This window comes from Rathayibacter sp. AY2B9, assembly GCF_002931595.1.
Taxonomy (GTDB): Bacteria; Actinomycetota; Actinomycetes; order Actinomycetales; family Microbacteriaceae; genus Rathayibacter.
Genome location: NZ_PSUB01000009.1, coordinates 111,370 through 153,673, shown reverse-complemented (window position 1 = coordinate 153,673; position 42,304 = coordinate 111,370). Strand labels below are relative to the sequence as shown.

The window sequence follows — 42,304 nt, the reverse complement described above, 5'->3', positions numbered from 1 at the left end:
GGCGGGCGCGCCGGCCCCCGCTGCCGCCGCGCCCGCCGCCTCCCCGGAGCCCACCGACTCCAACCCCGGCTACGTCACCCCGCTCGTGCGCAAGCTCGCCGGCGAGAACGGCATCGACCTCTCCACCCTCACGGGAACCGGAGTCGGCGGCCGCATCCGCAAGCAGGACGTCCTCGACGCGGTCGAGGCCGCCAAGTCGGCTCCGGCCGCCCCGGTCTCGGCGCCCGCCGCCGCAGCCGCCAAGGCCGCGCGCACCCCGCTCGAGACGTCGCCCCTCCGCGGCACCACGCAGCCGATGTCGCGCCTGCGCAAGGTCCTCGCGCAGCGCGCCGTCGAGTCGATGCAGACGAGCGCCCAGCTCACCTCGGTCATCGAGGTCGACGTCACGGCGGTCGCCCGCTTCCGCGACTCGGTCAAGAAGAGCTTCCAGGAGAAGACCGGCGCCAAGCTGTCCTTCCTCCCGTTCTTCGCCCTCGCGGCGGCCGAGGCGCTCAAGGCCTACCCGGTGATCAACTCGACCCTCGACGGCGAGTCGATCGTCTACCCGGACCACGAGAACATCAGCATCGCCGTCGACACCGAGCGCGGCCTGCTGACCCCGGTCCTCAAGAACGCGTCCGAGCTGAACCTCGCGCAGATCGCCTCCACCATCGGAGACCTGGCCGAGCGCACCCGCAACAACAAGCTGAAGCCCGACGAGCTCGCCGGCGGCACCTTCACGCTGACCAACACCGGTTCGCGCGGGGCCCTGTTCGACACTCCCGTCGTGTTCCTGCCGCAGACCGCGATCCTCGGCACCGGCATCGTCACCAAGAAGCCGGCCGTCGTGCAGGTGGACGGTGCTGACGCCATCGCGATCCGCTCGACCGTCTTCCTCGCGCTCTCGTACGACCACCGCACGGTCGACGGAGCCGACGCGGCGCGCTTCCTGGTCGCGATCAAGGAGCGCCTCGAGGAGGGCTCGTTCGAGAACGACCTCGGCATCTGACACGCTCCCCCTGAGCGCGCCTCTCACGAGGCCGCTCCGGTGTAGACGTCGCGGATGAGCCAGCCGGCCTCCGTCCTGATGATCAGGACGGAGGCCGCTGTCGTCCCCGGGGCCGTCCGGAGGTGCACGACCGCCGATGCCCCGTTCACGTCGACGAGGACGGCCGACGCCTCCCCCGTCGCCGGGACAGCGGAGGCGGGGCCGTCCGCTGCGTCGCCGAGCGGCGAGTCCGCCGTGACCAGACCGCGGGCGCACTCCCGGTCCCCGCACGCGCGCACCGCGTCGATCAGCACCTCCGCCGCCTGCTCGGCGTCGAGTGAGGTCGCCGCGACCGGAGCCGGCGGTGCCGCGGTCGCCACCGCCGGCGGAGCCGACCGAGCCGGAACGGGCGCGGCTGCGGTCGACGCCTCCGCATCCTGCACCTGCCGATCGGGCCCGCCCGCGAGCGAACCGGCGAGCACCGCTCCCAGCACGATCGCCGTCCCGACGGAGAGCGGTCCCCGACGCCGGACGACGAACGCCCGGAGGCGGTCCTGCCAGCCGTCGAGCGGATGGACCCGCCTGTGCCGGGCAGCCGGAGCGGGCACCGCCTCCCGACCCCGTGCATCCGCGCCGGACGTCGGCAGCGCCCGCACCGCCTCGCCTATCCCCTGCGGATCAGCGAGTCCGTAGAGGTTGCCCTCCAGCGCCAGCAGGTCGCGGTGCCGCGCCAGGGCGGCGACCGGCAGCTCCGGGCAGAGCATTCCGAGGCGCTCCAGGACCCGCTGCAGCGCGTCGCGCGCCGCACGCGGGGTGTCGACGGCGGGCGTCGTCAGCAGCAGCAGCGGCCGACCCTCCTCCGTCAGGCCGATGTCGTCCGTCGTCGGAGCCAGCCATGCTCCCTCGAGCGCGGCCGAGCGGACCGCGCCCACCACGGGGGCGAGGAGGGTGACCGCGGCGCCGAGTCCGATCCCCCGCTCGACCCGCAGGAACCTCTCGAGCGTGGCGACGACGGGAGGGGCGGTCGACACGATGCACCTCCTCGGAGACGACTCCACCCGGACGATGCTCTCGCGGTGGCGGTGCTCGGCGAGCCGAGCCACCGCCGACGCCTGCAGCGCCTCGGCCTCCCGCGGCCGCATCGTCCGCTCGGCCGACGGTGCGGCGTCCGGCGCAGGCGTCCACCGCCTCCCCGTCCGCGCTCCGCCGATCCTCCGGCCCTGGACCGTCCCGCTGCTCGTCATGAGGCGAGCCTGACCGCAGGCCGAGGCGGAGGACGCCCGCCGATCCCGATCGGTGGAGGGATCGGCGCACGTGCCCTCTGTGGAGGAGTCGGATCCGCGTCCGGGGTCCGCCGCCGCGCTCCCGCTCGGTATCCTTGACGTCATGGCACGCAGCACGGAACCGTCGACGAAGGCGGTCAAGGAACCCGGACGTCTCAAGCAGATGTGGCAGGTGTTCCAGATGACCCGCCGCTACGACAGCAGCGCCGTCTGGATCATCCTCCTCGCGCTCCTGCTCCCGATCCTGCTCGGCGTGCTCCTCGGCATCCTGCTCGGCAACGGCAACGGCTTCGTGATCGCGCTGTGGATCATCGTGGGCGTGATGGCCGGCCTGGTCGCCGGACTCGCCGTGCTCTCGCGCCGCGCCGAGCGCGCCGCCTACGGGCAGATCGCCGGGCAGCCCGGCGCGGTCGGCGCCGTCCTGCGCAGCGGACTGCGCGGCACCTGGACCGGCGGCGAGATGCCCGTTGCCGTCAACGGCAAGACCCAGGACGCCGTCTACCGCGCCGTCGGCCGCGGAGGCGTCGTGCTGATCGCGGAGGGCCCCGCCTCCCGGACCAAGCGCATGCTCGAGGACGAGCGGCGCAAGGTGTCGCGGATCCTGCCGAACGTCCCCGTCACCTTCGTGCACGTCGGCTCCGACGCCGATGCGACTCCGCTGCACAAGGTGCCGAGCCGCCTCTCGAAGACGAAGAAGGTCCTCACCAAGGCCGAGGTCCTCGCGGTGAAGAACCGGCTCTCCTCGCTCAACACGTCGCTGCCCATCCCGAAGGGCGTCGACCCCTTCAAGGTGCGCCCTCAGCGATCGCGCTGACGCAGACGCGACAGGCCGGTCGGGATCTCTCCCGGCCGGCCTGTCGCGTCTGCGGCGCGAGTCAGTAGCGGACGAGAACCGTGCCGGCCACCTTGTCGTGGAAGCCGCGCTGGTCCGAGTCCCAGACGAGCGCCGGCACCAGCACGGCCAGCAGCACAGAGCGCACGATCGGGCGCCACACGCCGACCCAGCCCCCGCCGAGACGGATGACGCGCATCCCGAGCAGGCGGTGCCCGATGCTGCCGCCGATGGTGGGGATGAAGACGACCTGCAGCAGGACGAACAGCAGCAGGCTCGCCCAGCGGTCGTAGTCGAAGAACGCGAGCGACAGCAGAGCGGCGACGGCGAAGTCGACGGCCAGGGCGGCGATGCGGCGGCCGGACCGTCCGACCGAGAGGCGGCCCTCTCGGGGGAGGCCGAGACGCTCCCCCGGGTACGAGCTCGGGGCGGCGTCGGCGAAGGTCCTGCGGTCGGCGGCTGGCATCCTCCGATCCTATCCGCGGCGTCTCGGAGCGGACCGAGGAGCGGGTGGTCCGGCAGACGACGTGGAGCCCGACCCCGGACCGGCCCCGTAACATGTCGGAAACAACAGGGACACGGTGGGGAAACCCCCCGTCACTACCCTGGAACGGCTGCGCTCTGCAGCACCCCGTCACGCCATTGGAGACCTTTGCATGTTTAAAGATTCTTCCGAGGTGCTCTCGTTCATCAAGGACACGGACGTCAAGTTCCTCGACATCCGGTTCACCGATCTCCCCGGTGTCCAGCAGCACTTCAACATCCCCGCCTCGACTGTCGATGAGGAGTTCTTCTCCGTCGGTCAGCTCTTCGACGGGTCCTCGATCCGCGGATTCGCGAACATCCACGAATCGGACATGCAGCTGATCCCTGACGTGACCACCGCCTACGTGGACCCGTTCCGCGTCGAGCGCACGCTGATCCTCGTCTTCGACATCTACAACCCGCGCAACGGCGAGATCTACTCCAAGGACCCGCGTCAGGTCGCGAAGAAGGCCGAGAAGTACCTCGCGTCGACCGGCATCGCCGACACCGCGTTCTTCGCCCCCGAGGCGGAGTTCTACATCTTCGACGACGTCCGCTACGAGATCACGCAGAACTCCGCGTTCCACTCCGTCGACTCGGTCGAGGGCGCCTGGAACTCGGGACGCGTCGAGGAGGGCGGCAACCTCGGCAACAAGACGCCCTACAAGGGCGGCTACTTCCCGGTGAGCCCCGTCGACAAGCAGGCCGACCTCCGCGACGACATCTGCCTCAAGCTGATCGACGCCGGCCTCATCCTCGAGCGCTCGCACCACGAGGTGGGCACCGGCGGCCAGGCCGAGATCAACTACCGCTTCGACACGATGGTCCACGCGGCGGACGACATCCTGAAGTTCAAGTACATCGTCAAGAACACGGCCGAGCAGTGGGGCAAGACCGCCACGTTCATGCCGAAGCCGCTCTTCGGCGACAACGGCTCGGGCATGCACACCCACCAGTCGCTGTGGAACGACGGCACGCCGCTCTTCTACGACGAGAACGGCTACGGCGGTCTCTCGGACCTCGCGCGCTGGTACATCGGCGGCCTGCTCAAGCACGCCCCCGCCGTCCTCGCGTTCACGAACCCGACGGTCAACTCGTACCACCGCCTGATCCCGGGCTTCGAGGCGCCGGTCAACCTGGTCTACTCGGCCGGCAACCGCTCCGCGTCCATCCGCATCCCGATCACGGGCACGAACCCGAAGGCCAAGCGCATCGAGTTCCGTGCGCCCGACGCCTCCGGCAACCCGTACCTCGCGTTCGCCGCCCAGTTGATGGCGGGCCTCGACGGCATCAAGAACCGCATCGAGCCGCACGAGCCGGTCGACAAGGACCTCTACGAGCTGCCCCCCGAGGAGGCGAAGCTCATCCCGCAGGTCCCCGCGACCCTGGGCGAGGCGCTCGACGCCCTCGAGGCCGACCACGACTTCCTCCTCCAGGGTGGCGTGTTCACTCAGGAGCTCATCGACACCTGGATCGAGTACAAGCGCGAGAAGGAGATCAAGCCCCTCGCGCAGCGTCCTCACCCGTTCGAGTTCGAGCTGTACTACGGGGTCTGATCCCGCAGCACTGCCGAAGGGCCGTTCCTCCTCGGAGGGGCGGCCCTTCGCCGTCCCCGGCGCGCGGGCGTCAGCGGTAGGAGGGAGCGTCTCCCGCGGCCGGCCCGTAGAACAGGCGCTCGAAGACCGCGCGGGAGCGGCGGGTCACGCCGAGGTAGTCGTCCTCGAGCGCCGTCGCGGACCCGGCCGGATACTCGAGCAGGCGCGCGACGCCCTCGAGCTGCCGACGGTCGGTCGGGAGGACGTCGCTGGTGCGGTTGCCCCAGAGCGTGGTGCCCGAGCGGACACGGGACGCGAGGATCCACGCGGCACGCAGCCGCTCCGCGTCCTGCGGGCCGACCATGCCCTCCTCCTCCGCGACCGCGAGGGCGGTGAGGGTCGAGGTGGTCCGCAGCGCCGGGGTCCGCCGCGCGTGCTGCAGCTGGAGGAGCTGCACCAGCCACTCGACGTCGCTCAGCGATCCGCGGCCGAGCTTGAGGTGACGGCGGGGGTCGGCGCCCTGCGGCAGACGCTCGCTCTCGACCCGTGCCTTGATCCGCTTCACCTCGCGGATGTCGCGGTCGGAGACCGCTCCCGGGTAGCGGACCCCGTCAGCCAGCTCCTCGAAGTCCTCGATGAGCGCCTGGTCCCCCGCCACTCCCCGCGCCCGGAGCAGCGCCTGCGCCTCCCAGGTCAGCGACCAGCGGGCGTAGTAGGCGCGGTAGGAGTCGAGGGAGCGCACGAGGGGCCCGTTCTTGCCCTCGGGCCGCAGGTCGGCGTCGAGGTCGAGCGGCAGGCGGGAGTCCTCCGTGAGCCGGACCAGCTCGGCGACGACGAACTGCGAGTAGAGCTGGGCCTGGTGCGGCTCGGCGGTGCCGGGTCGCTGGACGTACATCACGTCGGCGTCGGAGCCGAAGCCCAGCTCCGCCCCTCCGTACCGGCCCATGCCGATGATCGCGAACTCCGCGTCGGCGCCGGGCCGGGTCGCACTGCCGCGCCGGATGGCGGCGAGCACGCCGCCCAGCAGTGCGCTGATGATGTCGGTGAGGCTGGTCGCGATCTCCTCGATCGAGCTGAGACCGAGCACGCCCCCCATGGCGGTCCGCAGCACCTCGCGCCGGCGCATCGAGCGGAGGACCGAGGCGACTGCGTCGGGCGTCTCGTGCCGGGCGAGCACGGCGCGCACCTCCTCGGCGAGCTGGGCGGCGCTGCGGGGGCGGAGGGCGTCGTCGTCCTCGAGCCAGGCCGCCGACTCCGGGATGCGGTCGAGCAGCTCGCCGACGAAGCGCGATCCGGAGAGCACCGTGGTGAGCCGCTTGGCGGCTCCGGACGAGTCGCGCAGCATCCGGAGGAACCAGGGCGTCCCGCCCAGTGCGTCGCTGAGGCGCCGGAACGCGAGCAGGCCGTAGTCGGGGTCCGGTCCGTCGGCGAACCACTGCAGCATCACCGGCACGAGGTGGCGCTGGATGCTCGCGCGGCGCGAGACGCCCGAGGTCATCGCGGCGATGTGACCGAGCGCCCCGCGGGCGTCCGCGAAGCCGATGGCGGCGAGGCGCGCCTCCGCCTGGCCGGTGGACAGCTCGGCACCGCCGTCGGAGAGCGCGGCGACCGCGGAGAGCAGCGGACGGTAGAACAGGCGCTCGTGCAGGCCCCGGACGCGGTGCTTGATCCCGTTCCAGACGCTCAGCAGCTCCTCCGCCGTGCGGGCGAGCCCGCTGGAGCGGGCGAGGGTCCGCAGCTCGTGCTCGTCCCGCGGCATCAGGTGCGTACGCCGAAGGCGCCGCAGCTGGAGGCGGTGCTCGAGCAGCCGGAGTGCCCGGTAGTCCTGCGCGAACTCCTCGGCGGCGGAGCGGCCGATGTACCCGTGGTCGGCGAGGGCGCCCAGGGCGAGGAGAGTCCCGGGCATGCGGATCTCGTCATCGGTCTGCCCGTGGACGAGCTGGAGCAGCTGCACCGTGAACTCGATGTCGCGCAGGCCGCCGGGCCCGAGCTTGATCTGGTAGTGGACGTCGTTCTGCGGGATGTTCTCGGTGACCCGCTCCCGCATCCGCTGCACCGACTCGACGAAGTTCTCGCGGGAGGCGCTCGACCAGACCTTGGGCGCGACCGCGTCGACGTACGCCCGCCCCAGCTCCTGGTCGCCGGCGAGCGGACGCGCCTTGAGCAGCGCCTGGAACTCCCAGCTCTTCGCCCACCGGTCGTAGTAGGTGATGTGCGACTCGAGGGTGCGCACGAGCGCGCCCTGCTTGCCCTCCGGGCGCAGGTTCGGGTCGACCTCCCAGAGCTCCGGCTCCATCGCCAGCGCAGAGGTCCCGCGCATGAGGAGCACGGCGAGCCGGGTGGCGACGTCGATCGCACGGGCGTTCGTCAGCTCCTTCTCCGGGTCGCCCTCGGCGACGAAGATCACGTCGACGTCGCTGACGTAATTGAGCTCGGACGCTCCCGCCTTGCCCATGCCGATGACGGCGAAGCGGGTGGCGGCGACCTCGTCCCGGCCGAAGCGGCCTGGGCCCGTGCCCTCGACCAGCTCGGTCCGCGCCACGGCGAGGGACGCCTCCAGCGCGGCTCCGGCGAGGTCGGCCAGCGCCCTCGTCACCCGGTCGATCGCCGCGGCGGGGTCGGCTTGGCTCAGATCGTGGACGACGATCCTGGTGAGGAGGCGGCGGTACCGGACGCGCAGCGCCGTCCAGCCCGCCTCCTCCCGGAGCGACGAGAAGCCGTCGACGGCGCCGACCGACTCGAGCAGCTCGGCCTTCATCTCGGCGCGCCCGGTGAGCGTGCGCACCGGCTCGAGCACGCTGGCCAGCTCGTCGGGCCGGCGCTGGAGGAAGTCGGCGAGGCCGGAGGAGGCCCCCACCACCAGAAGCAGCCGGGTCAGTGCCTCGTCGTCGGCGAGGACCGCGTCCATGCGGTCGCGGTGCCGCCGCAGCAGGTCGATCAGAGCGAGCAGCGCCTCGTCCGGGTCCGCCACCCGGGCGAAGGAGGGCAGCACCGACTCGAGCTGCCGCCCGGCGAGCTCCTCCGCCTCGGCCAGCCGCGCCCCGGTCTCGCCGAGCGCGGCGAAGCCGAGGCGTGCGACATCGCGGAGGGAGCGTTCACGGGGCATGGCCGAGGCGTCAGAGCATCTCGAGATTGCTGCGCAGCTCGTACGGCGTGACCTGGGCGCGGTACTCGGCCCAATCCTTCCGCTTGTTGAGCAGCACGAAGTTGAACACCTGCTCGCCCAGCGTCTCGGCCACGAGCTCGGACTCCTCCATCAGCGAGATGGCGCGGTCGAGGCTGGCGGGCAGAGCGCCGTAGCCGAGCGCCCGGCGCTCCGCGTCCGAGAGGGCCCACACGTTGTCCTCGGCCTCGGCCGGGAGCTCGTAGCCCTCCTCGATGCCCTTGAGCCCGGCCGCCAGGAGCAGCGAGTACGCCAGGTAGGGGTTCGCCGCGGAGTCCAGCGCCCGGTACTCGATGCGCGACGACTGCCCCTTGTTGGGCTTGTAGAGCGGAACGCGCACGAGGGCGGACCGGTTGTTGTGGCCCCACGAGACGTAGCTGGGCGCCTCGTCGCCGCCCCAGAGCCGCTTGTAGGAGTTGACGAACTGGTTCGTCACGGCGGTGATCTCGGGGGCGTGCTTGAGCAGGCCCGCGATGAACTGACGGCCGAGCTTCGAGAGCTGGTACTGGGCGCCCTGCTCGTAGAACACGTTCACGTCGCCCTCGAAGAGCGAGAGATGCGTGTGCATGCCCGAGCCGGGGTGCCCGGAGAGCGGCTTCGGCATGAACGTCGCGTAGACGCCCTGCTCGATCGCCACCTCCTTGATCACGGTGCGGAAGGTCATGATGTTGTCGGCCGTGGTGAGCGCGTCCGCGTAGCGGAGGTCGATCTCGTTCTGGCCGGGGCCCGCCTCGTGGTGGCTGAACTCGACCGAGATGCCCAGATCCTCCAGCATGCGCACGGAGCGGCGGCGGAAGTCGTGCGCCGTGCCTCCGGGGACGTTGTCGAAGTACCCGGCGGAGTCGACCGGCTCCGGACCCTCGGCGCCGAAGGACGACGACTTGAGGAGGTAGAACTCGATCTCGGGGTGCGTGTAGAAGGTGAACCCGCGCTCGGCCGCCTTCGCCAGCGTGCGCTTGAGCACGTTGCGCGGGTCGGCGACGGCGGGCTGGCCGTCGGGCGTCGTGATGTCGCAGAACATCCGCGCCGTCGGGTCGATCTCTCCGCGCCACGGGAGGATCTGGAAGGTCGACGGGTCCGGATGCGCGAGGACGTCGGCCTCGAAGGAGCGGGTGAGGCCCTCGATGGCGGAGCCGTCGAAGCCGAGCCCCTCCGCGAACGCGCCCTCCACCTCGGCCGGCGCGATCGCGACCGACTTCAGCGTGCCGACGACGTCGGTGAACCAGAGGCGAACGAATTTGATCCCTCGCTCTTCAATGGTGCGAAGAACGAAGTCCCGTTGCTTGTCCATCCAGACCCCTCCTGTTTCGACCCTCAGGCTACTGCCTCCGACCGGGGCCCGCGGGGCGCCCGAGGCGCGCCGTAGACTGGCGCCCATGTCAGCGCAGCCCGTGAAACGCGTTCGAACCCGCCACTTCCAGAACGCGAAGGACTCCGGTGTCCGCATCACCGGGCTGACCAGCTACGACCAGCTCACGGCGAAGATCTTCGACGACGCCGGGATCGACTTCCTTCTCGTGGGCGACTCCGCCGGCAACACGGTGCTCGGCTACGACACCACTCTGCCCGTCACCGTCGACGAGCTCATCCCGCTGGCGCGTGCCGTCGCCGGAGCCGTCGAGCGCGCCTTCGTCGTCGCCGACATGCCCTTCGGCTCCTACGAGTCGGGTGCCGACGACGCGCTGCACACGGCGTTCCGCTTCATGAAGGAGACGCACGCGCACGCGGTGAAGCTCGAGGGCGGGGTCCGCTCCGCCGAGCAGATCCGGCGCATCGTCGAGGCGGGCATCCCCGTGATGGCGCACATCGGCTTCACGCCCCAGAGCGAGCACGGGCTCGGCGGCCACATGGTCCAGGGGCGCGGCGAGGGCATCGAGCAGCTGCTCGCCGACGCACGAGCCGTCCAGGAGGCCGGGGCGTTCGCCGTCGTCCTCGAGATGGTGCCCGCGGACGCGGCACGTCAGGTGACGGAGGAGCTGCGCATCCCGACGATCGGAGTCGGAGCGGGACCGCACGTCGACGGACAGCTGCTCGTGTGGACGGACTTCGCCGGATTCACCACCGGCCGCATCCCCCGCTTCGTGAAGCAGTACGCGGATCTGCGCGGCGTGCTCACCGGAGCGGTCACCGCGTACCGGGACGACGTGGAGTCCGGCGCCTACCCCGGCGCCGAGCACAGCTACGACTAGCCGCGGTCAGCGGTCCTCGGCGGCGTCCTCCTCGGCCCACTTGCGGCTGTTCTCGTGCAGCCGCTCGAGGGCGTGCTCCGCCTCCTCGCGAGAGGAGAAGGGTCCCACCCGGTCGACGGAGGGGGACACGAATCCCTGCTCCACCGTGCCGGCCTTGAGGTTGTACCACCAGGAGTTCGTGTCGCCGTCAGCCATGCCGCGATCCTACGCCGCAGCCCGCGTCGGTCCGCACCCCCGCCCTTCGCTAGCATGGCCGCTATGACTGCTGCGGCGACCGCCATCGGGATCGACATCGGGGGAACGGGCATCAAGGGGGCCTCGGTGGACCTGGCCGCGGGCACCCTGCTCAGCGACCGGATGAAGCTCGCCACTCCCCCGGGAGGCACGCCGAAGGACATCGTCGCCACCGTCCAGCAGATCCTCGAGAAGATCCCGGACCTGCCCTCGGACACCCCGGTCGGCATCTGCTTCCCCGCCGTCGTCGTCCACGGACGGACGATGTCGGCGGCGAACGTGTCGGACGAGTGGATCGGCCTCGAGGCCGAGAAGCTCTTCGAGGACGCGATCGGCAGGAACATCTTCTTCGTCAACGACGCCGACGCGGCGGGCTACGCCGAGTCGCGCTTCGGAGCGGCGAAGGACAAGAAGGGCCTGGTCATCATGACCACCCTCGGCACCGGCATCGGGACGGCGCAGATCCACGACGGGATCCTCATCCCCAACGCCGAGCTCGGCCACCTCGAGATCCACGGCGGCGACTACGAGAAGAAGGCCTCGTTCGCCGCCAAGGAGCGCGACGACCTCGACTACAAGCACTGGGCGAAGCGCCTGCAGCGCTACTACTCCCACCTCGAGGCGCTGCTCTGGCCCGATCTCTTCATCGTCGGCGGCGGCATCTCCAAGCACCACGACGAGTTCCTCCCGCTGCTCGACCTGCGCACCCCGATCATCCCGGCGGCGCTCCGCAACAACGCCGGCATCCTCGGCGCGGCCGCGCTCGCAGGGCGGGGCTGAGTCTTTCTCCTCGGCGGTCCCCGCCCGCCGAGGCGCGGTCGGCCTCGGGAGGTGACGCGATCCGGCGAGCGGGGTGCGGACGGCTACGGCGAAACGCTGGCACGCGTTTCGCCGGTTCGCCTCGTGCGTGGCGCCGTGGCGCACGGGCGTGATCGGACCTTCGGGGTCCAGTCGTCGCGGTGAGCCACGACGGGGCGGGGCACCTGGTCCTCGGCGGTCGATCCGCAGCGGCGTCCCAGGACCGTCCTCCGGGACCGTCGCCTGCCGGACGCCGTGCTGCACCGCTTCGTCCGCAGGAGGCAGCGCGAGAGCTGGACCGCGCCAGTCCTGTCGAGTGGCGGCGCAAGGATGTATCGAGACCCGGGAACCGCCACGGCAGGCCGTCGCGCCGCCTGCGGGCGGGAGCGCGAGCTCGGCGACCGGTGGAGACGCGAGATGCCCCGCCGGGGCGGGGCATCTCGTGGCGAAGGGGTCGGCTGATACGCCGGGTTCTGTTCACGCCGCGCCTCTCGGCGGGCGCTGGACGGCCATCTCTCTCGGAGCCACGTCGCCGTGACCCTCCAGCGGTCTACCCGAGGACCCGACGAGCAGCCGCATCGTCCTCTGTCTGACCTTGCTCCGGGCGAGGTTTACCGAGCTGACCGGATCACTCCGGCCCCTGGTGGTCTCTTACACCACCGTTTCACCCTTACCGCCGGCCGGAGCCGACGGCGGTCTGTTCTCTGTGGCACTGTCTCGCGGGTCGCCCCGGGTGGGTGTTGCCCACCGCCCTGCTCTGCGGAGCCCGGACGTTCCTCGGCACCACGGCTCTCGCCGCGGTGACGCGACCGTCTTGCCGGCCCGTTCGCCCGTCCAGTGTACGGCTCAGGCGAGGGTGGACTCCTCGCCGCGCACCAGGATGCAGCCGCTGTCGGGGCAGAGGACGACCTCGTCGGGAGCGGAGGCGCGGATCCAGGAGAGGTCCGACTCGGTGAGGGCCACGCCGCTCCCCTCCGACACCTTCCCGCGGAGGAGGGCCGCGCCGACTCCGTAGCGGGCGCGCTGCTTCTCGTACAGCTCGACCAGGTCCTCCGGAAGGGTCGTCACCAGGTCCGCCCGGTCCCGGGCGAGCGCCTCCTGCTTGTCGCGGAGCTTCTCGGCCTGCGCGTCGCGCTCCTCGGCGAGGGTCCCGAGCGAGGCGACGACCTCGTCGCGCTCGGCCTGAGCCGCGGCGACCTCGGACTCGATGCCCTCGATCCGCTCCATCAGGGTCAGCTCGATGTCCTCGAGGTCTCCCCGTCGCTTCACGAGGGAGGTGATCTCGCTCTCGAGCGCGGCGATGTCCTTGGCCCCGGATGCGGTCTGCAGGCGGTCGCGATCGCGGGTGAGCCGCTTCTCGACCACGCTGACGTCGGACTCGATGCGCCCGAGCTCGGTGCGCACGTCCTCGAGGCGCCCTGTGCGCTCGGCGAGGGAGCGGCGGGTCTCGTTGTCGCGGGCCTGCATCGCCTGGATCCGCGCGATCTGCGGGAGCGTCGCGAGGGCGTGGCGCAGCTGCGCGCCCCTCGTGTCCAGACTCGCCAGAGTCAGGAGTTCGCGCTGGTGTGCGGGGCTGGCTTTCACGTGGCGGTCCTCGTTCCCGGCGCGCAGTACGGGCGCGCCGCGTCCATTCTCCCGTGCCCGCGGCGGGTCAGTGCACGATCGCGAAATCCCACGGGTCGGTGCGGGTCTCGCTCACCTCGACGGTGACCGTGGGCAGGGCCTCCCGCAGCGCGGTCGCGGCGACGTCGAGCCACAGCCACTCGCTCGCCCAGTGCGAGACGTCGATGAGGGCGGGCCCGGTGCCGTGCAGGGCCTTCTCGCGCGCCTCGGAGGCCGGGTGGTGCCGGAGGTCGGCGGTGATGAAGACGTCGCTCGTGCGGACGGCGGGGGCCTCCAGGAGGGAGTCCCCCGCTCCACCGCAGAGCGACACGCGGCGCACGGGTGTCTCGTAGGCGCCCGCGGCCCGCACTCCCCCTGCGGTGGCCGGCAGGAGCTCGGCCACGGCTCCGGCCAGGCGTCCGAGCGTCACCTCCTCGGGCAGATCGCCCACCCGGCCGAGCCCGACCGACGGGTCGGCGCCCGGGACGATCGGAGTCGTGCCGGTCAGGCCGAGGCGGGTCGCGATCACGTCCGAGACGCCGTCCGCGACGATGTCGGCGTTTGTGTGGGCCGAGATCAGTGCGCAGCCGCCCCGGACGAGGTCCGCGAGCAGGCGGCCCTTGTAGCCGTCCTCGGCGATCGAGGTGACGCCGCGCAGCAGCAGCGGGTGGTGCGCGACCAGGAGCTGGTATCCGCCGTCGACGGCCTCCGCGACGGTGTCGGAGACCGCGTCGACCGTGAGCAGGATCCGCTCCACCGCGGCGTCGGGGTCGCCGGTGACCAGGCCGGGCGCGTCCCAGCTCTCGGCGGCCGCCTCGGGCCAGAGACGGTCGATGACGGCGTGGACGTCGCGCAGTGAGGGCATGCGTCCAGGGTAGGGCCGCTCAGGGCGGGTGGTCGGTCTCCACGGCGCGGATCCCGGCGTCGGCCGCCGCGTCCAGGTCGGCTCGCGGGTGGTCGTCCGACTCCGGCAGGAGGACGGTGATGCCGCCGTACTGCTCGATCTCGAGCAGGCCCGCGACTCCGGAGGCGGCGAGCACGTGGCCGCCGATCCCGCCGGTGGTGTCGACGACGTGCGTGTGCAGGCCGGCGACGCTGATCCCCTGGAACGGCTGCGGGCCGACGAGGCCCAGCAGCGTGCCCTCGACGCCGGTCAGCCGGACCTCGTGCTGGTCGTGCATCGCGTCCGCCAGGCGGCGGTAGGGCTCCGCCTGCTCGATCGGCCGGCGCAGGGTCGGCGTCTCCGCCGCGCGCGCAGGCGGACGCCGACGAAGACGTCCGGACAGGGCACGAGCGAGCGCACCGCGGCCGGTCCGCCGAACGGCGCGATCAGGAGCCGTGGCGGCGCACGGTCGGTGGTCCGTGCTTGCCTGGGGACCATGAACGAGTACCTGCCCTGGGCCGTCGCGGCCGCCCTGCTCCTGGCCCTTCTCATCACGGTCGTCGCCGGCCGCCGACGGCGCACTGCGGCGAGAGCGGCGGCGGAGCAGGCCGCGGAGGAGGCCTCGGAGGAGCACCAGCGCACGATTGCCGAGCGCGACCGGAGCCACGAGGCGGCGCTCAAGGCATTGACGCGCGCGCGCGACGCCGAGCGCGACCTCAGTCGGACCGAGCTCGAGACCGCGCAGGAGGAGGCCGAGCAGACCCGTGACGCCCTCGCCAGGACCTGGAGCAGCGAGGCCGTCTCGCACACCCTGATCCGGGAGGCGTGCGCCTCGGCGGGGCTGTCCGGCGTTCTCGCCACGAACGTCGTCTTCGTACCGGTCGAGGCGCGCACGACGCGCCGCTTCCTCGCGCAGATCGACCATCTGCTGCTCACCCGGCACGGCGCGCTCATCATCGAGGCCAAGTACTGGCAGGGGGTCGTCTTCGACGGCGTGCGACCCGGTACCGTCCACCCCTCCTACGGCGTCCTCCTCGACGAGGACGCCCTGCCCGAGGCCTTCGCGGTTCAGATCGCACCGGGGACGGTGTCGCGGTGGACGGTGCGCACGCATGTCGAGCAGCACGTCCCCGCCCGGCAGGTCCGGATCCAGGCCGCGAGGCTCAAGGAGCACCTGGCCCTGAACGGTCTGCCCACGCCGTGGTTCGAGACGGCCGTGCTCTACAGCCACCCCGACGTCAGGACGTACGCGCCCGGATGGCAGGGCACGGGAGCGGCACGGACGAGGATCCTGACGGGAGTCGACGAGCTGACGGACGCTCTGGCCGATCTCGCACGGCGCCCGGGCACCACGATCGGGGAGGACGCCTGGGGCGAGCTCTCCGGATTCCTCGCCGGATGCGGCGGCCATGTGGAGCCGGTCGGGCCGACCCGTGCGTGACCAGCAGGGGGACCCGGTGGCCGGACGGGCACGGTCCTGGCTGGCCTGACCGGCCTGAGCCGGACAGGACGACGCCAGACCCTGTAACGCCGGGAACGACGAAGGTCCGCACTCCCGGAGGAGTGCGGACCTGTTCGGTGGATCCGAGGGGATTCGAACCCCTGACCCCCTGCATGCCATGCAGGTGCGCTACCAGCTGCGCCACGGACCCATGTTGTGTTTTGTCTTGCTTCGTACTGTCCTGCGCTGTCTCCGCCCGGCGGAAGCAACTCGAACAAACTACAACACGATTCGCGTGAAGTGAAATCGAGCGCTGTCGCCGGGCGTGTTCGTCAATTCGAGGACGTTGACGAGTCGACGGCGACAGGCTGCTCGAGGGTGAACGGCACCGTCGGGCAGTCCTTCCAGAGGCGCTCGAGCGAGTAGTACATGCGGTCCTCCTCGTGGAAGACGTGCACGACGAGGTCGCCGAAGTCGAGGAGGATCCAGCGGCCCTCCGCACGGCCCTCGCGGCGCAGCAGCTTGGCGCCGGAGTCGTTCAGGCGGTCCTCCACCTCGTTCGCGATCGCGACCACGTTGCGCTCGGAGCGGCCGGTGGCGAGGAGGAAGATGTCGACCAGCGGCAGCGGCCCCGAGACGTCGAGGGCGACGAGGTCCTCACCGCCCTTGGAGTCGGCGGCGGTGGCCGCGAGCTGGAGCAGGGCGCGGGCGGAATCGGTCGCAGTCATGAAGCCTTCAGTGTCGGTGGTGGAGATCAGAAGATGTTGAGCACGAAGCCGCCGATGAACAGCGCGATCGCGCCGACCAGCAGGACGGCCGCGGTGATCGCGAGGACCACCGGGACGCTCACGCCGGCGCGCTTCTGCGGCGCGATCATCGAGGTGCCGGCGGCGTGCGTGGAGACGGCGCTGGACGCCCGGACCGGCTCGGACTCGCCGACGGGCTGCTCGCGGTCGATGCGGTCGACGTAGCGGTCCACATCGGGCGAGTCGTAGAGGTTCGGGTGCTGGCCCGTGGAGCCGAGGCTGCGCGGGAGGTCGAACGAGCCGGTGACGAGGATCTCCCCCGTGTCCGTGCCGACTGTCGCGCCGGGGCCCGTGGTCGGCAGGATCAGCGCGTTGGTGGTGGTGACGGCACCGGTGGCGGCGACTCCGCTCGCGATGAGGGAGTCGAACGAGGCGTCCACCTCCTCCTTCGACTTGCTGTCGAGTTCCTCGGTGATGGCGAGGTGCTCGATCGGCGGCTCGAAGCTCCCGGTGATCTCGGTGGCCTTCTCGTCGGCGATGTCGAGGGATCCGCCCACCGACGCGAAGAGCGCGGTGTTCAGGTGCGGCTGCTCGGGCTGCTCGCCGGCCGTCGGCTGCTCGTCGTCCGCGTCCCGCTCGTCGGAGGCGTCCGCGGACGGCGTCTCGTCGTCGGAGGAGGAGCTCTCGATCTCGGCCTCGTGCACCTCGGCCGCGTCGGCGTCCGCGGTCGCATCGGTGGCGGACTCGTCCGCCTCCTCCTCGGACGCCTCGGGGGCGTCCTCGGTGACGACGTCCTCGTCGCCCTCCGGCTCCTGCTCCGCTGCGCCCTCGGGCACCGGCTCCGCATCACGGGACTCGTCGGCCGCCTCGATCACGGGGACCGCCCCGGTCGGCGGGAGCGCCGAGGCGCGCTCGAGGGCGCCCTCGACGTAGTCGGAGCGCTCGTCGTCCGACCGCTCCTCGTCGGCGGGCGGCTCCGCCTCCGGTGCGGCGGCGACCTTCTCCGCCTGCTGCTGCGCCAGCAGTGCGCGCAGCTCCCGACGGGTCAGCTGGCGGCCCGTGGCGTTCTCGGTGGCGACGATCTCCATCGAGGAGGTGCGCAGGTCGGGCTCGCTCGCGGGGCTCGGCTCGACGGGGGTGATCCGCAGGGCCTGGGTGGGGGTCAGCACCGGCATATCGCCGGCGGTGGTGGCGGTCGCAGTGGCAGCCCGGCGGGACGTCGTCGGAACGGCGGCGGTCGTGGCCGCACCGGCCTCGCGCCTCTCGCGCTCGCGGATCTCGCGCCGGGTGAGCGGCTTCTCCTCGGGCTGAACTGTCATGACGTGCTCCGATACAGGTGGTGCTTCGAGATGTACTGGACGACACCGTCGGGAACCAGGTACCAGACCGGATGACCCCGGTTGACGCGGCTCCGACAGTCGGTCGAGGAGATCGCCAGTGCCGGAATCTCCAACAAGGATACGTCCTGGGCCGGCAATCCCGAAACGTTGAGGACGTGCCCCGGCCGGCTGACGGCGACGAAGTGGGCCAGCTCCCACAGCTCGTCGTAGTCCTTCCAGCTCAGGATCTGAGCGACCGCGTCCGCGCCGGTGATGAAGAACAGCTCGGCGTCGGGGTGCGCGGCGTGGATGTCCCGCAGGGTGTCGATCGTGTAGGTCGTGCCGATCCGGTCCACGTCGACGCGGCTGACGGTGAAGCGCGGGTTCGACGCCGTCGCGATCACCGTCATCAGGTACCGGTGCTCGGCGGAGGTCACCGTCTTCTTGTGCCACGGCTGGCCGGTGGGCACGAAGACGACCTCGTCCAGGTCGAACGACTGGGCCACCTCGGAGGCGGCGACCAGGTGACCGTGGTGGATCGGGTCGAAGGTGCCGCCCATCACGCCGATGCGCGGACGCCGCGGGCCTCCGCTCGCGGCGGACGTCACGATCGCTGGGCTCCCCGCCTAGTGTCCGTGACCGTGCTGGTCGTGGGAGCCGGCACCGGTCTTGTGCGAGTGGCGGTTCGCCACGTCCCGGTAGCTCCAGGTGACGAAGCCGAGGGCCGTGAAGGCGACGGCGGCGATCAGGCCGAAGACGATCGGGGGGAACGGCAGCTCCGTGTGGGCCGCTGCTTCGGCGAGGACGGTCGTCGCGAGGGACATGCAGTGCTCCTTGGAGGTCGTGGTCGCCCCGGCGGGGCTCCGACGAGTCTACCCGGACGCCGCTCGACGCCGGATCGCCGGTCCGGGCGCTAGGCGCGGACCTGTCCCGCGCCGCGCAGCAGCCACTTCGTGCTGGTCAGCTCGGGAAGACCCATGGGCCCCCGAGCGTGCAGCTTCTGCGTCGAGATGCCGACCTCGGCGCCGAACCCGAACTCCCCGCCGTCGGTGAAGCGGGTGGAGGCGTTGACCATCACGACCGCGGAGTCGACCTCGGCGAGGAAGCGCTCGGCGCTCCGGAGGTCGTTCGTCACGATCGACTCGGTGTGGTGGGTGGAGTACCGGTCGATGTGGGCCATCGCGGCGTCGAGGTCGTCGACGATCGCGACGGCGACGTCGAGCGAGTAGTACTCCGCGGACCAGTCCTCGTCGGTGGCGGGCACCGCGTCGGGCCAGAGCGCCGCGACGCGCTCGTCGCCGTGCACGGTCACTCCCGCTTCCGCGAGCCGGCCGAGGACGGGCGGGAGGAGGCGCTCGGCGGCGTCGCGGTGGACGAGGAGGGTCTCGAGGGCGTTGCAGGTGCTCGGACGCTGCACCTTGGCGTTGTGGACGATGTCCACGGCCCACTGCTCGTCGGCACTGGCGTCGAGGAAGACGTGGACGACTCCGGCGCCCGTCTCGATCACGGGGACCGTCGACTCCGTCACGACTGACTCGATGAGGCCGGCGCTCCCTCGCGGCACCAGGACGTCGACGTAGCCGCGCGCTCGCATGAGGGCCTTCGCGCCCTCGCGGCCGTGGTCGTCGACCGTCTGCACCAGCTCGGCGGGCAGGCCCACGGCGGCGACGGCCTCCTGCAGCAGCTCCACCAGGACGCGGTTCGTGTTCTCCGCGGCCGTGCCTCCACGCAGGATCACGGCGTTCCCGCTCTTGAGGGCGAGCGCCGCGATGTCGATGGTGACGTTCGGGCGCGCCTCGTAGATCGCTCCGACCACGCCGAACGGGACCCGCACCTGGGTGAGGGAGGCGCCGTTGGGCAGGTTCGATCCCCGCACCGTCTGCCCGACCGGATCGGTGAGCCCGACGACCGCGACGACGGCGTCGGCGAGGGACCCCAGGCGCGCCGCATCGAGGCGGAGGCGGTCCTGCAGGCCCGCGCTCATGCCGCTCTCGCGACCCCGCTGGAGGTCGAGCTCGTTCGCCGGGACGACGCGCTCGGCGCTCGAGCGCACCGCGTCTGCGATGGCGAGCAGAGCCCGGTTCTTGAGGTCGGTGGTCGCACTGCGGAGGGAGCGCGACGCGACGCGGGAAGCGGCGAACCGCTCGGTCAGCGCACTGCTGTCGGGGGTCGTCTGCGGCATCCGGCCAGTGTAGAGGCAGACGACCCCGGCGGCGGGAGTCAGCTCTCCTCGCCGGCCTCCGTGCCGTCGCCCTCGTCGGCGACGCGCCAGACGCCGCCCTGGCGCTCGCGCTCGAGCTCCGCGCGGGCCTCGGCCTTGGCGTCCATCCGCTCGAAGTAGTCCTCGCGACGCTCGTTGCGGGTCTTGCGCCGGTTGTCCTCGAGGCGGAGGTCCGTTCCGCGGGGCGCGGTGATGAGCTCGGCCGTCGAGGTGAGGGTCGGCTCCCAGTCGAAGACGACGCCGTCGCCGGGGCCGATGACGACGGTGGAGCCGGCGACCGCTCCAGCCGAGAACAGGCCGTTCTCGACTCCGAGTTTGGCCAGGCGGTCGGCGAGGAAGCCGACGGCCTCGTCGTTCGTGAAGTCGGTCTGCGCGACCCAGCGCACGGGCTTGGTGCCCAGGACCCGGTACACGTTGCCGTACGAGCCGCCCTCGACCCGGATCTCGAAGTCCTTCTCGTCCACGGCGCGGGGGCGGATGGTGATGCGCTCCACCCGCGGCACGGCGGCGAGCTCGAGGCGGTGCTTCTCGACGATCTCGGCGAGGGCGAACGTCAGCTGGCGGAGTCCCGAGTGGCTGACCGTCGAGATCTCGAACACGCGGTAGCCGCGGCCCTCGAGGTCGGCCCGGACGAAGTCGGCCAGTTCCTGGGCCTCGGGCACGTCGACCTTGTTGAGCGCGATCAGCTGCGGCCGCTCGATCAGCGGCACCTGTCCGTCGCCGACGGGGTACGCCGCCAGCTCCCCGAGGATGATGTCGAGGTCGGTCAGCGGGTCGCGGCCGGGCTCGAGCGTGGCGCAGTCGAGCACGTGGACGAGCGCGGTGCAGCGCTCGACGTGGCGGAGGAACTCCAGACCCAGGCCCTTGCCCTCGCTCGCGCCCTCGATGAGACCGGGCACGTCGGCGACGGTGAAGCGCGACTCCCCCGCCTGCACGACGCCGAGGTTGGGCGCGAGGGTCGTGAACGGGTAGTCCGCGATCTTCGGCTTGGCCGCCGAGATCGCCGCGACGAGGCTCGACTTGCCCGCCGAGGGGAATCCGACGAGCGCGACGTCCGCGACGGTCTTCAGCTCGAGGACGACGTCGCCCTCCCAGCCCGGCGTGCCGAGCAGCGCGAAGCCGGGCGCCTTGCGCTTCGTGGTGGCGAGCGAGGCGTTGCCGAGCCCGCCCTGCCCGCCCGGAGCGATGACGAACCGGAGGCCGGGCTCGTCCATGTCGATCAGCTGGTCGCCGTCCGGCGACTTGACGACCGTGCCGACCGGGACGGGGAGCTCCATGAGCTCGCCGTTCCCGCCCGCGCGGTGGTCGCCCATGCCGGGACCGCCGTTCTCGGAGCTGCGGTGCGGGTGGCGGTGGTAGGCGAGCAGCGTCGTCGTCTGCGGGTCGGCGACGAGGACGATGTCGCCCCCGTGCCCGCCGTTGCCGCCGTCGGGGCCGGCGAGCGGCTTGAACTTCTCGCGACGGACGGAGACGCAGCCGTTGCCGCCGTGGCCGGCACGCAGATGCAGCGTGACGTTGTCGACGAAGGTGACCATGGTGTGAATCCGTCCGTGAGTGCGTGCGGCGCCGGGATGCCGGCGCCGGGGGGCTGTGCCCCGGTAAACGCGCAAGGGGCGAGCCGAAGCCCGCCCCTTGCGTCCTGTGCCTGTGCGGCCGAGGAGGTCGACCCTACTGGGCGGCCGCCACGATGTTGACGACCTTGCGGCCGCCCTTGCTGCCGAACTCGACAGCGCCCGCCGAGAGGGCGAACAGGGTGTCGTCGCCACCGCGTCCGACGTTCGCGCCGGGGTGGAAGTGGGTGCCGCGCTGGCGGACGATGATCTCGCCCGCGTTCACGACCTGGCCGCCGAAGCGCTTGACGCCGAGACGCTGCGCGTTCGAGTCGCGACCGTTGCGAGTGGAGCTCGCGCCCTTCTTGTGTGCCATTTCTCATCTCCTCGAGACCGGGGGGCCGCAGCCCCGTGCTGTTGCCCTGCAGGGCGATGGCTCGCTCCGCAGGTCAGCTCAATTCCTTTGCAGGACTACTTGATGCCAGTGACCTTGACGCGCGTGAGGTCCTGACGGTGCCCCTGGCGCTTCTTGTAACCGGTCTTGTTCTTGAACTTCTGGATGATGATCTTCGGACCACGGAGGTCCTCGAGCACCTCGGCGGTGACGGTGACGCCCGCGAGGGTCGCCGCGTCCGAGGTGATCGACTCACCGTCGACGAGCAGCACGGCAGGAAGCTGCACGGTGCCGTTCTCGTCGGCCTTGACGCGGTCCATCGTCACGATGGTGCCGACCTCGACCTTCTCCTGCCGACCGCCGGCGCGCACAACTGCGTAAACCACTTCTCGTACCTGTTTCTCGTCTGGACGGAGCGGAGGCCTCGTCCGGGGCTTGTAGGGACGGGGCTGAGCCCCGGTCTTCCGGTTCGTACCCGTCTCCTCACGACACGAGGGAACCGGCACCGCGGCCCGCGCCCCGTGAGGGGCGGAGCGACAACGGAAATCTGCGTGAGCACATGGATCGCGCCACACCAACGGTCAAGAGTACGGGATCCGCGCTCCACGGTCAAACGCACACGACTGCGAAGCCGTGTCCACCCGACCGGCGACCCCGTCACGATAGTCGAGGAGGAGGCGCGTGGACGGACGGCGCGCCGCCTACGATCGGGGAATGGCCATCCTCGTCGACGCCGCGCGCTGGCCGGCGCACGGCCGGCTGTGGGCGCACCTCGTGAGCGACGTCTCGCTCGAGGAGCTCCACGACTTCGCGCGCCGTCTCGGCGTGCCCGAGCGCGGCTTCGACCTGGACCACTACGACGTGCCCGAGGAGCGGATCGACGAGCTCGTCGCCGCGGGCGCGGTCCCCGTCGGCGCGCGGGAGCTGGTCGAGCGGCTGAGGCGGAGCGGGCTCCGCGTCCGCGGGCGCGACCGGGACGCCGAGAGGGCCCGGCGCCGGCTCTCGCCGGGCACCGGGCCCTCCTGACACCGGGTCGCGCTACTGGTCGGCGCGGCGCGGGGTCTGCTCGGGGATGACCGCGACTCCGGTGAGCGCGGCCGTCGTGACGCGCCGGCTCTTCGCACGGCCCTGGCCGGGCTGCTTCGGGGCCGGCAGAGCGTCGAGCACGGAGTCGAGCAGGTGCTCGGCGACCTCGCTGCGGACGCGGCGCGGAGGCGTGACCGGCGCGATCGGGATGTCGAGGATCGGCGCGGCAGCGGCCGGCTCGATCTCCTTCTCGACCGGGGTCTCGACGGGAGCCGACTCGACGGCCGCCGTCTCGGCGACCTCCTGGCGCGGCTCGCGGTCGCGGCTGCGACGACGGCGCTCGCCCCGGGCGGGACGCTCGCCGCGACGGCTCGGCTCGGACGGCTGCTCCTCGGGTGCCGTGGCGGACTCCTCCGGCGCCATGGCCTCGACGGTCTCGGCGGCGTCCTCGACCAGCGCGGCCGCCTCCTCCGCCGCCTGGCGCACGGCCTGGGGGTGGATGGTGCTGGCGGCGATCTGCGCGAGCGCGTTCTTCGCGTCGTCCGTGATGGCGTGGGTGCTGACCGGCTTGGTCGCCGGCGCGCCCTGCCCGTTCTGCCCGCCGTTCGAGCGCCCGGAGGCGGCGGGCTGCTGCTCGCCGCCCTTGCCCCGGCGGCGCTGCTCCTGCTGCGGAGCGGCGGTCGACCGGTGCTTGAGCACGGGGTCGTGGTGGACGATGACGCCGCGTCCGGCGCAGATCTCGCAGTTCTCGCTGAAGGTCTCGAGCAGGCCCAGGCCCAGCTTCTTGCGGGTCATCTGCACGAGGCCGAGCGAGGTGACCTCGGCGACCTGGTGCTTCGTCCGGTCGCGGCTCAGGCACTCGACCAGGCGGCGGAGCACGAGGTCGCGGTTGGACTCGAGCACCATGTCGATGAAGTCGACGACGATGATGCCGCCGATGTCGCGCAGGCGCAGCTGGCGGACGATCTCCTCGGCCGCCTCCAGGTTGTTCTTCGTGACCGTCTCCTCGAGGTTCCCGCCCGAGCCGACGAACTTGCCGGTGTTGACGTCGACCACCGTCATCGCCTCGGTGCGGTCGATCACGAGCGAGCCGCCGCTGGGCAGCCACACCTTGCGCTCCAGCGCCTTCTCGATCTGCTCCGTGATGCGGAACTCGTCGAACGCGTCCTTCTCACCCGTGTAGACCTCGACGCGCTCGAGCAGATCGGGTGCGACCTGGCTGAGGTAGAGCTCGATGGTCTCGCGGGCGTCGTCGCCGGCGATGACCATCTTCTCGAAGTCCTCGTTGAAGACGTCGCGGACGATCTTGATCAGCAGGTCCGGCTCGCTGTGCAGGAGAGCGGGAGCCTGCCCGGTCGCGGCCTTCGCGCTGAGAGCCGTCCACTGCGCGGTCAGGCGCTCGACGTCGACGGTCAGCTGCTCCTCCGTGGCGCCCTCGGCCGCGGTCCGGACGATGACGCCCACGTTCTCGGGCAGCACCTCCTTGAGGATCTTCTTCAGGCGGGCGCGCTCGGTGTCCGGGAGCTTCCGCGAGATGCCGTTCATCGAGCCGTTGGGCACGTAGACGAGGTAGCGGCCGGGGAGCGAGATCTGGCTCGTGAGACGGGCGCCCTTGTGGCCGACGGGGTCCTTCGTGACCTGGACGAGGACCCGGTCGCCGGGCTTGAGCGCGAGCTCGATCCGGCGGGGGCCGCCGGCGTTGTTCGCGGCGTCCCAGTCGACCTCGCCGGAGTAGAGCACGGCGTTGCGCCCGCGTCCGATGTCGACGAAGGCGGCCTCCATGCTCGGGAGGACGTTCTGCACGCGGCCGAGGTAGACGTTGCCGATGAGCGACGCCTCCTGCGAGCGGGCGACGTAGTGCTCGGCGAGGACGCCGTCCTCGAGCACGCCGATGCGGATGCTGTCCTCCTTCGAGCGGACGACCATGACGCGGTCGACGGCCTCCCGGCGGGCGAGGAACTCGGACTCGGTGACGACCGTGCGGCGCCGGCCGGCGTCGCGGCCGTCGCGGCGGCGCTGCTTCTTGGCCTCGAGGCGGGTCGAGCCCTTGATGCGCTGCGGCTCGGTGATGAGCTCGGGCTCGCGGGCCTCGCGCTGCTCGCGCGGCTGGCGGACCCGGACGACGGTGTTCTCGGGGTCGTCGGAGCCGGACCTCTCGCTCTCGCCGCTGCGGCGGCGCGAGCGGCGGCGGACGGAGCCCTGCTCCTCGGCCGGGCTCTCGCGCTCCTCCTGGACGCCCAGCGGCGCACCGCGGGGAGGCAGCGGAGCCAGCTCGACGTAATCGGGCAGGACCGGCGCCTGGAACAGCAGCGACGGGCTCGGCAGTGCGGGCCGTCGCGGCTCCTCCTGCTCGGCGCCCGGGGTCTGCGGGAGGGCGTTGAAGAACACCGCGCCCGTCGACGTCGACGGCTCGGCCGCCTCCGCGGCGCTCCCGGTCTCGGGCAGCTCGGTGCCCTCGGCTCCGGTCTGGTCGGTCTCGTTGCTGTCGATGATCGTCTCCCCTGTCGCTGGCGCGCTCGACTCGGTCCGCCGGGTCGCCCGGCGGCCACCGAAGAGGCGGCTGATCTTCCTGGCCCCGCTGCGGGGCTCGTCGCGGTCCGGATCGGATCCGCTCGTACTGTTGTCTTCCACCATTCCTGGTGCACTCCTCGGCCGGGTCGTCCGCCGCGTCGTCTTCCCGGATGCTTCTCTCGTGCGAGGGGCCTCGGCCCGCCGCGAATCCTTCCGCTCCCCCGGTCCCGTCGCGCTCGTGGCGCGGGACTCCGGTTGCAGCTGCACTCTCGGAACTGACTATCCGACACGCGCTCCTCCGCGGTGCGACCTGCGGTCGACTCCCGGCGGAGCGGAGATCCGGCGCGTCCATTCGCGGAACGCTGTCGATCTCCTGTGGCCCGGTACTCGCCCGGTAAACCTTCTTCGCGTCGATGCGGGGTCCCCCGGACCGACGGCTCCGATTATCGCACGCATTCCCAGAGGCGCCGATCCGGCGCGTGCCATAATCCCCCGGTGTCCAGCGATCCCGGGGTGCGCGACGCCCCCACCCAGCAGCGCCCCGTCGTCTTCGCCGTCCTGCTGATCGTCCTCGGCGTGATCGGCTGGACCGCCGCCTTCGCCCTCACGAACGACAAGTTCGCCGCTCTCGAGAACCCCGATGCGGGCCTCGGCTGCGACTTCAGCCTGCTGGTGCAGTGCAGTGCGAACCTGAACTCGGCGCAGGGCGCGGTCTTCGGCTTCCCGAACCCTCTCATCGGCCTGGCGGCCTGGATCGCGCCGATCGTGGTGGGGCTGGGCCTGCTCGCGGGCGCCCGGTTCGACCGGTGGTTCTGGGCGGCCTTCAACGTCGGCTTCCTGCTGGCCCTGGTGTTCGTGGGCTGGCTCATCGCGACGAGCGTCTTCGCGCTCGGAACCCTCTGCCCCTGGTGCATGCTCACCTGGGCCGTCGTCATCCCGGGCTTCTGGCTGGTGACACTCCGCAACCTCCGTGAGGGCGTGTTCCCCGTCCCCGCCGGGGTGCGCCGCTTCGCCGGTGCCGCCTACGGCTGGGTCCCGTTCATCACGCTGCTCTGCTACCTGCTGATCGCGGTGGTCGCGCAGGTGAGGCTGAACGTGCTCGCCTACCTCTGACGGACGTCGTCAGAGGCAGGCGGCCGAGCGGCTCAGGCGAACCAGAGGCCGAGCTCGCGCGCGGCCGACTCCTCGGAGTCGGACCCGTGCACGAGGTTCTGCTGGACCTTGAGGCCCCAGTCGCGGCCGAGGTCGCCGCGGATGGTGCCGGGAGCGGCCGTGGTCGGGTCGGTGGTGCCGGCGAGGGCGCGGAAGCCCTCGATCACACGGTCGCCCGCGATGCGCAGGGCGACGATCGGGCCGCTCTCCATGAACTCGACGAGCGGCTCGTAGAAGGGCTTGCCCTCGTGCTCGGCGTAGTGGGCGGCGAGCAGCTCGCGGTCGGCCTCGACGAGCTTCACGTCGACGAGGGAGTAGCCCTTCGCCTCGATGCGGCGGAGGATCTCGCCGGTGAGGTTGCGGGCGACGCCGTCGGGCTTGACGAGGACGAGGGTCTCCTGAGTGGCCATGGTTCAGCGGTCTCCTTCGGTGGGGTCGGTGGGCTCCGCCGCCCGGCGCGTCTGAGCGTCGAGGCGGGTGCCGGTCACCATGCAGTACGTCCACAGCGCCACGAAGGCGGCGCCGATCACGTACATGATCGGGACCAGCAGGCCCGAGGCCACGATAACGAACTGCAGCACCCAGCCGATGCGGAAGCCGACCGGCCGGTTCAGCAGGCCCAGAGTGGCGACGAGCGCGAGGCAGACCACCGCTCCCCCGACCAGCACGATCACGGGATCGGCCGCCTTCAGCCCGAAGGCCACCAGGGTGGCGAGGAAGACGATGACCGCCTCGAAGCCGAGCACGATCGAGCCGAGGCTCTCCCGGACGGTCCGCGAGCGCCGCGGGCGCCCGGCCCTCACGCGCCCAGCCAGTTCTCGTCGCGGGCCGCGGTGATCGTGCGGCCGACGAGGGTGATCGAGCCCGTGACCAGCAGGGCGCCCTTGTCGGTGCGCGCCGCGAGGACGCGACCGGCCGTGAGAGCACCCAGCGGGTCGTCGGCGACGCGGACCGCCTCCTCCGGGAACACGGTGCGGGCGAGCGCGGCGAGCTCCTCGGCGGGCATCGCCCGATCGCTCGGCGCCGTGGTCACGATCAGCTCGTCCACCACGGGGCGGAGCTCCCGGAGGATCCCCTCGGCGTCCTTCTCGGCCAGCACGCCGAGGACGGCCGTCACGCGGTCGAAGTCGAAGTAGCGGCCGAGAGCGGCGGCGAGGGACGCGGCACCGTGCGGGTTGTGCGCCGCGTCGACGACGGTGCGCGGAGCGAGTCCGACGAGCTGCAGGCGGCCCGGGGAGGTCGCGGCGGCGAAGCCCTCGTCGAGGACGTCGCCGGTGAGCTCCTGCGTCCCGCCTCCCAGGAAGGTCTCGACCGCGGCGACGGCCACGGCGGCGTTCTCGGCCTGGTGGTCGCCGAAGAACGGCAGCAGCAGCTGCTCGTACGTGGTGACGAGTCCCCGGACGGTGACGACCTGGCCGCCGACGGCGACGGTCGTCGACTCGACGTCGAACTCCGCCCCCTCGACGACGATCGTCGACTCGGTGGCCTCGGCCGCGTGCCGCAGCACCGCCTCCGCCTCCGGGACCTGCCTCGCGGAGACCACCGAGGCGAGCGGCTTGACGATGCCCGACTTGGTTCGCGCGATCTCCTCGATCGTCGAGCCGAGGCGGTCGGTGTGGTCGAGGGCGATCGGCGTGAAGACGGCGACCTGCGCGTCGGCGACGTTCGTCGAGTCCCACTCGCCGCCCATCCCCACCTCGACGACGGCCACATCGACCGGCGCGTCGGCGAAGGCCGCGTAGGCCAGGACGGTGATCGCCTCGAAGAAGGACAGCGGCGCCTCGCCCTGCTCGGCCAGCTCGGCGTCGGTCATCCGCAGGTACGGCTCGACGTCCTGCCAGTTGTCGGCGAGGCTCCGGTCCGAGATCGGCTCTCCGTCGATGATGATGCGCTCGTTGAAGCGCTCGAGGTGCGGACTGGTGAACAGGCCCACCCGCAGCCCGTGGGCGCGCAGCAGGCTCTCGATCATCCGGCTGGTCGAGGTCTTGCCGTTGGTCCCGGCGATCTGGATCACCGGGTAGGCGCGCTGCGGGTCGCCGAGGATCTCGACGGCGCGCCGGGTCGGAGCGAGGCGCGGGCGGACGCTCGCCTCGCCCAGGCGCTCCAGCAGCGCGGCGTAGACGGCGTCGGCGGCCGCGCGGTCGGCGTCGTCCGGCTCGAACGGATCAGACATCGGCGGCCTCGACCTTCTCGACGCGGATGATGGCGGTGCCCGCGGGGCCGAAGGCGATCGCGCCCTCGCCGCCCTCGAGAGCCGTGGTGAGCGGAGTGAACGCGCATCCGGTCGCGAGGGTCTCCTCCGCGATCCAGAGCGCGTGCGGCTCGAGCGCCTGCAGGCTCGGCTCGTCGAGCACGACCTCCAGGACGATCCGGTCGCTGACCTCGAACCCGGCCGCCTTGCGGGCGTCCTGCACCGCGCGGATGAGGTCGCGGGCGAGCCCCTCCGCTTCGAGCTCGGGGGTGGTCGCCGTGTCGAGGAGCACGAAGCCCCCGCGCGGGAGCAGGGCGATGGCGCGGTCGTCGCCGGCCGAGCCGCCGACCTCGAGCGTGAGCTCGTACTCGCCCTCGACCAGCTCGACGCCGCCGGCGGTGACGACACCGTCCGTCTCGCTCCAGTCGCCGGCCTTGGCGGCCCTGATCACGGTCTGCACGCCCTTGCCGAGCCGGGGCCCGGCGGCGCGCGCGTTGACCGCGAGACGGGAGGTGACGCCGTAGTCGGCGGCGCTGGAGTCGACCAGCGGCACCAGCGACACCTCCTTCACGTTCAGCTCGTCGCGGAGGATCGCCTCGAACGGCGCGAGCACGGCGGCGTCCGCGACCACCACGGTCAGGCGCGCGAGCGGCAGGCGGACGCGGAGCCCGGCCTGCTTGCGGAGGGAGAGCGCGGTGGACGAGATGCCGCGGACCGCGTCCATCGCGTGCACGAGCGCCGGGTCGGCGGGGAACTCGTCCGCCTCCGGCCAGTCGGTGAGGTGGACGCTGCGGCCGCCGGTCAGGCCCTGCCAGATCTGCTCCGTGACGAGAGGCAGGAGCGGGGCGGCGACGCGGCACACGGTCTCGAGGACCGTGTAGAGCGTGTCGAACGCCTCCGATCCGCGGCCGTCCTCGTCGACGCCCTGCCAGAAGCGGTCGCGGGAGCGGCGCACGTACCAGTTCGTGAGCACGTCGCTGAAGTCGCGGAGCGCGGCGGCCGCGAGCGTGGAGTCCAGCGCCTCGAGCCGGCCGGTCACGGTCTCGACCAGATCGCGGGTCTTGGCCAGCAGGTAGCGGTCGAGGACGTCCTCGGAGCCGGTGCGCCTGGTCGCCTCGTAGCCGCCGCCCGCCGAGGCGTTCGCGTAGAGGGAGAAGAAGTACCAGGTGCTCCACAGCGGCAGCAGTACCTGGCGGACGCCCTCGCGGATGCCCTCCTCCGTCACGACGAGGTTGCCGCCCCGGAGGACCGGGCTCGACATCAGGAACCAGCGCATGGCGTCGGAGCCGTCGCGGTCGAAGACCTCGGCCACGTCCGGGTAGTTGCGCAGCGACTTGGACATCTTCTGCCCGTCGTTGCCCAGCACGATGCCGTGGCTGACCACGTTGCGGAACGCCGGGCGGTCGAAGAGCGCGGTGGAGAGCACGTGCAGCGTGTAGAACCAGCCGCGCGTCTGCCCGATGTACTCGACGATGAAGTCCGCCGGGTTGTGGGTGTCGAACCAGTCCGCGTTCTCGAACGGGTAGTGCACCTGGGCGAAGGGCATCGATCCGGAGTCGAACCAGACGTCGAGGACGTCGCTGATCCGGCGCATCGTCGAGCGCCCGGTCGGGTCGTCGGGGTTCGGGCGGGTCAGCTCGTCGATGAACGGCCGGTGCAGGTCGTCCGGGCGCACGCCGAAGTCGCGCTCCAGCTCGTCCAGCGAGCCGTAGACGTCGATCCGCGGGTACTCCGGGTCGTCGCTCTTCCACACCGGGATCGGCGAGCCGAAGTAGCGGTTGCGGCTGATGGACCAGTCGCGCGCGCCCGAGAGCCACTTGCCGAACTGGCCGTCCTTGACGTTCTCGGGGACCCAGGTGATCTCCTGGTTGAGCTCCTCCATGCGGTCGCGGATCGCGGTGACGCGGACGAACCAGCTCGAGACCGCCTTGTAGATCAGCGGATTGCGGCAGCGCCAGCAGTGCGGGTACGAGTGCTCGTAGCTCGCCTGGCGGAGCAGCCGGTGGTCCGCGCGCAGGAGCTGCGTGAGGGGCTTGTTCGCGTCGAAGACCTGGAGGCCGGCGACCTCGCTGATCTGCGGCAGGAAGCGGCCGCCGTCGTCGACCGAGATGATGACGGGGATGCCCGCCGCCTCGCAGACCTTCTGGTCGTCCTCGCCGTAGGCGGGCGCCTGGTGCACGATGCCGGTGCCCTCGCTGGTGGTCACGTAGTCGGCGACGAGGATGCGCCACGCGTTCTGCGTGCCCCAGGCCTCGGTGTCCGCGTAGTGGTCCCAGAGGCGGTCGTAGCTGATCCCCTCGAGCTCGGAGCCGCGGTGGGTGCGCGAGACGGCGGCCAGGGCCGACTCCGCGTCCGGATAGCCGAGGTCCTTCGCGTAGGCGCCGACCTGGTCTATGGCGAGCAGGTACTCGGCCGAGAGCTCGCGCTCCTCGGGCTCGCCCCTGCCGTCGGCCGCGCCGTTCGGGCCGGCGGGGACGACCGCGTACTCGATGTCGGGCCCGACGGCGAGCGCGAGGTTCGTCGGCAGCGTCCACGGCGTCGTCGTCCACGCGAGAGCGCGGACCGCCGTCAGCTGGAGCGCCTCCGCCGTCTCGCCGACCAGCGGGAAGGTGACGGTGACCGTCTGGTCCTGGCGCATCTTGTAGACGTCGTCGTCCATCCGCAGCTCGTGGTTCGAGAGCGGCGTCTGGTCGCGCCAGCAGTACGGCAGCACGCGGTGGCCCTCGTAGGCGAGGCCCTTGTCGTAGAGCTGCTTGAACGCCCAGATCACCGACTCCATGAAGGTGGGGTCGAGCGTCTTGTAGTCGTCGTCGAAGTCGACCCAGCGCGCCTGGCGGGTGACGTAGTCCTGCCACTCCCCGGTGTAGCGCAGCACCGACTCCTTCGCGGCGGCGTTGAAGGCCGCGACGCCCATCTCCTCGATCTGGGACTTGTCGGTGATGCCGAGCTGCCGCTCCGCCTCGAGCTCGGCGGGCAGGCCGTGGGTGTCCCAGCCGAAGCGGCGGTGCACCTGCCGTCCGCGCATGGTCTCGAAGCGGGGGAAGACGTCCTTGGCGTAGCCGGTGAGGAGGTGCCCGTAGTGCGGCAGGCCGTTGGCGAAGGGCGGGCCGTCGTAGAAGACCCACTCCGGCGCTCCCTCGCGCTGCCGGATCGACTCCTGGAAGGTGTCGTCCGCCTTCCAGTACGCGAGCACGCGCTCCTCGATCTCGGGGAAGCGCGGCGACGGGGACACGCCCCGGCCGAACGCGGAGCCCTCGGCGGGCTCGGCTCCGTGCGGGGTGGGCGGGGTCAGGGGGTAGGTCACGTGCGGTCTCCTGGCAGTGCTGCTGGTCTGCACGAGGACGGCCCGCCCGGATCTCAGACCCCGGGCCGGGTCGCGGTACCACCTCGCTTGGACCGGTCGGCCGGTCGCTCCCGGAGGAGTGCCCGCTGACGCGTTCCCACTCGATCGGCTGTCACGGGCCGCACCCGTCCGGGTCTACTGGGCGCAGGCCGGAGCCGGCGCCGTTCTTCCGGAGACTCACCGGTGATGGCCGGGTCGAAGTCGTCCGGCGCTATCCTAGCGCGTCGGGGGAAGCGGAGCAGGAGCGGTTCATGGTGCGAGGAGTGCAGCGCGGACGGCCCCGCGCGTCGTCGCGCTCCATGCTCGAGGACGCCGCACTGGACCTCTTCGTCGAGCAGAGCTACGCGGGCACGACGATCGAGCAGATCGCCCAGCGGGCGGGGGTCTCGCGCAACACCTTCTTCAACTACTTCGAGTCCAAGAGCGACGTCTTCTGGGTGCTGGTCGACGACCGGCTGGCCGAGCTCCCGGAAGCGCTGGCCGAGACGGCGGCAGAGGCGCCGGTGATGGACGCGCTCGGCGACGCGCTGCTCGCGATCGGCTCCGGCTTCGGACCCGCGACGGTGCCGTGGGTGCTCACCCAGTCCGAGATGATCGGCAGCGTCCACGAGCTGCAGGCGTCGGCCCTCGGCCGCCTCGCCCGGCAGGCGGCCGTCATCGCCCGCTTCGTGGAGGAGCGGAGCGCGCGCCCGCTGCCCTCGCACCTCTCGCGCGCCATCGCCTACGCGAGCGTCGGAGCCGCGGTGGCGGCCGTGCAGGCGTGGGCCGCGGCGGGCCCCACCCGCGGCGAGCTCGTGCCCTATCTCGACGAGGCGCTCGCGCCCGTCCGCGCCGGCTTCACCCCCGTCGTCGACTGACCCGGCTCCCGCCGCTCCGGTAGAATCGTCGCGGCCGGCGGGCGACTCGCCCCGGAGCCCCCATCCAGGCACCATCACCACCGACACGGTGCCGCCCATAGCGAACCGGAGCATCATGACCCTCGCCGACCGCCTCCCCGCGAAGCCCGCCCTCGAGGGCCTGGAGGGCACGTGGGGCCTCCGCTGGCAGACCGACGGGACCTACCGGTTCGACCGCACCGGCCTCACCCGCGCCGACGTCTACTCGATCGACACCCCGCCGCCCACCGCGTCCGGGTCGCTGCACATCGGGCACGTCTTCTCCTACACGCACACCGACGTCGTCGCGCGGTTCCAGCGGATGCGCGGCAAGAGCGTCTTCTACCCGATGGGCTGGGACGACAACGGCCTGCCCACCGAGCGCCGCGTGCAGAACTACTACGGTGTGCGCTGCGACCCGACGCTCCCCTACGAGCCCGGCTTCACGCCTCCGTTCGAGGGCGGCGACAACAAGAGCAGCAAGGCCGCCGACCAGAAGCCGATCTCGCGCCGCAACTTCGTCGAGCTGTGCGAGCGCCTCACCGTCGAGGACGAGAAGCAGTTCGAGGACGTCTGGCGGGCCCTCGGCCTGTCCGTCGACTGGTCGCAGAGCTACCGGACCATCGGCGACGAGTCGCAGGCCGCCTCGCAGCGCGCCTTCCTCCGCAACCTCGCCCGAGGCGAGGCCTACCAGGCGCAGGCCCCGACGCTCTGGGACATCACCTTCCGGACCGCCGTCGCCCAGGCGGAGCTCGAGGACAAGGACCAGCCCGGCGCCTACCACCGCCTCGGCTTCCACCGCGAGGGCGGCGAGGACGTCTTCATCGAGACGACCCGTCCCGAGCTGCTGCCCGCCTGCGTCGCCCTCGTCGCGCACCCCGACGACGAGCGCTACCAGGCGCTGTTCGGCACCACCGTCCGCACGCCGCTCTTCGACGTCGAGGTCCCGGTGCTCGCGCACCACCTCGCGCAGAAGGACAAGGGCTCGGGCATCGCGATGATCTGCACCTTCGGCGACATCACGGACGTGGTCTGGTGGCGCGAGCTCGACCTGCCCAACCGTGCGATCATCGGCTTCGACGGCCGCCTGATCTCGGAGGCTCCCGCCGCGATCACGAGCGACGCGGGCCGCGCCGCCTATGAGCAGCTCGCCGGCAAGACCGTCTTCTCCGCGAAGCAGGCCGTCGTGGCGCTGCTGAAGGAGTCCGGCGAGATGGTCGGCGACCCGCGCCCCATCACGCACCAGGTCAAGTTCTTCGAGAAGGGCGACAAGCCGCTCGAGATCGTGTCGACCCGCCAGTGGTACATCGGCAACGGCGCTCGCGACGCGGTGCTCAAGGAGCGCCTGCTGGAGCTCGGCCGCGACGTGCGCTTCGTACCGGAGTTCATGCGCGTCCGCTACGAGAACTGGGTGAACGGCCTCTCCGGCGACTGGCTGATCTCGCGCCAGCGCTTCTTCGGCGTGCCGATCCCGGTGTGGTACCCGCTCGACGGCGACGGCAACCCCGTCTTCGACTCCCCGATCGTGCCGGACGAGGCGGCGCTGCCGGTGGATCCCTCCAGCGACCCGGCCCCCGGATACTCGGAGGACCAGCGCGGAGCGGCGGGCGGCTTCCAGGGCGAGCTCGACGTGATGGACACCTGGGCGACCTCCTCGCTGACCCCGCAGCTCGCGGGCGGCTGGGAGCGCGACGACGAGCTCTGGCAGCTGGTCGCTCCCTACGACCTGCGCCCGCAGGGCCAGGACATCATCCGCACCTGGCTCTTCTCTACCCTCCTGCGCTCGCAGCTCGAGGACGGCCGCGCCCCGTGGAGCACGGCGACCGTCTCCGGCTTCATCGTCGACCCCGACCGCAAGAAGATGTCGAAGTCGAAGGGCAACGTGGTCACTCCCGCCGCGATGCTCGAGCAGCACGGCTCGGACGCGGTCCGCTACTGGGCCGCCTCCTCGCGCCTGGGCACCGACGCGGCCTTCGACCCGCAGAACCCGACGCAGATCAAGATCGGCCGCCGACTGGCGATCAAGATCCTCAACGCGGCGAAGTTCATCCACGGCTTCCCTCTCGCCGAGGGCGCCGAGGTCACCGACCCGCTCGACCTCAGCATGCTGGCCACCCTCGACACCGTGGTCGCCGACGCGACGACGGCGCTCGAGAACTACGACCACGCCCGCGCCCTCGAGACGACGGAGGCGTTCTTCTGGACGTTCTGCGACGACTACCTGGAGCTGGTGAAGGAGCGCGCGTACAGCGAGGACGGCGCGTCCGCCGCGGCCGCCCTGCACCGGGCGCTCGACGTCCTCCAGCGCCTGTTCGCGCCGTTCCTGCCGTTCGCGACGGAGGAGACCTGGTCGTGGTCGCACGACGACTCGGTGCACCTGCGCCCCTGGCCGACCGTCGAGGGCCTGGGCGGCGACCCCGCCGTCCTGGCCGCGGCGAGCTCGGTCCTCACGGCCATCCGGCGCGCGAAGACCGATGCGAAGGCCTCGCAGAAGACGCCGGCCCGCTCCGCCCTGGTGACGGCGCCCGCCGAGCTCGTCGCGTCCCTCCGGCTCGCCGCGGGAGACCTCGCGGCCGTCGGCAGGATCGCGGCGCTCGACTTCGCCGAGGGCGACGCCCTCGCAGTCGGCATCGAGCTCGAGACCGAGGCGTAGCGCCGCTCCCGGGAGGCGGGAACCGTCCCGCCTCCCTCCCCACCGTCGAGAGGACCCCTCCCATGCAGCTCGGAACCCGCTGGTCGGTCGGCCAAGTGCCGCCGCAGACCCTCCCCGAGATCGTCGTCACCGCCATCGGCGACGTCGAGGGCGAGCTCGCCGCGGCCGGCACGGCGACCGCCGACTGGCGCTGGACGCTCACCTGGCTCGAGGGCAGGCCCGTCCTCGAACTCGACGACGGCACGACGATCACCTACCGCCCCGACGAGGACGCTGCCTACATCACTCAGCCGCAGGGCCGCGTGGAGGGCGAGGACGACGACGACTGGGGCTGACGCCCCTTCGCGGCGCGGTCGCCAATCCCGGTGAGCGCGCGCGTCCTGCGATCCTGAGTCGGAGCCCTTTCCCCCGCTCGCGCTCTAGGCTCGCAGGATGAGCGCACCCGATCCCGTCGCCGTCCTGCTCGAGCCGAGCGGACTCCCCCACGGGCTCCCCGACTTCGCCGCCGTCGACCCCGAGGCCTACCGCCCGGCGTTCCTCGAGGCCCTCCGCCGGCACCGCGCCGAGATCGACGCGATCGCCGGCGCCTCCGAGCCGCCGACCGTCGAGAACACCCTCGTCGCCCTTGAGCGGGCGGGCCGCGAGCTGCGCCGGGTGAGCGCCGTCTTCTTCACCGTCGCCGCCTCCGACCGCACTCCGCTCACCGACGCTCTGGAGGCCGAGCTCGCTCCGCTGCTCTCGGCCCACAGCGATGCGATCAGCCTCGACCCGCGCCTGTTCGCCCGGCTCCGCGCTCTCGCCGAGCAGTCGACGGAGCTCGACCTCGACGCCGAGACGGCCTACCTCCTCGAGCGGAGGATCACCGGGTTCGAGCGCTCCGGTGCGCTCCTCGACGACGTGGGGAAGGCACGGCTCGGCGAGCTGAACGAGCAGCTCTCGACCCTGACCACGCGTTTCGAGAAGGACCTGCTCGCCGAGTCGAACGACCGGGCGGTCCTCCTCGAGGACGTCGCCGGCCTCGACGGGCTCGACGAGTCCGACGTCTCCGCCGCCGCGCGCGCCGCCGCCGACCGCGGCGTCGACGGCTGGCTGATCACCCTGCCCCTCTACTCCGGCCACCCCTGGCTCGCGCGTCTGCGCGACCGCGGCGTCCGCGAGCGCGTCCTGCGCGCCTCTGTCGGCCGCGGTGCGGAAGGCGGGCCGCACGACACCACCGCGACCCTGCAGCAGATCGTCGCGCTGCGGGCCGAGCGCGCAGCTCTGCTGGGCGCGGCCTCGCATGCCGAGTTCGTGATCTCGGGCCAGACCGCGGGCTCGCCGGAGCGCGTCCTGTCGCTGCTGCGCGAGCTCGCCGCTCCCGCCGCCCGGAACGCGAGGATCGAGCTCGAGCGGATGCAGGCCTCCGCCGACGCCGAGCAGGACGCCGCCGGAGCGCCGCGCTTCACGATCGAGGCGTGGGATCGCGCCTACTACGAGGAGCGCGTGCGGTCGGAGAGCTACTCCGTCGACTCCAGCGCACTGCGTCCCTTCTTCGAGCTGGAGCGGGTGCTCCGGCACGGCGTGTTCGCCGCCGCCACCGGTCTCTACGGCGTCCGCTTCTCGGAGCGGAGCGACCTGGCCGGCTACAGCGAGCACGTCCGCGTGTTCGAGGTGCACGAGGAGGACGGGACGCCGCTGGGCCTGTTCCTGCTCGATCCCTTCACCCGCGACTCGAAGCGCGGCGGGGCGTGGATGAACTCCCTCTCCAGCCGCACGTCGCTGCTCGGTGACTCCGCCGTCGTCGTGAACAACCTGAACCTGTCGGCTCCGGGCCCGGGCGAGCCCGCCCTTCTCAGCCTCGACGAGGTGGAGACGCTGTTCCACGAGTTCGGGCACGCCCTGCACGGCCTGTTCGCGAGCACGCGGTACCCGCGCTTCGCCGGTACCGCGGTGTTCCGGGACTTCGTCGAGTTCCCGAGCCAGGTGAACGAGACGTGGGTGCGCCGCCCCGGGCTCCTCGCCGAGTACGCCCGCCACGTCGAGACCGGCGAGGCCCTGCCCGCGGGGACCGTCGAGCGCCTCGAGGCGTCCGCGCTGTGGGGCGAGGGCTTCGCGACGAGCGAGTACCTGGCGTCCGCCCTGCTCGACCTCGCCTGGCACTCCCTGCCGGCCCCGGTCGAGCCGCGCGACGCGGCCGCCTTCGAGCGCGAGGTGCTCGACGGCGCGGGCCTCCTCCTCCCCGCCGTGCCGCCCCGCTACCGCAGCACGTACTTCGCGCACGTCTTCTCCGGCGGCTACTCCGCGGGCTACTACTCCTACGTCTGGAGCGAGATCCTCGACGCGGACACCGTCGAGTGGTTCGAGGAGAACGGCGGCCTCGACCGCTCGGCGGGCGAGCGCTTCCGCCGCGGGGTGCTCGAGCTCGGCGGCTCCCGCGATCCGCTCGACGCGTACCGCGCGTTCCGCGGGCGGGAGGCGCGGACCGAGCCGCTGCTCGCGCGCCGCGGCCTCCTCTAGCGGCGCCGGGGGACGAGCCAGGCGAGGAGGACGAGTCCCACGACCAGGCCCCAGAACGCCGATCCGATCCCCGCGATGGTCGTGCCGGAGGCGGTGACCAGGAGCGTCGCCGCCGCCGGCAGCCGCAGCCGCGCGTCCTCCACAGCGGCCTGCACCGCCGACACGAACACCCCCAGCAGCGCCAGACCGGCGACCGCCTCGATCAGCAGCGGGCTCGCGGAGGACACCAGCGCGGCGGCCGCTCCGGCGAACACGCCCAGCACGAGGTAGGAGGCGCCCGCCGAGACCGAGGCGACCCAGCGCTGCTCCGGCCGCGGCGAGGCCTCGGGACCCGCGGTCAGCGCGGCGCTGAGCGCGGCGTAGTTGATCGGCACTCCGCCGAAGACCGCCGAGACCCCGGAGAGAGCGCCGGTCGAGACGATCCCGGGACGCGAGTGGGCCGCGAAGCCGAAGCTCGTCAGCACCGCGATGCCCGGGATGTTCTGCCCGGCCATGGTGACCACGTAGAGCGGCAGGCCGATCCCGACCATCGCTCCCATCTCGAACACCGGAGCGACGAACTGCGGCACGGGGAGCAGCGGCGCACCGGCGAGTGCCGCGCCGTCCGTCACGATCAGCAGCACGATCGCCAGGGCGATCGCGGCCGGCACCGCCCAGCGGGGCAGGAGCCGCAGGAGCAGCAGCCAGAGCAGGATCACCGGCAGCGCGAGCGCGGGGATCTCGACCGCCGCGCGCACCGGCGCCAGGACAAGCGGGAACAGGATGCCCGCGAGCATGGCGTTCGCGAGCGGCCGCGGGATGCGCGCGACGAGCCTCCCGAGCGCCGGCCACAGCCCGGTGACCACCAGCAGAGCGGAGGCGACCAGGAACGCCCCGACCGCGCGGTCGAAGCCGCCGGGGAGCGTCGCGGTCGCGGCCAGCAGGGCGGCGCCCGGCGTGCTCCAGGCGAAGGTCATCGGCACGCGGTAGCGGATGCTCAGCACGATGCAGAGGACCCCCTGCAGCACGCAGACGGCGAGGAGGCCCGACGCGGCCTGCACGTCGGTGGCGCCCACCGCGACCACCCCGGCGAGCACGATCGCGAACGAGCTCGAGAAGCCGGTCAGGGCGGCGACGATCCCGGCGAGCAGCGGCTGGACGATGGCGGAGCCTCCCGGAGGATCGACCGGCACCGAGGCGACCGGACGCGCCGTCGGCGCGCTCCGCCAGGTTAGGGAAGCGGGAGCGCCTCGCCCGACGATCCGCCGGGCCAATCGCGGTGAACTGGCAGAGCGGGGCGGGGAGCGACTAGGCGCTCTTCTCCTGGCGACGGGGAGCGTGGGGCACGATCGTCGGGGCCGCGTTGTCGAGCACCGCGGCGCGGGTGACGACGACGCGCGCCACCTCGTCCGAGGAGGGCACCTCGAACATGATCGGGCCGAGCACCTCCTCGAGGATGGCGCGCAGTCCGCGAGCTCCGGTCTGGCGGAGGACCGCCAGGTCCGCGATGGCCTCGAGAGCGCCCCGGTCGAACTCGAGCTCGACGCCGTCGATCTCGAACATCCGCTGGTACTGCTTCACGAGCGCGTTGCGCGGCTCGGTGAGGATCTGCATGAGCGCGTCCTGGTCGAGCTGCGTGACCGTCGTGACGACGGGGAGGCGCCCGATGAACTCGGGGATCAGCCCGAACTTGTGCAGGTCCTCCGGGAGGACCTCGCTGAAGATGTTGATCTCGTCTTCCTTGTTGTGCAGCGGGGCGCCGAAGCCGATGCCGCGCTTGCCCGCCCGCGACGAGATGATGTCCTCGAGTCCGGCGAAGGCGCCGGCGACGATGAAGAGGACGTTCGTCGTGTCGATCTGGATGAACTCCTGGTGCGGGTGCTTCCGCCCGCCCTGCGGAGGCACGGAGGCGACGGTGCCCTCGAGGATCTTGAGCAGCGCCTGCTGCACTCCCTCGCCCGAGACGTCGCGCGTGATCGAGGGGTTCTCGGCCTTCCGCGCGATCTTGTCGACCTCGTCGATGTAGATGATGCCGGTCTCGGCACGCTTGACGTCGTAGTCGGCGGCCTGGATGAGCTTGAGGAGGATGTTCTCGACGTCCTCGCCGACGTAGCCCGCCTCGGTGAGGGCCGTGGCGTCCGCGACGGCGAAGGGCACGTTGAGGCGCTTCGCGAGGGTCTGGGCGAGGTAGGTCTTCCCGCAGCCCGTGGGGCCGATGAGCAGGATGTTGCTCTTGGCGATCTCGACCTCGTCGTGGATCGCGTCGGCGGCGGTGATGGTGTTGCGGGCCCGCACGCGCTTGTAGTGGTTGTACACGGCGACGGCGAGGGCCTTCTTGGCCTGCTCCTGCCCGATCACGTACTCCTCGAGGAAGCCGAAGATCTCCTTCGGCTTCGGGAGGTCGAACTCGTGGCTCGTCTCCTCGCTCGACTCGGAGAGGCGCTCCTCGATGATCTCGTTGCAGAGCTCGACGCACTCGTCGCAGATGTAGACGCCCGGTCCCGCGATGAGCTGCTGGACCTGCTTCTGGCTCTTGCCGCAGAAGGAGCACTTCAGCAGGTCGGCGCTTTCGCCAATACGTGCCACGGGGATGCCCCACTTCCTTGTCGTGCGTCTGTCGTGCGTCGGTCGGTCGTGCAACGGAGCCCGGAGCTCCGGCCGGTGCGAGCGGGACGAGCCCCCTGACACTGCTCCGAGCCTAGCCGCTGAGCCGCGAGGGCTCGGCAGGCGGGCCGGATTCGCCGTGCCTTGCGCCTCGTGTGGCGCTTTGCTACGGCGACGGAGGACGCAGGAGGGGCCGGGCGGCGGATCGCTCCGCCACCCGGCCCCTCCTGGACGCCCTACGCCGTGAGAGCCGGGAGGCTCTTGCGGCTGGTGAGCACCTGGTCGATCAGCCCGTACTCGAGCGCGTCGCTCGCGCCGAGGATCTTGTCGCGGTCGATGTCCTTCTTGACCTGCTCGATCGAGCGGTTCGAGTGGTGCGACAGCGTCTCCTCGAGCCACTCGCGCATGCGCATGATCTCGGCGGCCTGGATCTCGATGTCCGAGGCCTGGCCCCCGCCCTGCTGCACGGCGGGCTGGTGGATGAGGATGCGCGCGTTCGGCAGCGCGAGGCGCTTGCCCGGCGTTCCCGCGGCGGTGAGCACGGCGGCGGCCGAGGCGGCCTGGCCGAGCACGACCGTCTGGATGTGCGGGCGGATGTACTGCATCGTGTCGTAGATCGCCGTCATCGCGGTGAAGGATCCACCGGGCGAGTTGATGTACATGACGATGTCGCGGTCCGGGTCCTGGCTCTCGAGCACGAGGAGCTGGGCCATGATGTCGTCCGCGGAGGCGTCGTCGACCTGGACGCCGAGGAAGATGATGCGGTCCTCGAAGAGCTTGGCGTACGGGTCCTGGCGCTTGTAGCCGTAGGCCGTGCGCTCCTCGAACGTGGGGAGGATGTAGCGCGAGGACGGTGCGGCTCCGGAGCCGAACGCCGTTCCGCCGAAGGTGGGTGTGGTCATTGTCTGTTCCTGATCTCTCGGCGCGTTCGCTGGACTACTCGTCGATGGCGGTTCCGCCACCGCCGGCCACGTCGGTCGCCGACGAGCGGATGTGGTCGACGAAGCCGTAGGCGAGGGCCTCCTCGGCGCTGAACCAGCGGTCGCGGTCGCCGTCCTCGTTGACCTGCTCGACGGTCTTGCCGGTCGCCTTGGCGGTGATCTCGGCGAGGCGCTTCTTCATGTCGAGGATGAGCTGCGCCTGGGTCTGGATGTCGGAGGCCGTGCCGCCGAAGCCGCCGTGCGGCTGGTGGAGGAGCACCCGCGCGTTCGGGGTGATGTAGCGCTTGCCCTGGGTTCCGGCGGTGAGGAGCAGCTGGCCCATGGAGGCCGCCATCCCGATGCCCACGGTCACGATGTCGTTCGGGACGAACTGCATCGTGTCGTAGATCGCCATGCCCGCGGTGATGGAGCCGCCGGGCGAGTTGATGTAGAGGTAGATGTCCCGCTCGGAGTCCTCGGCTGCCAGGAGCAGGAGCTTCGCGGCGATCTCGTTCGCGTTCTCGTCGCGCACCTCGGAACCGAGCCAGATGATCCGGTCCTTGAGCAGGCGGTCGAAAACACTGTTGGGCATAACCATGTCGGCCATGTATTGCTCCGTTTCAGTTGTCGCTTCGGAGGCGAATCTATCGGACGCCGCCAGGCCGATCCGGCCGTGTTCGCCCGGGGCGGAGCGGGAGTCACCCGTGTTCGCCCGGGGCGGACCGGAGCCCCGCAACGAGAGGAGCCGCCCTCCGACGGATCGGGGGGCGGCTCCTGACGTGCTCGCGGGGACTACTCCGCGGCCGGGGTCTCCTCGGCGGGAGCGGCGGCCTTCTTCTTGGCCGGCGCGCGCTTCTTCTTGGGGGCCGGGG

General features: G+C 71.7%; 38 protein-coding genes, 1 tRNA gene and 1 other RNA gene (1 of these 40 cut by a window edge). 12 read left to right on the top strand and 28 right to left on the bottom strand.

The window, feature by feature from the left end; all coding sequences use genetic code 11:
• On the top strand, positions 1-988 hold a 988-nt coding region (sucB, locus tag C5C25_RS10685; RefSeq protein WP_104250579.1), incomplete at its 5' end, for a 2-oxoglutarate dehydrogenase, E2 component, dihydrolipoamide succinyltransferase.
• Between the two features lie 23 nt (positions 989-1,011).
• On the opposite strand, the gene C5C25_RS10680 is transcribed toward sucB, so the two are convergent.
• Positions 1,012-1,998: a hypothetical protein gene (locus tag C5C25_RS10680; RefSeq protein WP_104226708.1), complete on the bottom strand. Its 987-nt coding sequence runs from the start codon at positions 1,996-1,998 to the stop codon at positions 1,012-1,014.
• Between the two features lie 355 nt (positions 1,999-2,353).
• Here C5C25_RS10680 and C5C25_RS10670 point away from each other — a divergent pair, with 355 nt between their 5' ends.
• Complete coding sequence (locus C5C25_RS10670) at positions 2,354-3,064, top strand: DUF4191 domain-containing protein (RefSeq protein WP_104223728.1); 711 nt, start codon at positions 2,354-2,356, stop codon at positions 3,062-3,064.
• 61 nt (positions 3,065-3,125) lie between these two features.
• Here C5C25_RS10670 and C5C25_RS10665 read toward each other — a convergent pair whose 3' ends face one another.
• Complete coding sequence (locus tag C5C25_RS10665; RefSeq protein ID WP_104223667.1) at positions 3,126-3,548, bottom strand: RDD family protein; 423 nt, start codon at positions 3,546-3,548, stop codon at positions 3,126-3,128.
• Positions 3,549-3,738: 190 nt separating this feature from the next.
• On the opposite strand from C5C25_RS10665, the gene glnA reads away from it, so the two are divergent.
• Positions 3,739-5,163: a type I glutamate--ammonia ligase gene (glnA, locus tag C5C25_RS10660; RefSeq protein ID WP_104223668.1), complete on the top strand. Its 1,425-nt coding sequence runs from the start codon at positions 3,739-3,741 to the stop codon at positions 5,161-5,163.
• 70 nt (positions 5,164-5,233) lie between these two features.
• On the opposite strand, the gene C5C25_RS10655 is transcribed toward glnA, so the two are convergent.
• Together C5C25_RS10655 and C5C25_RS10650 are read right to left on the bottom strand one after the other, a co-directional pair.
• Entirely contained in the window at positions 5,234-8,248 is a 3,015-nt protein-coding gene (locus C5C25_RS10655) for a bifunctional [glutamine synthetase] adenylyltransferase/[glutamine synthetase]-adenylyl-L-tyrosine phosphorylase (RefSeq protein WP_104250577.1), read from the bottom strand.
• Between the two features lie 10 nt (positions 8,249-8,258).
• Positions 8,259-9,596, bottom strand: a complete 1,338-nt coding sequence (locus C5C25_RS10650; RefSeq protein ID WP_068253236.1) for a glutamine synthetase family protein — start codon at positions 9,594-9,596, stop codon at positions 8,259-8,261.
• A gap of 85 nt (positions 9,597-9,681) precedes the next feature.
• Here C5C25_RS10650 and panB point away from each other — a divergent pair, with 85 nt between their 5' ends.
• Positions 9,682-10,494 (top strand): 3-methyl-2-oxobutanoate hydroxymethyltransferase, encoded by an 813-nt coding sequence (gene panB / locus C5C25_RS10645; protein WP_104250576.1) that lies wholly within the window; start codon positions 9,682-9,684, stop codon positions 10,492-10,494.
• A 6-nt stretch (positions 10,495-10,500) separates the two neighbouring features.
• Here panB and C5C25_RS10640 read toward each other — a convergent pair whose 3' ends face one another.
• Positions 10,501-10,689, bottom strand: coding sequence for an SPOR domain-containing protein (locus C5C25_RS10640; protein ID WP_104250575.1), 189 nt, complete (start codon positions 10,687-10,689; stop codon positions 10,501-10,503).
• Positions 10,690-10,752: 63 nt separating this feature from the next.
• Here C5C25_RS10640 and ppgK point away from each other — a divergent pair, with 63 nt between their 5' ends.
• Positions 10,753-11,508 (top strand): polyphosphate--glucose phosphotransferase, encoded by a 756-nt coding sequence (gene ppgK, locus C5C25_RS10635; RefSeq protein WP_104223672.1) that lies wholly within the window; start codon positions 10,753-10,755, stop codon positions 11,506-11,508.
• Positions 11,509-11,972: 464 nt separating this feature from the next.
• On the opposite strand, the gene rnpB is transcribed toward ppgK, so the two are convergent.
• The 4 genes from rnpB to C5C25_RS16845 all read right to left on the bottom strand — a co-directional run bounded on the left by rnpB (position 11,973) and on the right by C5C25_RS16845 (position 14,348).
• Positions 11,973-12,351, bottom strand: an RNA gene (gene rnpB / locus C5C25_RS10630) — RNase P RNA component class A.
• Positions 12,352-12,372: 21 nt separating this feature from the next.
• A complete protein-coding gene (locus C5C25_RS10625; RefSeq protein WP_104250574.1) occupies positions 12,373-13,110 on the bottom strand; it encodes a zinc ribbon domain-containing protein in 738 nt (245 codons plus the stop codon).
• A gap of 67 nt (positions 13,111-13,177) precedes the next feature.
• Positions 13,178-13,993 (bottom strand): Nif3-like dinuclear metal center hexameric protein, encoded by an 816-nt coding sequence (locus C5C25_RS10620; protein WP_104250573.1) that lies wholly within the window; start codon positions 13,991-13,993, stop codon positions 13,178-13,180.
• Positions 13,994-14,012: 19 nt separating this feature from the next.
• Positions 14,013-14,348 carry an acetolactate decarboxylase gene (locus C5C25_RS16845; protein WP_258069392.1) on the bottom strand — a complete coding sequence of 112 codons (336 nt, stop codon included), beginning with the start codon at positions 14,346-14,348 and terminating at the stop codon, positions 14,013-14,015.
• Positions 14,349-14,507: 159 nt separating this feature from the next.
• On the opposite strand from C5C25_RS16845, the gene C5C25_RS16540 reads away from it, so the two are divergent.
• Complete coding sequence (locus C5C25_RS16540) at positions 14,508-15,452, top strand: nuclease-related domain-containing protein (protein WP_258069391.1); 945 nt, start codon at positions 14,508-14,510, stop codon at positions 15,450-15,452.
• Between the two features lie 138 nt (positions 15,453-15,590).
• On the opposite strand, the gene C5C25_RS10610 is transcribed toward C5C25_RS16540, so the two are convergent.
• The 9 genes from C5C25_RS10610 to rplU all read right to left on the bottom strand — a co-directional run bounded on the left by C5C25_RS10610 (position 15,591) and on the right by rplU (position 22,068).
• Positions 15,591-15,663: transfer RNA gene (locus C5C25_RS10610), tRNA-Ala, on the bottom strand.
• A gap of 121 nt (positions 15,664-15,784) precedes the next feature.
• On the bottom strand, positions 15,785-16,180 hold the full coding sequence (gene rsfS / locus C5C25_RS10605; protein WP_104223676.1) for a ribosome silencing factor: 396 nt from the start codon (positions 16,178-16,180) through the stop codon (positions 15,785-15,787).
• A gap of 26 nt (positions 16,181-16,206) precedes the next feature.
• Complete coding sequence (locus C5C25_RS10600) at positions 16,207-17,517, bottom strand: hypothetical protein (RefSeq protein WP_104250571.1); 1,311 nt, start codon at positions 17,515-17,517, stop codon at positions 16,207-16,209.
• Positions 17,514-18,125 carry a nicotinate-nucleotide adenylyltransferase gene (gene nadD / locus C5C25_RS10595; RefSeq protein WP_104223678.1) on the bottom strand — a complete coding sequence of 204 codons (612 nt, stop codon included), beginning with the start codon at positions 18,123-18,125 and terminating at the stop codon, positions 17,514-17,516. The genes C5C25_RS10600 and nadD overlap by 4 nt, the downstream gene beginning before the upstream one ends.
• A gap of 18 nt (positions 18,126-18,143) precedes the next feature.
• Positions 18,144-18,341 carry a hypothetical protein gene (locus C5C25_RS10590; RefSeq protein ID WP_104223679.1) on the bottom strand — a complete coding sequence of 66 codons (198 nt, stop codon included), beginning with the start codon at positions 18,339-18,341 and terminating at the stop codon, positions 18,144-18,146.
• An 89-nt stretch (positions 18,342-18,430) separates the two neighbouring features.
• Positions 18,431-19,699 carry a glutamate-5-semialdehyde dehydrogenase gene (locus C5C25_RS10585; protein WP_104250570.1) on the bottom strand — a complete coding sequence of 423 codons (1,269 nt, stop codon included), beginning with the start codon at positions 19,697-19,699 and terminating at the stop codon, positions 18,431-18,433.
• Between the two features lie 38 nt (positions 19,700-19,737).
• On the bottom strand, positions 19,738-21,273 hold the full coding sequence (gene obgE, locus C5C25_RS10580) for a GTPase ObgE (RefSeq protein ID WP_104223681.1): 1,536 nt from the start codon (positions 21,271-21,273) through the stop codon (positions 19,738-19,740).
• A 133-nt stretch (positions 21,274-21,406) separates the two neighbouring features.
• Entirely contained in the window at positions 21,407-21,664 is a 258-nt protein-coding gene (rpmA, locus tag C5C25_RS10575; RefSeq protein WP_068209107.1) for a 50S ribosomal protein L27, read from the bottom strand.
• Positions 21,665-21,759: 95 nt separating this feature from the next.
• Positions 21,760-22,068, bottom strand: coding sequence for a 50S ribosomal protein L21 (gene rplU / locus C5C25_RS10570; RefSeq protein WP_104223682.1), 309 nt, complete (start codon positions 22,066-22,068; stop codon positions 21,760-21,762).
• Positions 22,069-22,396: 328 nt separating this feature from the next.
• On the opposite strand from rplU, the gene C5C25_RS10565 reads away from it, so the two are divergent.
• Positions 22,397-22,708, top strand: a complete 312-nt coding sequence (locus C5C25_RS10565; RefSeq protein ID WP_104226718.1) for a DUF4031 domain-containing protein — start codon at positions 22,397-22,399, stop codon at positions 22,706-22,708.
• Between the two features lie 12 nt (positions 22,709-22,720).
• On the opposite strand, the gene C5C25_RS10560 is transcribed toward C5C25_RS10565, so the two are convergent.
• Positions 22,721-25,342, bottom strand: coding sequence for an Rne/Rng family ribonuclease (locus C5C25_RS10560; protein ID WP_104250569.1), 2,622 nt, complete (start codon positions 25,340-25,342; stop codon positions 22,721-22,723).
• 372 nt (positions 25,343-25,714) lie between these two features.
• On the opposite strand from C5C25_RS10560, the gene C5C25_RS10555 reads away from it, so the two are divergent.
• The gene (locus C5C25_RS10555) at positions 25,715-26,332 is read left to right on the top strand and encodes a vitamin K epoxide reductase family protein (RefSeq protein ID WP_258066381.1); all 618 of its coding nucleotides are present in this window, start codon (positions 25,715-25,717) and stop codon (positions 26,330-26,332) included.
• Positions 26,333-26,364: 32 nt separating this feature from the next.
• Here the strand turns inward: C5C25_RS10555 and ndk are convergent, their stop codons facing one another.
• Genes ndk through ileS form a run of 4 tightly spaced genes read right to left on the bottom strand, consistent with a single transcriptional unit; the run spans position 26,365 to position 31,866 of the window.
• Positions 26,365-26,781: a nucleoside-diphosphate kinase gene (ndk, locus tag C5C25_RS10550; RefSeq protein WP_104223686.1), complete on the bottom strand. Its 417-nt coding sequence runs from the start codon at positions 26,779-26,781 to the stop codon at positions 26,365-26,367.
• 3 nt (positions 26,782-26,784) lie between these two features.
• The gene (locus C5C25_RS10545) at positions 26,785-27,174 is read right to left on the bottom strand and encodes a DUF4233 domain-containing protein (RefSeq protein WP_258060376.1); all 390 of its coding nucleotides are present in this window, start codon (positions 27,172-27,174) and stop codon (positions 26,785-26,787) included.
• Positions 27,171-28,544 carry a folylpolyglutamate synthase/dihydrofolate synthase family protein gene (locus C5C25_RS10540; RefSeq protein WP_104250567.1) on the bottom strand — a complete coding sequence of 458 codons (1,374 nt, stop codon included), beginning with the start codon at positions 28,542-28,544 and terminating at the stop codon, positions 27,171-27,173. The genes C5C25_RS10545 and C5C25_RS10540 overlap by 4 nt, the downstream gene beginning before the upstream one ends.
• The gene (gene ileS / locus C5C25_RS10535) at positions 28,537-31,866 is read right to left on the bottom strand and encodes an isoleucine--tRNA ligase (protein ID WP_374955572.1); all 3,330 of its coding nucleotides are present in this window, start codon (positions 31,864-31,866) and stop codon (positions 28,537-28,539) included. Before ileS ends, C5C25_RS10540 begins: the two co-directional genes overlap by 8 nt.
• 290 nt (positions 31,867-32,156) lie before the next feature.
• On the opposite strand from ileS, the gene C5C25_RS10530 reads away from it, so the two are divergent.
• From C5C25_RS10530 to C5C25_RS10515, 4 genes are all read left to right on the top strand, one after another.
• A complete protein-coding gene (locus tag C5C25_RS10530; RefSeq protein ID WP_104223688.1) occupies positions 32,157-32,762 on the top strand; it encodes a TetR/AcrR family transcriptional regulator in 606 nt (201 codons plus the stop codon).
• 115 nt (positions 32,763-32,877) lie between these two features.
• Positions 32,878-35,433 carry a valine--tRNA ligase gene (gene valS / locus C5C25_RS10525; protein ID WP_104250566.1) on the top strand — a complete coding sequence of 852 codons (2,556 nt, stop codon included), beginning with the start codon at positions 32,878-32,880 and terminating at the stop codon, positions 35,431-35,433.
• A 62-nt stretch (positions 35,434-35,495) separates the two neighbouring features.
• Positions 35,496-35,768 (top strand): hypothetical protein, encoded by a 273-nt coding sequence (locus tag C5C25_RS10520; RefSeq protein WP_104250565.1) that lies wholly within the window; start codon positions 35,496-35,498, stop codon positions 35,766-35,768.
• Between the two features lie 97 nt (positions 35,769-35,865).
• A complete protein-coding gene (locus C5C25_RS10515; protein ID WP_104250564.1) occupies positions 35,866-37,929 on the top strand; it encodes a M3 family metallopeptidase in 2,064 nt (687 codons plus the stop codon).
• Here the strand turns inward: C5C25_RS10515 and C5C25_RS10510 are convergent.
• The 5 genes from C5C25_RS10510 to tig form a co-directional block, all read right to left on the bottom strand.
• Complete coding sequence (locus tag C5C25_RS10510) at positions 37,926-39,101, bottom strand: benzoate/H(+) symporter BenE family transporter (protein ID WP_104250563.1); 1,176 nt, start codon at positions 39,099-39,101, stop codon at positions 37,926-37,928. The two genes, C5C25_RS10515 and C5C25_RS10510, sit on opposite strands and share 4 nt — an antisense overlap.
• Positions 39,102-39,216: 115 nt before the next feature.
• The gene (gene clpX, locus C5C25_RS10505; RefSeq protein WP_104247278.1) at positions 39,217-40,494 is read right to left on the bottom strand and encodes an ATP-dependent Clp protease ATP-binding subunit ClpX; all 1,278 of its coding nucleotides are present in this window, start codon (positions 40,492-40,494) and stop codon (positions 39,217-39,219) included.
• 254 nt (positions 40,495-40,748) lie between these two features.
• Positions 40,749-41,414, bottom strand: coding sequence for an ATP-dependent Clp protease proteolytic subunit (locus C5C25_RS10500; RefSeq protein ID WP_068253282.1), 666 nt, complete (start codon positions 41,412-41,414; stop codon positions 40,749-40,751).
• Between the two features lie 34 nt (positions 41,415-41,448).
• A complete protein-coding gene (locus tag C5C25_RS10495; protein ID WP_097165884.1) occupies positions 41,449-42,039 on the bottom strand; it encodes an ATP-dependent Clp protease proteolytic subunit in 591 nt (196 codons plus the stop codon).
• Between the two features lie 185 nt (positions 42,040-42,224).
• A protein-coding gene (gene tig, locus C5C25_RS10490) for a trigger factor (RefSeq protein ID WP_104250562.1) crosses the window boundary here: on the bottom strand, positions 42,225-42,304 show its 3' end. The gene runs 1,396 nt beyond the window's last position; only the last 80 of its 1,476 coding nucleotides appear in the window; the start codon falls outside the window, past its right edge; it ends in the stop codon at positions 42,225-42,227.

Excerpts from the sequence above, each read along its gene's own strand:
- glnA (WP_104223668.1), top strand. The coding sequence starts at position 3,739 with ATGTTTAAAGATTCTTCCGAGGTGCTCTCGTTCATCAAGGACACGGAC.
- C5C25_RS16540 (WP_258069391.1), top strand. The coding sequence starts at position 14,508 with ATGAACGAGTACCTGCCCTGGGCCGTCGCGGCCGCCCTGCTCCTGGCC.
- C5C25_RS10495 (WP_097165884.1), bottom strand. The coding sequence starts at position 42,039 with ATGGCCGACATGGTTATGCCCAACAGTGTTTTCGACCGCCTGCTCAAG.
- C5C25_RS10530 (WP_104223688.1), top strand. The coding sequence starts at position 32,157 with ATGGTGCGAGGAGTGCAGCGCGGACGGCCCCGCGCGTCGTCGCGCTCC.
- C5C25_RS10650 (WP_068253236.1), bottom strand. The coding sequence starts at position 9,596 with ATGGACAAGCAACGGGACTTCGTTCTTCGCACCATTGAAGAGCGAGGG.
- C5C25_RS10560 (WP_104250569.1), bottom strand. The coding sequence starts at position 25,342 with ATGGTGGAAGACAACAGTACGAGCGGATCCGATCCGGACCGCGACGAG.
- C5C25_RS10520 (WP_104250565.1), top strand. The coding sequence starts at position 35,496 with ATGCAGCTCGGAACCCGCTGGTCGGTCGGCCAAGTGCCGCCGCAGACC.
- C5C25_RS10640 (WP_104250575.1), bottom strand. The coding sequence starts at position 10,689 with ATGGCTGACGGCGACACGAACTCCTGGTGGTACAACCTCAAGGCCGGC.
- C5C25_RS10600 (WP_104250571.1), bottom strand. The coding sequence starts at position 17,517 with ATGACAGTTCAGCCCGAGGAGAAGCCGCTCACCCGGCGCGAGATCCGC.
- C5C25_RS10655 (WP_104250577.1), bottom strand. The coding sequence starts at position 8,248 with ATGCCCCGTGAACGCTCCCTCCGCGATGTCGCACGCCTCGGCTTCGCC.
- rpmA (WP_068209107.1), bottom strand. The coding sequence starts at position 21,664 with ATGGCACACAAGAAGGGCGCGAGCTCCACTCGCAACGGTCGCGACTCG.
- rsfS (WP_104223676.1), bottom strand. The coding sequence starts at position 16,180 with ATGACTGCGACCGATTCCGCCCGCGCCCTGCTCCAGCTCGCGGCCACC.
- C5C25_RS10590 (WP_104223679.1), bottom strand. The coding sequence starts at position 18,341 with ATGTCCCTCGCGACGACCGTCCTCGCCGAAGCAGCGGCCCACACGGAG.
- C5C25_RS10565 (WP_104226718.1), top strand. The coding sequence starts at position 22,397 with ATGGCCATCCTCGTCGACGCCGCGCGCTGGCCGGCGCACGGCCGGCTG.
- C5C25_RS10585 (WP_104250570.1), bottom strand. The coding sequence starts at position 19,699 with ATGCCGCAGACGACCCCCGACAGCAGTGCGCTGACCGAGCGGTTCGCC.
- valS (WP_104250566.1), top strand. The coding sequence starts at position 32,878 with ATGACCCTCGCCGACCGCCTCCCCGCGAAGCCCGCCCTCGAGGGCCTG.
- obgE (WP_104223681.1), bottom strand. The coding sequence starts at position 21,273 with ATGGTCACCTTCGTCGACAACGTCACGCTGCATCTGCGTGCCGGCCAC.
- C5C25_RS10540 (WP_104250567.1), bottom strand. The coding sequence starts at position 28,544 with ATGTCTGATCCGTTCGAGCCGGACGACGCCGACCGCGCGGCCGCCGAC.
- C5C25_RS10620 (WP_104250573.1), bottom strand. The coding sequence starts at position 13,993 with ATGCCCTCACTGCGCGACGTCCACGCCGTCATCGACCGTCTCTGGCCC.
- C5C25_RS10515 (WP_104250564.1), top strand. The coding sequence starts at position 35,866 with ATGAGCGCACCCGATCCCGTCGCCGTCCTGCTCGAGCCGAGCGGACTC.
- C5C25_RS10665 (WP_104223667.1), bottom strand. The coding sequence starts at position 3,548 with ATGCCAGCCGCCGACCGCAGGACCTTCGCCGACGCCGCCCCGAGCTCG.
- C5C25_RS10500 (WP_068253282.1), bottom strand. The coding sequence starts at position 41,414 with ATGACCACACCCACCTTCGGCGGAACGGCGTTCGGCTCCGGAGCCGCA.
- C5C25_RS10670 (WP_104223728.1), top strand. The coding sequence starts at position 2,354 with ATGGCACGCAGCACGGAACCGTCGACGAAGGCGGTCAAGGAACCCGGA.
- ppgK (WP_104223672.1), top strand. The coding sequence starts at position 10,753 with ATGACTGCTGCGGCGACCGCCATCGGGATCGACATCGGGGGAACGGGC.
- panB (WP_104250576.1), top strand. The coding sequence starts at position 9,682 with ATGTCAGCGCAGCCCGTGAAACGCGTTCGAACCCGCCACTTCCAGAAC.
- ndk (WP_104223686.1), bottom strand. The coding sequence starts at position 26,781 with ATGGCCACTCAGGAGACCCTCGTCCTCGTCAAGCCCGACGGCGTCGCC.